Origin of the sequence: Leptospira adleri (genome assembly GCF_002811985.1) — a bacterium.
In the GTDB taxonomy this organism is placed as follows: Bacteria; Spirochaetota; Leptospiria; order Leptospirales; family Leptospiraceae; genus Leptospira; species Leptospira adleri.
In genome coordinates, this window is sequence record NZ_NPDU01000026.1 from 1 (window position 1) to 57,671 (window position 57,671).

A 57,671-nucleotide genomic window follows, 5' to 3' on the forward strand; every position below is an offset into this window, starting at 1 on the left:
TCCATCGTAAGAAAAATCGCCTTGGCGCACGGCGGGGAAGTATTGTTGGATTCTTCTCCGGGAAAAGGCAGCAGGTTTACGATCCTGCTGCCTTGTTGACGAAAATTCAACCTTGTCTCTTATCAAAAACAAAAGACGAGAATATTATAAATCCATAAACTATTCGCAGATAGATACGGATCCCGTGTTTTCAGCGGTGCTCGGGTTTCCAAAACCGAAATCAATCTTAGTTCCCCACCCTTTCGAATCGTAAGTGTACGTGAATGCTCCGTCAGCCGAAGTACTCGGTATCTTAGCTCCCGCCGCATAAGTATACGTTAAAGTTTGTCCGGAAGAATTCGATTTCGGAAAACCGTTTGCGTCGTAGTTGGAATAAGTAACGACCGCGGGAGAAGCAACCGCCGTAAGCTGGTTAGAACTGTTATAGGTGAAGGTGTTAGTCGTTCCTCCTTCGACTCGACTCGTTAGACCTCTTTGCACATGAAGATTGGAGAATGGAGGAGGATCGACCACTCCGAGCTTACCTGCGGTTGCCGAAGAATAGGTTCTTACAACGGAGTTCCCCCCTCCCACCGGAACGCAAGTGTAAACCTTTCCCACCGCCGCGCAATTGTACGTTGTCGTCTGGGCCGAGTTCCCATCCTTTACGACCACTTGTTGCGGCAAGGTAAAACAATTCCCGCCTGCGAGCGCGATCAGTCCAGCCATAAGAGCGGTATCGTCTGATTCGTCTTTTTTACAATCGACTATAAAAAAAAGAAACAAGGCAAGATTCATACTGATTAAAATTTTTTTCATCTTTGTGACTCCGAATACGTTTAAGAATCAAATGAAGATTCCGGAAAAAACGTTAACACGCGAGATGTATTGACGGAACTTCGGAAATTACTTAGAAAAATAGGATCTATCAGTAGTTTTTAGGAGATTGGAAACAAAAAATTAAATTTTATATAAAAGAGAACGTTGGCGAAAAATCAAAACGCTAAATTAAACCCGAAGATTTCAATTGAATGAGAATTTTTCCAAGTTCGATAATATTCTCCGTTTCCAATTTTTTAAATATCGACGCTCGATGTGTTTCAACCGTTCGAACGCTCAACTGTAATTCGTCCGCGATTTCGCGGTTCATCTTTCCTTCCGCAAGAAGATTCAGGATTTCTCGTTCCCGTTTTGTAAGTCGTTTAACAATATTCGCAAGCTCTTCCTTAATTTCAGTTTCAGGTCTGAAGTTTTTAATTTCATCCGGAAAAACCTTTCCTCCAGCCAAAACGGTTTTTAGAGCGTCTACGATGGATTGGGTGGATTCACTTTTTAGAAGATATCCGTCCGCTCCTAAGGCGAAAGCCTTCTGAAGATAAGCCCAATCCCTATGCATCGTCAAAAAAACGATCTTGAGTTCCGGAAATTTCGCCTTAATATTTTCGATCTCTTGAATTCCGTTCTCCTCCTGCAACGAAACGTCGCTTATCAAAAGATCCGTTCTTGAAAAGCTCATCTTACGAATCCCGTCCTTGAGACTGCTCGCGGAGCCGGCGAAAACAAGATCCGGATCGGACTCGATCTCGGACTGTAATCCGGAACGAACGATAGGATGATCGTCTATGAGAAAGACGGTATATTTTCTATTTTGAGCCATTCTACCTAATATTATACCGACTTGATTCTATGTAAAATAATTTCTAACAAAATCTTTGTTAGGTTATTGAATGCAGAATGATGCGTAAAAGTTTAAGGCTTCATACTGGTGATTTTAGATTGATAAAATATAAAAGCATAGTATTCCCTATAAAATGAAAATGCGTCGATATTCGGCTATAACCGTTTCAAGAATTTTTATTTTGCTTTTGTACGGTTGTAAAATTTCGTACGGATTCTTAACGGCCGGCTTACCAAAACCGGATCGTCACGATAGAACCAGAACCTTTGCGGGCTACGAGTTCTTTCTTTGGAACTGCGTCGAGGGAAAAAGAATCATCGTCTATCGCTGGGAACCGGAAATGCCGTTTTTAGATTTCGACCCTTATCACAAAGATGAGGCTCGATGTCAAGAACTGACGGAATTCGAAAGCAAGAACGGGATTCTCAAAATTCGGCTTTAGAGACAACTCATAATTAACCGTATCTTACCGAATAACGTTCTTTCAGTTTATTATAAAATTTGAATATCCCTCCGAACATTTACGAAACCGGGAGCCATACCGACCGGAGGGATATAGAGAGGAATCCGCTCGTTTAAGGATTCTTATTCAATTCTTCTTTTAAGAATTCGGAAGCGGTCGATATCTTTGCGAAAATATAACCGAGAGCGGATAAGAAGGATCCATGCACTTGATTTGCCGGTATCAATTCCGATTCAAACTTTAGGGAACGCGTCGCCGAAGCATCCGAAATTACGAGGATATCCTTGAAACCGAGATCGAACGCGGAACGAACCGTGGAATCGACTACCATGTGAGTCATCATTCCAAAAACGACAAGACGCGTAACGTTCTTTGACCTCAAATCCTGGAGAAGACTCGTGTTGAGAAAGGGATTCACGGTATGTTTTACGATTACAGTTTCTCCCGAAATCGGAGTGTGGCTGGAATGAAACTCTACTCCCGGAGTTCCCGGAAAAAAGAAAGTCGCTCCCTTTCGCGTCGATACGTGTTGGATATGGAACACCGGAAGATTCTTTTCCCGAAAGTATTTAAGAACGCTTTCCCCTTTGGCAGCGGCCTTGGTCGCTCCTTCTAATTCAAATTTTCCACCTGGAAAAAAATCCATCTGAACGTCTAAAATCAACAAAGCAGTCGTACCGGGTGCGGACGAATTTGCGACTCTCAGATTCATCTGCGGAGAACAGTTCCAAACAATCACAAGAATCAAGGCGAATAGCGTTTTTTCGTAAGTTTTCATAAATTCCTCTTAAAAATTCTTAGACAAATTTTTAAGCAGGTTCAGATTCTACACTTATAATATCATTTCTAATTATGATATTTTATGATGAGTAAAATCACTTTTTTTGATATATATTTAACTATCGTTCATACTTTAATCGGGAGACGGAAATGGACATTCCTTCGTTGAAAATTTTTAGGGAAGTAACAAGAGAGGGAAGTTTTACGCGGGCAGCGGAAAAATTGCATTTCGTACAATCGAACGTCACGGCGCGCATTCAAGTTTTGGAAAAGGAATTTAAAACGAAGCTATTTCTGAGATCGAAGAACGGAGTCACCTTAACGGCAAAGGGAAAAATTCTATTCGATTACTGTGAAAAAATTTTGGCTCTTACCGAGGAAGCCGAAAGAGCTCTCTTCGATTCCGGAATTCCGGAAGGTCCTTTGGAAATCGGCTCAGGGCAAACGACGGCGTCCGTGAGACTTCCTTCGATTCTTTCCAAGTATCATATTAAATTTCCCAAGGTGCAGCTTTTTTTAAGACAAGGCAACACGGACGAACTAATCAGGGCCGTTTTAGAAAAAAAATTGGACGGAGCTTTTGTCTATGAAGGTTTTTCCCATTCTCAATTCTTAGAGACTCCTGCGTTTAGTGAAAATCTTGTGATCGTCGCACCAAACGCGATGAAAAGTAGTGAAATCATTTCGTCTTGGAAAGAATTATCGATTCTTACGTTCAAAGCGGGATGTACATTTCGAAACAAACTGGACCAGTGGATCCAAGAGCAATCTCTTCCGCCGGGGAAAAGAATCGAGTTTGATTCTTTGGATTCGATTCTTTCCTGTGTGATTTCGGGAATGGGAATTTCACTTTTGCCTGAATCTTATCTGAACGAAAAGAAGCAAAAAAAATTTCTGACCATTCTTCCCCTATCTTCTAAGCTGAGAAGAATCAAAACCGTCTTTATTAGAAATAGGGAATTAGAATCTAGAAATTCGTTAAACGAATTCGTGAAGATGTTTGAAAAGTAGGAAATTGTTTTGCTAAACCGAAATCCCTTTTTTCTTTAGAATGTCAAGGGCCGTCTGACGTAAGATCGGATGAATCTGAAACTCGGAGGCGGCCGGAAAACTGGAAGAATTTTCACTCTGAGTTGGATCGCTCGGAGCTGTCTTAAATTTGTCAGCGCCGATCCATTGACTGAGCGCCCACATCATTCTTTGGAAAATCTCATCGATTCGTTTTTGATAGCCGGCTTTTTTATAATAACCGTAGGCGAGAAGAGGCATCTTTTTCTCGTACATAAAATGATCGCCGAGACGAACCAATCCGTCCTTATAATCTGCTTTTATAAATAGATCTCTGGCTTTTCGAATATCGCCGTCGTTGAAAGCTCGATTTCCTTCTCGAATCGTCTCTGCTCTTTCTCTCGAATCCATATTCTAAGAATCGGGCTTTTTTTTATTTTTCGCAAGTGAAAAACGTAAAATTAAGATCCCGTAAGAGGTTTACTCGATTCTTGCCGAGAGAAAGTCGGAATTTTTGAAACCTTTTTTTAAGAATCGGTTTGTTGGAACTCCAACGAGAAGTCCTCAAATACGAGTCAGGATTGAAAAATAACGAGCAATCGGACCAAAGAGAATTCTTCTGCGTTTAGGCGAACTTCGTGTAATCGCACCGAACGCGCCGGAACAGAAAGATTCTTCCTGCGTTTAGGCGAACTACGCGTAAACCCGCCTCCTCCGAATCTTAGCTTCGCAAAGTTTCTCACTTTTTGGTCGAAGTTCCGTCCATTTTTTGTTTCAGAAATTCATTCTTTTTTTAGAACTCTCGAAAAAGACTGACATCTAAAAGAGAAAGAATTTTTAAATCCAATACAAAGAGGCATTTTATGACGGAACTCAAAGTTGGTTCGAAGGCTCCCAGTTTTACAGGACTCAACGAAAAAGGCGAAAAAGTAAAACTTTCCGATCTAGCGGGCGCAAAAGGAACGGTCCTCTATTTTTATCCCAAGGATCAGACTCCGGGTTGTACGACGGAAGCATGCGATTTCAGGGACAATTTTTCAAGGATCAAAAGGACAGGATTCAACGTGGTCGGAGTTTCAAAAGATACCGTAAAATCGCATCAGAAATTCATTGAAAAGCAGGAGCTAAACTTCACTCTGATCTCGGACGAGGATGGAAAGATCTGCGAAGCCTTTGACGTCTGGCATCTTAAAAAATTTATGGGAAGAGAATCGATGGGAATCGTTCGCACTACCTTCCTCATCGGAGCCGACGGAAAAATTCTTAAAGTATATCCGAAGGTCAGCGTAAAAGGACACGTGGACGAAATCCTCTCCGATATCAAAGCTCTGGAGAAAAAATGAAACTGGATAAGAATAAGATCCAAATCTCGATCGGCAAAAACACTTCCAAGTCTTTCTATAAATTACAGGTTCTTTTCAAAGATCATTTTCCGGAGAATCTGAAAACGAAATTCTCTCTTCAGACCTCTTCCGGAATTTTCACCGGAGATTACGGACAGACCTTTTCCGATGAGGCCGACAAAATTCTCTACCTCGGACTCGGAGATTCTTCCAAAGTAAAGACGAGAAGCGTCGCACAACTTTTCTTTTCTTTCGGAGAAAAACTCAGAAAATGGGACGGGGTGGGATTGGAAATTCATCTTCCGAAAATTCTTACCACCGCGCTTCCGGCGGATATCCTCGTTTATCAAATCGTAAATTCTCTTGAACAAGGCGCATTTGCGATCAACGTCCTCTCCAAAGAGTTTCGTGAGAATTCGAAAAAGACGGGAGCGGTTTCCTTTATTCTTCAAGACGCGGCAAAAACAAAAGAAGCCGAAAAAGGTTTGAAAAGAGGCAAGGTCGTCAGCCGTTATATCAACGGAGCGCGTTACGTCGCTCACCTCCCTGCAAATCATTTTACTCCGGAAGAATTCGTATCTCGTTCCAAAGAAATCGCGAAAGACAACGGACTCAAAATCACCGTCTTTGACGAACCTCAACTCAAAAAGGAAAAGATGGGCGGGATTCTCGCGGTCTGCGAAGGCTCCGATAAAAAGGCGAAGATGATCGTTTTGGAATATACTCCCGCAAAACCGAGCACTAAGAAAAAACTCGCGATCATCGGCAAAGGCCTCACGTTTGATTCCGGCGGAATCAGCATCAAACCCGCGCAAGACATGCACGAAATGAAATACGATATGTGCGGAGCCGCGGCGGCAATTCACGCAATCGGCGCAATCGCAGAACTCGGATTAGGCGTTCCGGTCGTCGCCGCGATCGGAGTCGCAGAAAATATGCCCGATGCGGCGGCTCTTAAACCTGGAGACGTTTACACCGCCCACAACGGAATCACGGTGGAAGTTCAAAACACGGATGCGGAGGGCCGTCTCGTTTTAGGCGACGTTCTTTCTTACGTTGGAAAAAAATACAAACCGGATTATATGCTCGATCTCGCAACTCTGACGGGAGCGATCATCATCTCCCTCGGACACGAAGCCGCGGGCGTGATGAGCAACTCCGAACCTCTTACCGCTCTTCTCAAAGAAGCGTCTCAAACTTCGGATGAAAGAATCTGGGAAATGCCTCTTTGGGACGAATACGCGGACGAACTCAAGAGCGACATCGCCGACGTGCGTAACATCGCAAGCAGAGCGGGAGGCTCTCTCTCCGCCGCGAAATTTTTGGAAAAGTTTGTGGAGTCCGGAATCGCTTGGGCGCATATCGATATCGCCGGAGCCGCTTGGAGAAAAAAAGGTTCCGGGACTCAGATAGGAAACGGACCCACCGGGTACGGAGTGCGATTGCTCGTCGATCTCGCGGAAAAAATAGGAAAGAAAAAATAAAAAGAAGAATTCGGGAATTTGAAAACTTCTCGAATGGATTCAGCAAACCGGCAACGTAATCGCGGCGAGTACGACCGTTTCCGGTTTGTTTGAAATCGTATGATCGGTAACATTTTTGATTCCGAAACTTCCTCCGTGTTTTCTCGCGACGATATCCACAAGCGTAAGTCCCAATCCGGAAAATACGCCCTCCGTTTTTACGCTTTCATCTAAGAATTTAGCCAAACGATAAAAAGGTTGCTTGACTAACGATTCCTGATCCGCGGAAATTCCGGATAGATAGTTGGAATCGAAATTATTCTTAACATAGAGATTGAATAGCCCCGACTTGGAAGAAAAGTAAACGTCCACTTCTCCCCCTTTGTCCGAATACTTCAACGCGTTTACCAATAGTTCGTAGAAAATCATCAGGAAAGAATCCAAATCGACCATTACAAAATCCTGATAATGATTGTGATTTACATTCGGCATGCGAAAGTTGAGGCCTTTTGTTTCCAGATATTCCTTTTCGTTCAAAGAAAATTTTTGAAAATGTTCGGTGAGACGTTCGATCAACTTGGAAACGGAAATTCTTTTAAGATGGGGCGCGACTTCCCTGTGCAAAAGAGTAAGACTTTCCTCAAGGCGATTTATATTTTTTTCGATGTAATCGCTGCTTTCCAAAAGCATATCGATAAGGTCCGCGGATATTACATAATTGGAATCTACTTTTTTTGAGGAGGACCTGATCATTTTGACTAAGCTGATGAGAGTTCCGATCCCTCCCCCGCTCAAAAGCGCGTATTTTATATTATTTAAAGTTGTCCTAGAAAGTTCGATCATGGAATCCAAATCGGTGACCCTCGAACGTTTATAAGAAACCCATCCTAATTGTTCCTTTAGGCGATTTGTGGATTCTTCTTCAAAAAGCTGAATCACCCTTCTTCTTTTGAGTTCTTCCGAAACTTCCTTTAACAGATTTTTATAATGTGTTGCGTCGATCGGTTTTAGAATATAATCAAAGACGCCCAAATTCATCGTTTCGATGATCGTATGGGGTTCGGCGTGGGCGGTCATCACCACGAACAAAGAATCGGGAGAATTCTCCTTCATCTTTGAAATAAATTCTTTCCCGTCCATTACCGGCATTTCCAGATCCACAAAAAAAACGTCGGGTTTAAATTCTTCCACTTTGGAAAGGGCTTGTTTCCCGTCTTTAGCCTCGCAATATTCCAGACCTATTTTTTTGGACATGTGAATCATCGTATCTCGAAGGAGGTCGTCGTCCTCAAGAATCATAACTCTGGGAAAAGTATCGATTGACGCTTCTTTATTCAACTTCAGGCTCCTTCGGACAATATAAAACTATTATACTTTTAGAATGTAGAACGTTCTATCACGGTTTATTCATAAAGACGAATCAAATCCGAGAGATGCGAGATGGAAAATGCGGAAATATGCGTTTTTTTTCGAACAATTTATCGACATCAAAACCGATTTCACCCGATCGATTTCAATTTTCTCTCTCTGAAACGAATACTTGAGAGATGCAGCATCCGAAAAAAAAGACGCAAAATTCAAGGCGTACAAAAAGAAATACGGATTAAGAATCACGATTTTCCGTAATGAATCGTAAAACAAAAGACAAGTTCGATTTTCTCCCCTGTCGCAAGAGCTTGCGATCCCCGATCTGAAACCGTAAATCGATCAGTTCCTCGATTTCGATTTTTGGATGCGGAGGATCGTTTTAAAATTTGAAACGCTCCTCCTTTGGAAAAGAATTTAGATTTTATTCTTATGAATGGAAAACGAAGATCTAAACGATCTCTCAAATATCGAAAACGCGGGAACTCTTGCGTGTTTCGAATGATTGAAAACCGTTTCCAGACATCGCAATATTACTATGAGACGTAATTCGTAGGAACTCACACATTGAGTAGAATTCTAAAGATTAGATTTCTTTCCTCCTTCAAGGATCCGAGCGATTTCGAATTTTTAGAGATAACAACAATTTCGATAAAATAAGTTAAGCGAAGAAGAAGCTTTCACAAAGGCGGATCCAAATTCTAAATTGGAATCTACCCCTTGTTTTCGAAATCATTTCGAGAACAAGGAGTAAATTCTAAAATTCTTATATAGTTGCGAGAGCTTTGTTTGCGAGCTCGTATCCGCCTGTTTGCGCGGGATGAAAGCCCGGTTTTAGATAAAGAAAAAAAGCCTTTGTAGTTTCCATAAAAAGGATTCTTCCGAAAGGACGAGACGCGTCGAGATCTTGAAAGTATTTTTTTAAACCGACATTCGGATCGGAAATGATAAACCAGTGTTGAAAGAAAGCTACATATCCCCAGAAGATCCAAGACGCTAAGAAGAATCCGAAAATTCTTAAAAGATAACTTTTCGATACGGTTTGAAGAACGTCATACGCAACGGACTTGTGTTCGATCTCTTCACAAGCGTGCCAGAGAAGCAGATCTCTCATATCCCCATAGGCGTGTTCGTGAAATCCGTGACGAAGAGTGATCTCTCCCATCGTCGCCGTATAGTGTTCCATGCCTGCGGTTACGGAAAGTTTTAGTTTTTTTCCGAAGAAAAATTCAAAGAAAGGAAGCATCACTTGAAACGCACTCCATTCAAAAAAACGAACAAAACGACTCACGGGTTTTCCCTGCTTCGCGAGGACTTCCAAGACTTTTTCGTGTTCCTTCCCGTGTTGCACTTCCTGCCCGATAAAGGCCTTGATGGAAGTTTGTAGTTTTGGATCATTCACCTGATCTGCAAAAGCCTTTACGCTCTTTATAAAAAACCTTTCACCTTCGGGAAAGAGAATATGATAAGAATTGATGATATGCGTGATAAAAGAATTCCCCGAAAAATAGTGATCGGGAAGATCTCCCATTTTTTCAAAGTCCATTTTTCGAACCGTGGGCTGATTGGCATCGATCGGTTTTAGATTTCTTTTTTTCGATTTTGTTTCTACGCTCATTTTTCACTCCTAGAAGAAGATTCAATTTCTGTAGCGATCACTATAGAATATTCGAAAACAAAGCTCACGCCGATCTTTGAAAAACTCCGACCGATTTCGAAATCGATAGAGAAAAATAAGGATCTTTTTGTGAATTTTGGACGGAACTCCGCCCCATTTTTGATTTCAAAGAAGAATCCGGACTTTTGAAGCTCTGAATTCTATTTTGAAAAGTAGGAACTCATACTTTTAAGAATCCTTCTGCGAACCGAGAACCAAGGCCCGAATCCCGGATTCTAAGGTTTGAAAAAAATCGATCTGAAAAACGGCGAAATCGGAGGAGGAATTCAAAACCTTGGAAACGATCGGCGCCGGTTCGGCGTGGTGCCAAAGCCCGACAATGAGCGCGTGAAGATGCGTAAGAAAAATCAAAGCCTCTTCGGATTTTTTCCATTTTAGAACTCTACAGAGTTCGGGAACGATTTCCAGGACGTGTTTTCGAACGGACGCTTTTAACGAAAGGGCGCTTTCAAACGCGATGTTCTTTTCCAGAAGAGCGGAAGCGATCGCCATCAAACGAACTACTCTTTGATTTTCTCTCAAAGATTCGGTGATCCAGGAAGCAAGGTCGCCAGCGCTCAATCCCGGCTTTTTGGATCTTAGAAACGTCTGAAAAGAATCGAACCAGATTTCGTAGTCCAGTCGATGAATCTCCAAAAACAATTCTTCTTTGGTTTTGAAATAAAGATACAAGGTTCCTTTCGCGACTCCCGCCTTTTTGGCGATCTGATCCATGGAAATTTTTTCAAAAGAGGATTTGTTAAAGAGGGAGATTGCCGCCCGAATCAAAAGATCCTTTTTGACTTTTTTGTCGTCGTCTTTTACGGCTCGGCTTTTCATTTTATTCTTTCGTCTCAAAGAAGAATTTTGCAATCTTTCCGATTCTTCTCATTCCATCTATCAAAACCGCATTTACAAAAACAATCTACTTTTTAATTTTTATCCTTACTTTTACGAATTGACAATGACTTGCAGTCAACTAAATATGACTTTAGGTCATTTTAGAGTGACCCAAAGTCATTAAAAAGGAGTTATCAAAGAATGAAACGCAAAACCGTATTGATCACCGGAAGTTCTTCCGGAATCGGAAAAGCGGCCGCAAAACACTTCCAGTCGAAAGGATGGAACGTGATCGCAACTATGAGAAATCCGGAAAAGGAAAAAGAACTTCAAAATCTTCCGAACCTAGTTTGCCTTCCTTTGGACGTTACCAAGCCGGAAACGATCCAAAAAGCGATTCAGGACGGAATCAAACAGTTTGGAGAAATCGACGTTCTCGTAAACAACGCCGGCTACGGACTCGTGGGCCCGTTCGAAGGCGCAAACAAAGAACAAATCCGAAGACAGTTCGATACGAATGTTTTCGGCGCGATGGACGTGATTCAAAATATTCTTCCGCACTTTCGTAAAAATAAAAAAGGAAACATCATCAACGTCGCGTCGATGGGAGGTAGAATCACCTTCCCTCTTTACAGCCTCTACCACGCGACCAAATGGGCCTTGGAAGGTTTTACCGAATCTCTTCAATACGAGTTGATTCCATTTCGAATCCGAGTGAAACTCGTCGAGCCCGGAGCGATCGCGACTGATTTTATAGGACGTTCTTCCGATTCCACTTCGGAAAATGCTCCAGCCGAATACAAACAGTTTGCGGACGCGGTCTTTGCGAATATGGAGAAAGCGATGATGACCAGTTCTTCTGAGGCGGTAGCAAAAGTGATCTACAAAGCCGCGAACGATTCTTGCGGACGTCTTCGATATGTGGTCGGAATGGACGCGAAATCGCTTTTGGGATTGCGTAAATTTCTTTCCGACGGAATTTTATTCGGAATCATGAAATTGATGCTGCTTAGATCGGTAAAGAAAGTCGCTTAATAGAATCGCCCGAGGTGTTCTTATGTTTGGAAACCGTATTCAAAAAATTTCTTTGGTATCGTTGATTCTTCTTTTAGGATTAACGTCTTTGGTTCTTTTACAGACGGCGTGTTTGAGTTCTTTCGGAGGAACTCCCGAAGGCAAAAGAATGGAAAGGATGCAGACTTCCAAGATGTATAAAGACGGCACGTTTGAAAACGAGCCGGTGGTTCCCATGATCGTCTCGGGTTCTTATTCCGAAATGATTTGGAGACAACTTTTCGGAAGCGAACAAAGAGTTCCCCCTTCTCCGATCCCGGTGGTTTATCCGGACGCGAAAAGTTTTTCCGAAGTTCCGGCTCCCGGACTCAGAGCGATATGGTTCGGCCACGCGTCCGTTCTCGTTGAGATAGACGGGATCAGAATCTTTACCGATCCGGTTTTTGCCGATAAGGTTTCCCCTTTCACGAGCGTCGGCCCGGAACGATTCTTCCCTTCTCCGATTCCTCTGGAACAACTTCCTAAGATCGACGCGGTCGTGATTTCCCACGATCACTACGATCATCTGGACATGCTCACGGCGAAGTTTCTCGCATCCAAAGGTACGAAGTATTTTGTTCCTCTCGGAGTCGGCGCTCACTTAGAACGTTGGGGTGTTCCGGAAAATCAAATTGTAGAATTGGATTGGTGGGAAAAAGGAAAAGTCGGAGACGTGGAAATCGTATGCACGCCCGCGGTTCATTATTCCGGAAGGGGACTTTTTAACAGAAAGTCGACTCTCTGGTCGTCTTGGAGCCTGGTCGGTCCTACGAACCGTTTTTTTCACAGCGGAGATACGGGTTATTCTTCCCACTTTTCGGAAATCGGGAAACGTCTGGGGCCTTTTGATCTGAGCTCGATCAAGGTCGGAGCTTACGACATCACTTGGGAAGGAATTCACATGAATCCGGAAAAAGCGGTTCAGGCTCACGTTGATCTCAAATCCAAAAGAATGCTTCCAGTTCATTGGGGAACTTTCAATTTGGCGATCCATGACTGGGACGAACCGATCCGGAGAACTCGAGAAGCGGTGAAGCTCCTCAAGGTCGAGCTCGTAACTCCGAAACCCGGGGAGATCGTGGACGGAAGAACGTCCTTTCCTTCCGAATCCTGGTGGGAAAAGGTAAAATAAAGCTTTCTTCAAAGATAGACCGGGAGATTCGATTCTGCAAACGCGATTCTTCCGTTGGTTTTCTGTCTTGAAGGGGCTTTTGGCGAATTTCTTAAAAAGTAGGAACTCATACTTTTAATAAAAAACGGCAATTCTTCTCTCGGAAAGGAGGAACCAAAGGGACTTTGGAAGAATTTCCGGCCCTTTCTCGTTCAATCTTTCCGCGCTGGAAGACTAAAAAACTCTTTCTAAATCCAGGATTTGGACGGAACTCCGCACAAATTCACTTTTCGGGGGAAATTCTCCCTGAAAAGATCCGGAGAAAAGTAGGAACACCCACTTTCCCATTCTTCCAAAGTCAAATCTGCCTCCTAAACATTGGCTCCAAGAGAGGAAAGAATGCCTTGACTCATAGTGCATCGCCAAAAAACTGGTCATAGATTGTGCATCGCACAAATTTGAATCTACGGAGGCATCCAGTGAATTTTCGCAAGATGACCCGATTTCGTTTTCGATATCTCCTTTGGTTGCTCTTACCTCTGAGCTTCCAACTGCTCCTCGCACCGCTCGCGGGAGCCTTAGGCCAAAAAGCGGCCCTCCTCGACGAAGAAACCGTCGAAATCAAAACGATCCAAGCCTATATTCAGGAAGTCCGACCTTCCCTTTCTCAGGAACCTCTCCAAAAACTTTCTCAGGTGATTCTTCAAGAATCCAGAAGATTAGAACTGGAGTCCTGCACCTTCCGCTGCTCCGATACGGACAAAGTGAGCCTTCTGATCGGACTCATTCACCTTGAATCCGAGTTCAAATCGACGGCACGTTCTCCGAAAGGGGCTCGCGGATTTATGCAGATCATGCCGAGTACTGCGACTTGGCTTTCCAAAAAGGAAGGCTGGAAAACGTCCGCGGAAGATCTTCATAAACCGGAAGTAAACATCCATTTGGGAGTTTCTTATTTGAACGATCTCTTAGAACTCAGAAAAGGGGACACTGAAAAAGCGCTCCTCTCCTACAACGCGGGACCGGGTGCGGTCGATCGTTGGGGCGGAGTTCCCGAATACAACGAGATCATTCTGACCAACCAATCCCGCTATTTGGAATTAAGAGAAAAGGTCGCAAACTCACTTCGTTAAAACCTCGGACCTTGGGAGAGATTGTAAAAATTCTCTCAAGGAACCCAATCCGATCTATTGAAATACTTGTCTTCCAAATCCCTCAAAGCGCCCGAACGAGAAAGCTCGGAAATAAAAAAATCGAAATTGCGGACAAAGACCGGATCGGCAAGAGGAAAAGCCGCGCTGATGTCTTCTCTTTGAACCTGCTCGAGAAGAGGACGAAAATTGGAAGCGACGGATTTATCTTTGAGCAAAATTCCCTTGATATAAAAAGAATCGGCGACGAGACAATTCGCGGTGCCGTTTTTGACCGCTTCCCAAGCCGAAGGTGTGTCTCCGTACGTAAAGATCCGATTGTTCTTAAAATTTTTGAGAAGGTATTCGTGACGATTGGAGAAAGAACGAACCGCGAAAGTCACTCCGCTTAAGTCTTGTAAGTCGAGAATGCTCCTAAAACTCTGCGTAGTGATGATACTACCCTCGGGAGGAGGAGGAAGAGCCGTCTTTCGGATCAAGGCCGCCGGAGTGGAGATGAGATACGCCGAACTAAAACGGACCTTTTTGGATCTTTCCAAGTTGCTCGAGATTCCGGATAAGGCGATATCCGCGTCTTTTTTTTTGATCGCTTCCGCGTATTCCGAAAACTCGGGATAAGAAATAAATTTGAATTTGACTCCGAGAAAATCCGCATACAACTTTCCCAATTCGTAATCAAACCCCGGAAATCCCTCTTTTGCGTTTTGGACATAGAAAGGCTCGTCCGCTTGATTTCCAGCGACTCTTAATTCTCCCCTTTCCAATATTTCCTTCAAGCGGGAAGAATTATAAAACTTGAATGTTTCTTCCTCCGCATCCAAAGAAGCGAATCCGCTCTGATTCCAAAAAGAAAACGAAAGAAGGAGAATCGAAAATAAAACGCTCTTTTTTAGAATTTTTCGAAACATTTAAACTCCCCTCCTCTTCAAAAAGAAACCCACGTTGCGTTCTTTCCGATCTTTCTTTGTAGGAATTCCTACAAAGAAGTTTACGCTCAAAATCCCATCTTTGAACCAAGACGAAGTCGCGCAGAAGACAAATCGAAGATTTATTTTCCACCTCGTCACAAAATGGGGTATTTTTTTTCAAAAACGTTTCCCGATTTCAGTCTTGTCGGAATTTCGACCGCGATCCGTTTTCTAATAAAATCTTGAAAACGGACTTCAAGTCCGAATCTTTTGCAATTTTCGGAGAATTCTTTCTTAAATCTTCCTAAAAATATACTCCGTTAAGATTCTCGGATTGAATCGGTCGAAAAGTTTTCCTTCGGTCTAAGTTTTTTAGTCCTCGTTCAACTCTTTTATATTTTTATAATATTCTAAAGATTCCGGATTACTCAAGGCTTCTTTGTTGGTAACCGGCTCTCCTTGTACGGTCCTTTTTACGGCGATTTCCACTTTTTTCATGTTGATCGTATAAGGAATATCTAAAACGGAAACGATCTTGGATGGAACGTGTCTCGGAGAAACCTTGTCTCGGATCTCCTTTTTGAGAGTTCGGACGAGGGAGTCTTCCAAAGTTTTCCCACCGACCATCTTGAGGAACAGAACGATTCTTACGTCCTCTTTCCAATCCTGACCGATGACGACCGAATCCGCGATTTCCGGAAACGTCTCGATCAGACTGTAGAGATCGGCGGTTCCGATTCTTACCCCGCCCGGATTGAGAGTCGCGTCCGAACGTCCGTAGACGACAAGACCTCCGTTCTTCTTGAGTTCCGCAAAGTCTCCGTGACACCAAACTCCGGGGAATGTTTCGAAATAAGCGGACTTATATTTTTTTCCTTCCGGATCCTTCCAAAAAGAAAGTGGCATCGAAGGAAACGGTTGTTTGCATACGAGCTCCCCCTTGTCTTCGGTTACGGACTTTCCTGATTCGTTCCAGATCTCCACGTCCATCCCGAGACCTCTGCACTGAATCTCGCCCGCGTGCACGGGAAGAATCGGATTTCCCAACGCAAAACATCCGTTGAGATCGGTTCCCCCCGAAATCGAGGAAAGTTGAAGATCCGACTTCCAATTTTGATACACGTATTGAAATCCGGAAGAAGTCAAAGGGGAACCGGTGGAAAGAACGGCCCTCATAGGAGAAAGGTCAAATCCCTTCGGTTGAAATCCCGACTTTTCCAAAGTAAGAATGTATTTCGCTCCGACCCCGAAAACATTGATCTTTTCTTCCGAAGCGATTTGAAATAGAATTTCCGGACCCGGATGAAACGGATTTCCGTCAAACAAAACGACGGTCGCTCCGACGGACAAAGAACTCACAAGCCAGTTCCACATCATCCAACCGCAGGTCGTATAATAAAAAATTCTTTCGTTTTCCTTAAGATCGGTATGAAGAACGAGTTCCTTCCAGTGATTGAGAAGAACTCCGGCGCCTTGGACCATACATTTCGGAAGACCCGTAGTTCCGGAAGAATACATGATATAAACTGGATGATCCATTCCTGCCTGAAAAAACTCGGGTTCGGTTCCGAAATTCTCCCGAAGAATACTTTCTAAAAATTGAATATTCTTTTTCGGAAAATTCTCCGGCAGGGACGTGCTTGTTTGATTCTTAAAATGTAGAAATCCGTTTTTATAATCGGAAACGATCACGGCTTCCAGAGAAGGAATCGAAGAAAGAATCTGGGTCAGATTCTCCGCCAAAGAAAGATCCTTTCCCTTAAAAGAATATCGATCCGTGGTAAAAAGGATCTTGGGTTCGATCTGTCCAAAACGATCAAGCACACCTTTCGCTCCGAAATCGGGGGAACAAGAACTCCAGATCGCTCCGATCGAAGCGGCGGCGAGCATCGCGATCACGGTCTCGGGAACGTTAGGCATCAATCCCACGACTCGATCTCCGGGAACGACTCCCCTCTTTTTGAGATCCTTTGCAAGAGCTCCCACGTAACTCCGCAATTCCGCGTAACTGATCTCTCTTCTCGACCCGTCTTCGCCTCTGTAGATCAAGGCCGGAAAAGAGTCCTTTCTTCGAAGAAGATTTTCAGCAAAGTTGAGTTTGGCTCCGGGAAAAAAACGGGATTCCGTAAAATTCTCAGCTTTTTGAAAAGCGGTCTCGTAGGGTTTGGAATAAACAAAACCGGAAAAGTTCCAGATACTTTCCCAAAAAGCTCCTATGTCCTTTACGGACCAGGAGCGCAGTTCTTCGAAGTTCGCAAACTGAAGTCCTTTCGTTTCCTTTAAGAATTTTTGATAGCGGGTTAAATTGGAGGATTCGATTTGTTGAGAGGAAGGCGCCCAAAGCTCTTGATACATGAAAAAATCTCTATTCTTTATTTTTAGGACTCTATTACATTTTTTTCGAAAGGTCGGGTCAACATGAATTTTGATTGAGGAACGAGGACGCCTGCGTATGTTTAGGAAAAAATAAATCCGAGAACACTCCATTGAACTCATTCGAACATATCCACACGGCCGAAATCATTCTCATTCTCTCCGGAACTCTTTATACGCTTCACGGCCTGATTCATCAGTTGATCGTGGGAGCCGCGGTCGGATTCTTCCAGTTTCCGGATGAAAGACAATCCCGTTTGATTCTTATGATGTGGATCACGACGGGGGCCTTTATGAGTTTCTTAGGCTTTCTTCCTTCGATTCTAATTTTATTTTACGGCCCGCAACCTGCGGTGGTCGCCACCTTGATCGCGGAAACCGTCGCGATAGGTTTTCTCACGTTGCATATTTTTTTGTCCGGCTACAAAACCCATACGAAACCGGTGAAGATCGGATTCTTCTTTAGTCTTGGATTTACACTCATCCTCGCGGGTTATCTTCTTTCTTTGAAATTCTAATCCAAAGAAACGAACGGAAGAACCTTTCCTTACGAGGAAAACCTAATCTGCAAAGCTCTCATCTTTTGGAAAATTTGTCGTAACAACGAAGTCCTTTCGTGAAAGCATGCGGCCCCACCCTGATTGGGTGGAGGAGGAGAGGTGGCGGGAAAAAATCGGCAGATTTTGCTCTATCAGAAAAACCTCATCCTTGCAAGTAAAAAGTCTCTCTTGCAGATGTCGGAATTCCGACAAAGATTTTCCGAATTTGCCAGAAGCGAACGGAAGTGCTCGAATCGTGCGATTCATCCGCGGATCGCTCGGGAAATCACTCAAGCCGGCTCGAAATACGCTAGGTTTTCCGGACCTTCGTGGATCACGATTCGATCGACTTTGCCGCCGGCAGAGCGAACACTTTCTTTGAGATAGTGGTAAAACCAGCGCGCGATGTTTTCGGATGTGGGATTTATTTTTTTAAATTCTTCCAAATCGTTGATGAGAATGTGATCCAGTTTCCCGACCAATTCCTTGAGTTTTTGTTTGGAAGTGAGAAAATCGAAACTAATCCCGTCTTCACCGATGTTCTTCGTTCCCGAAAGAAAAAGTTCCACCTTCCAGGAATGGCCGTGAATCGGCTCGTCTGAACCGTCCGGGAAATACCGGTAAAGGTAATGGGAGGATTCAAATCTTTCCTCGATACGAATGTAAAATCTTCCGGTTTCTTCAAAAAACATAGCTCTTGACTTTCTTTCCCAGGTCTATATATTGGAAGCTACTGCACTGGAGAGATGGTTTCGTTCGAGAAACGAGAATCCAGCCGGTGATTTTCCCGTTTAGCAGGAGCAAAATACTTCGCGAAAAAGTTTCCCTCGAGTATTTTAGTGATAGGAGATATTCAATGACAGAAGTGGTCAAGCCAAGATTTTATAAGGAAATGACGGTGGGTGAGGCAATGTCCGTTCACCCGGAAGCAGGGCTTGTTTTTTCAAGTTATCATTTAGGCGGTTGTTCTCACTGCTCCATCAACGAGCTCGAAACCATCGAGCAAGTTTGTATGGGATATGGTGTAGAAGTCGAAGTTCTTGTAGAAAGTCTAAATAACCTCCTGGAAGATTCAGAAGACTGATTCCTTCCCTCCCGGAGAATTTTTCTCCGGGACTTTCCTTTTTTCCCATCTTTCAAATTCACCATCGTCTTTTTTCATTTTAGAATTTATCCAAAATTTAAGAATGTGGGAACTCACACGCTCTCTGGAAACGATCCCAAGCTCCCCCAAAGCCGAATCCCTTGACGACTGTTGGAACTCATACAAGAGATTCTTTTGTAAAGAATCGCTCCAAAATTTGTTTTTGCAAATCGATCCGCGCAAAGGGCCTTTTATAATCTTCATTCCTGCAATATAGATCGAAGTTTTCTCCGGATTTATGATGCGTGACAAAAACTTGTTGTTCGATAGATAAGAACGGATTTCCGAAATTACAGATCGTTTTCTAAAGTAGAGCCACATCCTTGAGGTGGAAATGAAAATCAGAAAGACCATAATTCAACTCTTCATTTTTGGAATCTTCTATTGTTGCTGCCAATGCGGACCGAGAGTCGCCTATAACCTTTATGAAGAAATACCTGTGATTTATCCGCCTCTGTCAAAAAACGAACAAGTAACTCTAATAAAAATGTCTCGCGATAATTCATTTATAAATATCGATTCTCATCACTTCAAACTCTCAGGAGACAAAACCGGAGAAATCTATTGGAATATAGGGACATTCCTAGTTGAAAAAGGCAGTGAGAAAGAACGATACGACTTAGCGGAGTCGAATGCGAGAACACTTGGAGCGGGATACCTTACTCCATAGCCATAAATACTATAGCGGACCCGGATTCTGGGTATGGCTCTTTGAGAAGGATAACAGGAAGACCCCAAGAGAAGAGGATGGCGATTATTTCATAATGGCAAGAAAACTAAATAAAAAAAACAACTTTAAGAGCAGCATATAAAAGCAAAAGAATCGACGTTTGAAAGAAGAATCTCTTCGCGATTCCTGTTAACGGTGAAGAATCTTTGTTCTCAGTAAAATTCGAAAGTCCTTTCATAAAAAATAACAAGTCATACGGTTAGAATCGCAAAAAATGAAACATTACTTTTACCTCTCATTCAGGAAACAGAAAATTCGATTTCACAAACATTCGGCCCGGATTCACGTTATCCTCGTCTTCCTTCTTCTTTTTTTGTCTTTCTCGATCGAGGCCTTCACCATAGAAGTTTTCGTTCCCCTCTGTAACGGAGCACAACTCGCCTGCGGAAAAGGGAAAGCGGGAGATCCTCGTTCTCTGGAAGGAAACCTCTATTGGGGAGGCGCTTTCGGCGCGGAATCTTTTTTAAAAAGGTCCCGCGGATTCAAAGTGTTGGAAAGAAAGGACGAAAACTCGTCTTCTCCGATTTTAAGAAATCTCATCTTAGAAAGAACTCCGAAAAAAGGAGAAACAAAAGTGATTCTTATCTTACACGCGTATGCGGGAGATAGGATCGACGACGCGTTAATCGACTTCTTAAACGCGGCCGGAAACTCGATTTCGAACGTCGATTTGGTCGTCTGGGCGGGACACGATCGTCTGATGGATCGATTCCCTCCCGATATTCGAAGACTAAAATCGGCTTCTTCCAAACCGGCCGTGGTACTCGCGTGTGAAAGCGAAAAATACTTCGGCCCGGTCCTACGTTCCCTTTTTGTTCCTCAGATGGCTATGACAAGGACGTTTATGGCGCCCGAAGCGTATCTGCTGGAAGCGTTAGCCGCAACCGTTGCGAAATCGGGATTAAAGGATAAAAAGGCGATTCGATCCTCTCTCGTCGCGGCATATGCGAAGTATCAGAGAATCTCCACCCGAGCGGCCGGAACCGTCTTTTCTAAGTTAGAGTGAAAATCTTGCGGAAGGGATATAGTAGTAGCGAATTCCGGCCTTTCTAAAATAGCTACGGATTCTATTTTCGTTCCCGAAAATGCCGGAGTTCTCGAGGGGCTTTAGTCCTTTTCGAAACGTTCCCTCGTTGAGCTGAACAATTTCGCCTAACGCGTCAAAACGATAGAATTCAAAGCCGCCTTCCCTTTTGAGAGCAAGCAGACTCATCGTCAAAAAACTTTCGGTTCTGTATTCCTCTTCCGAAAGTCCGTAGACGGAAGGACTCGGAAAAATCCGATGAACCACGCCCTTGTATTCCACCGTATTTTTTCTCCGATCCAAATCCTTGAGAATGGTGTAAGAAGAATGGTCCGTGATAAAGTAGATCGTTCCGCACCGAAACGTGATGTATTGTTTTCCCTTTTGATTTGTGGAGGAAGGAATCACCACACCCGAAGAAATCATATCTCCAGGCGAATAATGATTTCCCGCAATTTTTTCGAGACGGTTCTTTAGGGTTTCGTCCAAGAACTCCACCGAGTCCGTCCGTTTCATCTTTCCGAGCTGATGAAAGATTCGATCGAATTCGTTTTTTTCGTAACCCTTATTTTTTACGAAAGTATCCAGTTGCTTTTTTAGGGATTTGAGACGAATCTGAAAGTAAGGAGAATCGTTCTTCCCCGCGAGGCTGAACATTTCGTCCCAAAGGGTCTCCAGCTCCCGAATCTCGTCCTTTTGATCAAAGGTCTTTTTTTCGACTTCTTCCAAAATGGATTCGAACTTATGTTTTAAGTCGAAGAAGAATCGAGAGTCTTTTACCGGATCCATAGAAGTATCTTTATTATCGGCCTTTTCGAAGAATTTTCTGAGAGATTTGATCTTCACCAAACGGCTTTGTTTCTGTCTTTCTCAAAGTTTTTGTCCGGTTCGAAAACGAAGGAGTTCCTACTTTTTTGCGCCTCTTATCGCCGGCTTAAATCGAAATCGGCGCGATTTTCTAAAAGGACCAACTGAACTGGCCGTATTTCCATTCAATGAAACGGGAAGCAAGGTGGTTTAAACGACTTTTTCATCGGAAGACTTTTTCGAATGTAAGGAAATCCAAGCGGTAGGGATACGGAAGGCGCGAAGCGTCCTTTGCCATTTTCTAAAACACAAAGTAGAATCACGAGAGAAACAGAACATCGGATCCGCGCAAAGGATGAGCACGGTGTGCGAACCTGAAGTCAGCCCGGTCCGCTCGTTTTTTCCGGACAACTTTTTCTTCCGAAGATTCGAGCGGAACCGCCCGCAAAATTCCGTAAGATCAGTTTGCGTGTTTGCGGCTTTTGATCGAGAGAATAATCCCCACCGCAGTCATCGACATGATCAAGTGAGATCCTCCATAACTCATAAAGGACAAGGGAATTCCGGTCACGGGCATAAGTCCGATCACGATGCCGATGTTGATCGCCATGTGATAAAAAAGAAGCGCGACGATTCCGGACGCAAGCAAGGATCCGAATCGGTCCTTGCTCTCGTAACTGATCTGAAGACCGCGTAACGGTATGGAAAATAAAAAGAATAACAAAAACACGGATCCCAAAAATCCGGTCTGTTCCGCCCAGGACGCGAAGATAAAATCGGTGCTCGCTTCGGGAACGTGCGGAATTCTCCCTTCGGTCATCTCGGCGTTCATCAGACCTTTTCCGAAAAATCTTCCGGAACCTACCGCGGGTTTGGACGCGCGCAATTGATAACCGGCGCCTTGTTTGAATTCTTCGGGATTTAAGAATGCGGTCAATCTTACGACTTGGTTTTCTCTGAAAGGTACGGTCTTCATCACGACGACCGCCGAGATCAGACTGATCCCCAAAATTCCCAGAGGAATATAATATTGTCTTAATGTTCTGCTTCCCCTCGCGATCCGGATTCCCACCATCACGAGACTCGCGAGTAAAAAGATTCCTCCGAACGTCAAAAGCAGCTTTTGATTGGAAAAAATCTTAAAGAAAAATCCGCCTTCCAACTCCACGACCTGATCCACGACTTCTCTGAGCGCGTTTAACGTCTTCGGCGTCAAGTTCGCCGCCTTCAGATCCTTTCCGTCAAGCGCGAGCCAGATCTTTCCTCCGAGCCGATTTACGACGGATAGAAGATCCGTCTTTCCGGTTCTTTGCAAAAAGTCGGTGATATCGTTGATCAGTGTCAGCCTCGAATATTCCACGAACATAGGAATCATGAGCGTGATTCCGCCTAACGTCAAAAGGGATCCTATGTGAAGGATGTCCGCTCCTCCGAGAAAGAGCATCGTAAAAAGGATCGGTAAAAAGGAAACCGCGGTTCCGAAGTCCGGTTGCAATAGAATGAAGATCATCGGAACGATCACGATCACGAAAGGAATCGAAAGGACCGCGATGTTCTTCATGTCCTTTTCCTTCAGGACCATAAATTGTCCCAGAAGAATCACCGTGGATAACTTCGCAAACTCGGACGCCTGAATCCCGATCGGTCCTATCTTCAACCAGGAACGGGCCCCCCTTCCGGACGGTAAATGTCCGATCCCCGGAATCAGAGTGATCATCAATAGAAACACCGTGAACACGTAGATGACCACGGCATACGCGCCTAACAACTGATAGTTGATCCTGGATACGAAATACATGATCACAAGGCCGATGATAAAATAAAAGAGTTGTCTATACCATTTTCCGGGACCGTCTTCGAAGTTGATCTCCTGGCTGTAAAGAGTCAATACGCTGCAGAGAACTACGATTACTACCGAGATCACCAAAAAGTAATCTATCTTTTCTATGGACTTATCTGGCTTCAAGAGCTCCCTCCTGCCCTGACGTCGGCGAAGAAGGCGGGGCTACGTCCTGCGATTTTTTGAACGTTCCCGGCGGAAAGGCCGCGTGAAACATTTCTCTTGCGACCGGGGCCGCTCCGGCGGCTCCGCCCACTCCGTATTCCACGAAAACTACGATTAACACCTGTTCGCTGGCGGGAGCATTCGCCGGCGCGTATCCCACGAACCAAGCGTGGTTGGATCCGGAAGCTCCCCTTCTTCTTGTCTGAGCCGTTCCGGTTTTTCCGGCGATGTCCGGTAAGAACGGTTTGTTCAAAACGTAAGCCGCGGTCCCGCTCTTGACCACGAGTTTCAATCCTTCTTTGATCGCTTCCACGGAAGACTGATTGATCGGAATGTCCTTTAAAATCTGAGGAGTCGTCCGATTGATGATCGAATTATCCACCGGATCTCGAATCTCACTCACGACGTAGGGTTGATAGATCTGACCTCGGTTGAGAAGGCCCATATAGAACATAGCCATTCCCATTGGAGTCGAAGAAATAAATCCCTGTCCGATCGACAAGTTGATCGTATCCCCGTCGAACCACTTCGTTCCGTACGTCCTTTTTTTCCAAGCGGAGGAAGGGACAAAGCCTGTGATCTCTCCCGGAAGGTCCACCTTGGACTTACTATCCAATCCGAAAAGCCTCGAATAGTTGAGAATCGCGTCCGACCCGAGCTTGTATCCGAGATTGTAAAAATAAACCGAACAGGATTTTTGAAGAGCGTGTGCGAGGTCGTTGGTTCCGTGACCGCCCTTTTCCCAACACATAAACACCTGGTCCGGAACTCCGGCGAACGTGGACTTCAAAACAAAACTTCCGTTACAGGAATACGAAGTCTCCGGAGTATAACCGATCTTGTGCTGGCTTTCCAACGCCGCAAGAGCGACTAACGTCTTGTATGTTGAAGCTGGAGGAAACTTGGACTGGATCGCAAGATTTAAAAATCCTCCGTTGTCCTTCACCCTTTTGAAATGACTGGTTCGATCCGCTTTGTTTTTTCCGGAAAGTATGTTCGGATCGTAACTCGGATTGGAAGCCATCGCGAGAATTTCACCGGTCGCAACCTTGATCGCGATCGCGGTCCCTCTGCTTCCTTTGAGAGCCTTATGCGCGGCGATCTGAATATCCTTGTCGATGGTAAGAACCAAATTGTTTCCGGGGGAAGAATGCTCTACGACCCTTTCTTCCTCGATATTGCCTTCGGAGCTTCTTTTCTGAATTCTAAAACCGTCGAGACCTCTGAGTTCGGAATCGTATTCCAATTCCAATCCGTTTTTTCCGAGGAATTGATACGATTTGATTTCTCCGGCCACAAGATCGTCCCGAGTCGGTTTTCCGATATAACCCGTCACGTGCGCGAGCGCGGGCCCCATCTTGTAGATTCTTCTCGGGGAAGGAAGAAGAATGATGTACTTTGATATATTATCGAATACTGATATTCTTTCCTGTTGAGCGGTCGTGATCCCTTCCAAGAGGACGATCGGTTTTTTGGATTTGAGATTTCTGGAGAATCTGGGTTCTATGAGTTCGTCTTCGTAATACGAAATCGGAATCGAAAGGGTTCTCGCGAATTCGTGAATAAACGCCTTTACCGTCGCGGGATCGTATTTGAAAAGCGAAGTGTTTAAAATCGCGTCCAAAGAAGAATAATTGGACACGAGCGCCATCGAAGTTTCCGGCGTGAGAAAGTTTCGATCGAACATCTGACCTCTAGCCGCCGGCATGATCTCGCTCTTTCTTACGAACTTCTCCGCCTTGAGCGCGTTATCCGTTCCGTTGAAAATCTGAAGATTGAATAACTGAAAGATAAACGCGGCTAACGTAAAAACTACGAGCCCCGAAAAGATATAAAGACGAAGACGGAAACTTCTTTCAAGACGGTATTCCGACGCAGACTGCGCTCCGCCTAACAACTTACGCGTCCCCCATGTGATCCAATTGATAGATCCAAGTCAAAGCGTAAAAGAACGCGGGTGCGATCAGAGCGTTGAAGATCGAAGTGAAAAATAAGGAATAACTCATATTCTCGTGAAAGAAAAGAGAGAATAGATAATACGTCGCGACTCTCGTGATAAAAGTGATCAACAAAGAATAGATCGTGATCGAAAGATAATTCTCGTGATACGCGGAACGCGCAAACTTGCCGACCAAATATCCGATCAGACAAAACGTCAAAGAATGAAGACCGATCTTGTATGCGACCACGTTGCCCGTCGTAATCTCTCCCCCGAGTCCGGAGTCGGTCAAAAGCCCTCCGAAAAATCCGATCCAGAGTCCGTAAAGAGGACCTCTTCGGAGCGCGAAAAAAAGCACGAGAAGAATCATAAAGTCCGGTTTGATCGCGGATCCGATCTCGAAAAGATTGGAACCGTTTAAGAAGTGCGCAATCAGGATTCCGCCCGCGATAACGAGTTTTTCTAAGATCATTGCAGGTCGTCCTCGCTCGGAGCCGCGCCCGGATTTTTCGGGACGTTCGTCTGCGGCTTATTGTCGTTAGGCGAAAGAGGATTTTTCGATTGATTCTCTTTTTGACGATCCTCTCCCGGATAATTGAGCTCCCCGAAGTAAGGATTTTCGATCGTGATATTCTGTCCTTCCGGCCAAGTCTCGAGCCATTTTTCCGGAAGTTTCAAAAGAATCGTTACGCTCTCGAGCATTTCGAAACGAACAAAGGGTTTGAGATATGCGCTTTTAAAACTTCCGTTACGCGGTCCTTCCTCCGTGATCACTCCGACCGGAATTCCAGCAGGGAAAACGCCGCCGCCTCCGGAAGTATAAACCGGTTTTCCGATCTTACTCAAAGACTCGGTGTATTGGATCATCTCGCTCGGTCCCATCGGATATTCTCCAAAGACCCTCGGATCGATGATGATTCCACTGTCTATATAATTCAAGAGAGCTTCCGTTCCTCTTCCGGAGTTTCCGGAAAGATTGGCCCAAAGATTCGTATCGGGCATCGCCACTCCCATATTGAAGTTGGAATTGATGAGCGGCTGAACGACCGCGGATCCTCCGGTGACGGCGATCACCTTTCCGACTAACGCTTCTATGATGGCGCCTTTTTGATCCACGGCCCTTGCGGTCACGGGCATATAAGGTTTCAGTCCCGCGTCGGCGCCCTTGTCGATGATGATGGTTCTATAGATGGAGTTAAGACGAACGGATAAAACTTCGGCTTTGAGGCTTGCGTATTTCTGACGACTCTGAAATCGAAGTTCCTTTCGAAGAGTATCATTCTCACGATTTGCTTTTTCCAAATCTTGAGGAAGAAGTTTGTAGTCCTCCATAACGGCGACGCAAGAATCCCTTTCTTTGCGAACGGTTTCAAACGATTCTAACTTATTGTATGCGCCTTTGAAAAATCCGCCGAAGGAATCGATGGAACCCGATACGATATCGCCCACTCTTTGAAAGCTCGCGATTCCTCGAACGATTACGTTGCTTCTAAATGTTAGGGAAAGGATGGAGAATAAAACACAAAAGAGGAGTGAGACCGTCTCTTTGCTTCGGCTGAGTTGAAACCATAACATCGAATCTTCTTTTGCACTCCCGCTTTCTTTCCGGAAGGAAGACTTCGTTCCGGATTCTTAGTCGTGTTCTTTTTAGAACGTCTTAGCGGATTCCCGGTTTGATGTATTTCAACTCGTCGAGATACTTTCCGGTCCCGAGAACCACACAGGTCAAAGGATTCTCCGCACGGAAAACGGGAACTCCGGTTTCCTTGGAAAGGTAGGTCTCGAGTCCTCGAAGGAGACAACCGCCTCCGGTAAGAACGATTCCTCTTTCCACGATGTCCGATGCGAGCTCGGGCGGAGTTCTTTCCAGAACTCGTTTGATTCCGTCTAAGATTTCGTCGGTCGGCTCTTTTAACGCCTTTCTGATTTCGTTGGATTCTAACTCGAGAGTTCTTGGAAGTCCGGAGATGGCGTCGCGGCCTCGCACTTCCATCGTCTCCGCTTTCTTTTCCGGATACGCGTTTCCGATCGTAAGTTTGATATCTTCCGCGGTTCTTTCCCCGACCACCAGGTTGTATTGGTTTCTGAGATATTTGATGATCGCTTCGTCGAACTCGTCCCCACCGGTACGAATGGATTCTGCGATTACCATTCCCCCGAGAGAAATGACTGCGATCTCAGTGGTTCCACCGCCGATATCCACGATCATGTTTCCCGCAGGTTCGTTGATCGGGATGTTAGCTCCGATCGCAGCCGCAAGCGCTTCTTCGATTAAGAATATTTCTCTCGCACCTGCTTGTTCCGCGGACTCGCGAACGGCGCGTCTTTCCACCTCGGTGATTCCGGACGGAACTCCGATCACGATTCTAGGTTTTACGAAAGTGGTGCGGTTGTGCACTTTCGCGATAAAATAGCGGATCATCTTTTCCACGGTTTCGAAGTCGGCGATCACACCGTCTTTCATCGGACGGATCGCGACAATCTCACCCGGGGTTCTTCCCAGCATCCGTTTTGCTTCCTGCCCTACTGCGAGCACCTTTCCGGTCGCCGCGTGAACCGCAACTACCGATGGCTCCGAAAGAACGATCCCCTGTCCTTTCACATGCACCAGTGTATTTGCCGTCCCCAGGTCAATTCCCATATCATTGGAAAACAGGGCATAGAGATTATCAAATATCATTTCGTGTACCTTTCAACCGCGGAGGTTATTTATCTTTATTATCTGTTAAAACCGGGAATTCCTGCAGAACTTTCCTATTTGAACGGTTTCAATAATTTCAACGGTTGGGTTCCCGGCAACTGCAAAACAAAAAAATGAGAAAACAAATTAAGCTGGATTCGATTTTAGGAGGAAAGCAATCTGTTCAACCATGGTTCAGGAAAAACCTCTCGCCGCCATCGATCTTGGCACCAATTCATTCCACATGATCATCGTTCGGGTTCGGGCGAATGGAACATTTGAGGCCGTCGCCCGAGAAAAAGAATCGGTGCGTTTAGGCAATCGTCTGCAGGAAGGAGGCGGCATCGATTCCGAATCCTTCAAGCGAGGCATCGATTGTCTCAAACGTTTTAAGGTCCTCGCGGAAAACGCAGGCGCCGAGATCAGAGCGGTTGCTACGAGCGCTCTCAGGGAAGCCTCCAATCAGGAAGAATTCTTAGAAGCAGCGTATCAAGAAGCCGGTATATCCATCGATGTAGTGAGCGGTTACGAAGAAGCCCGTTTGATCTACTTCGGCATCCTCCAAGGAATCCCGGTCTTCGATCGGAAGATCATGATGATCGATATCGGAGGAGGTAGCACGGAAGTGCTCGTCGGACACAGAGGGAACATACTCTTCTCAAAAAGTTTTAAGTTGGGCGCGATCCGACTTACCGAAAAATTTTTTAAGGAAGAAACGTTATCCAACTCGAACATTCGAAAGTGTAGACTTCATATCGAAGAAATGCTTCTTCCGTTTCGAAAGATTCTCAGAGATTTAAAACCCGATCTCGTAGTCGGTTCGTCGGGAACGATCCAAGCGATCGCGGGAATGATCCTTGCTTCGAGAGGAGAAACGGAAGAAATCTCCTTGAACAATTTCGAATTCTCCACCCCAGAATTTAAGAAGATGAGAAACCTCATCTTGGAAGCCGACACATCCAAAAAACGGGCCAAGATTCCGGGCCTCGACGCAAAACGTTCTGACATCATCGTCGGCGGAACTCTCATCCTAGAGGAAATTTTCGATCTCGCCAACGTACAAAGTCTGACCGTTTCCGAATTCGCACTCAGAGAAGGAATCGTCTATGATACGATCCGAAAATGGGAACATTTCGAGAGCACGGAACATTCCAAACATCTCGACGACATCCGTCAGACGAGCGTTCATAACTTTATGCGTTCTTTTTCAAGGGACGAAGAATACTCAAGGCACGTGGCGGATTTAAGTCTTCAGATCTTCGATCAACTGAAAAGTCTGCACAAACTCGGGCAGGAACAGAGAGAACTTTTGGAAGCGGCTTCCCTTCTCCACGAAATCGGACAGTCGATCTCCCATTCCGCGTATCACAAACACAGTTATTATATGATTCGAAATTCGGAAATGCTTTTGGGGTTTACGTTTTTAGAAATCGAAATCATCGCACTCACCGCGCGTTATCACAGAAAGAACACGCCTCGAGTCAAACACAGGGAATACAGCCGGCTTTCGGAGAAGAATCAAACGCTCGTAAGACAACTTTCCGCGATCTTAAGAATCAGTTCCGCTCTGAATCGAAATCGAGGCGGCTTAGTTCCGAACGTTATCTGCAAGATCGAAAAAAATCGGATTCTATTTTTATTAAAAACAAACAAGGGATACGATCCGTCTCTGGAAATCTGGGCGGCCGAGGAACAAAAGGCCGCCTTCGAAGAAACATACGGTTACTCCGCGGAGTTTGCTTCGGCTCTTTAAACGAATTTTCAAAATTAAGAATTCGGAAAGAATCGTATGCAAAAAAGAAAACTTGATTCGGAAAAATAAGGATCGAAGGGATCTAGATCGAAAGATTTTACAGATGGAATTCTTGGGACGTGATTACAAATCCTTTTGCGCTTTACGAAGATTGAATCGAGATTCTGATTTCGATTTGGATCTTTTTGGGTTCTCGGATCGTCGATTCCTGGACTCGCTTTTCCTAACATTTTTTCAGAAAAACAAAACCGAATATACGCGAGAACATTCAATCCGTGAAACGTCCTCAACCGAATTGGAATCATCCAAGATATAGTTTAAGAATTCACACTTTATGATTTTCAAAAAGACCGACGATATCGAGATTCTAAGATCGGATTCGGAAATCGTTTTTACGCACAGAAAATCAAGATTCGTATCCATATTCTTGCTCCTGGGAATTTCCGTTTTTTCATATTATGGATTGGGAGAAAGTTTGAAATGGACTTCGCCTTTTGATATCTTCTTTTCTGTCGTCATCTCGGCGCTCATTGCATTCGCAATCTATTCGACGCTTCACTATTCTTTCAATTCCACGGAGCTTAAGATCGACTCGAAATTTGCAAAGATACGTCAGACGCCTTTTCCGACAAGGCCTACGATCGAAATTCTAAAAACGAAAATCAAAGAGGTGCAAATCAAAATCGAACACGATTCGGAAAGCCCGGACGAGTTTTACAATATCGTGTTTCAATTGGAGCCTTCCGAAGAGGTTCTCGTTTTTCAAGATTTGAATTTCAGAGAGGAAGCCGAAACCGTTCGAATGAAAATCATAGAATCTTTGCAAGATTTGGGATCATCTTTGGATCGAAATCCAAATTGATAAAATCCGTAATCAAACCCTTCCTTTAGGATTTGTTTCAAAACTTCAAACGCAGGAGCTCTCATGAAATTTTATAGACGATCGTCCGGTCAAAAACGCAAAAGCGCCGTAAACGTAAAAACGGAACTTCTACGTCTTTGTCGCGAACAAAAAGAGCATTCCGTCTTCGATTTAAAAGTTTCAAAATAAACTCCATTAGAAAAATACAATACGCGTTACATTATGCTTCGTTTACCGTTCGTTTCCGAAAGGAGATCTAACTCGTCGGGATCCGCGTCATCGCTTTGAAATTCGGCGCCGATCGTCTGAAATCGCTCAAGAATGAGAATGAAGATCCACAAAAGGAGAGTGAGCGACTGAAAAGAAATCTTGAATTCTTAGAATAAAATCGAAAAAGTTGTTTTGAAAATTTCCTCAGTATATCTTCTGAAGAACATTCAAAATAATGAATTCACCCATTCCTAAAAAACTATCCGTCCGGAAAAAAGGAAATCGGACGATTCTTTCCTACGATAAATACGATCCTTCCTCCCTTGTACTGCTGCCGGTTTTACTTTACGTTATGGGGACGATCCTTGTCGGGATGTTCGATTTCAAATCCGCAGACGAACTTCTGACTGCCTTTTTAGTTCTTGCGATTCCGGGTTATGGATCATACATGATCGCCGACCATTCTTTCAACTCCACAAATGTTTCGATGGATCGTAATCGTTTTGTGATCTACGATAGCCCGATCCCGACCCGCTGCAGACAGGTCGTAAAAAGAAAAGGAATCAAGGGCGTCTCGACAAAAACATACACGATCGTTTCCTCCGAGTTTCCTCCTTTGGATTATTACAGCGTCTCCTTGGTTCTCTTTCATTCTCCCGAGGTGACGATCTTTCAAAAAATCAACGACAAGATTCACGCAAAAGCGATTCAAAAAATCATTGAAGAAGAATTGAACGCGTCGAAAGAATTCGCGCAAAAATACGTATAGAGGAAACCACTTAAGCGCCAAAGAAAGACCATCCTTTTATGAACTTTTCAAAAGATCGTTTGAGCGCTTTGCCAAAGTTAAAAAAGATAAAAAAATCCATCTTATAAAAATTAAATCTGCGTGTGAGTTCCTACAAAACAGATCGTCGTTTTCTTTCCAAATGCAAATCATAACCTTTCCGTTCAAATGTGTGAGTTCCTACTTTCGACGATATTCGGAGAGGCTCCATTCTTGTTCCTGCAGACTTTCACCATTGAAATTTTAGTTGAAATCGGACTTGAAGTCCGATAAGAGTGAAATTGCGATTTACATTTTTAAAAAATAAGAAATCGAGCGGTTTTCTCTCGCAATTCTCATTTTGTAACGCAACCACAAAGGACAAAGAGGTCTCATCCCCGTGAACACAATAGAAATCATGAAACAACTGGAATCAATGGGTTCCGATGGAGTCAAAAAAATATTTATCAATCACGGAGCCAAAGAACCTCTTTTCGGAGTCAAGGTTGGAGATTTAAAAAAGATTCAGAAAAAAATCAAAAAGAACAATTCTCTTTCATTAGAACTTTATAAAACGGGAAACGCGGACGCGATGTATCTCGCCGGATTGATCGCCGACGAAAAAGAGATACAAAAAAAAGATCTTCAATCCTGGGTAAAAAATTCCTCGTCTCCGATGATCAGCGAATGTACGGTCGCCTGGATCGCCGCGGAAAGCAAATACGGTTGGGAGCTCGCAAGAGAATGGATCGATTCTCCCAAAGAAAACATCGCCTCTTCCGGATGGAGCACGTTCACCAGCTTGCTTTCGATCACACCGAACGAACAAATCGATCCTAAAGAAATTCAAAATCTGTTGAACCGTGTGGAGTCCGAAATCCATCAATCCCAAAACAGAGTGAGGTATTGTATGAACGGTTTTGTAATCGCGGTCGGCGGCTTCTATCCAAAACTTACGGAAGAGGCTCTGCAGGTTTCAAAAAGAATCGGCAAGGTAACGGTAATGATGGGAAATACCGCGTGTAAGGTTCCCGATTCGCAAGAGTACATTTTAAAAATGAAAAAGATGGGAAAACAGGGAGCGAAGAAAAAAGAGGCTCGTTGTTAAGCGAAGAGCTCGGGCGCTCCTGCTCCATCCTCCGAAAAAATAAGACTTCGGTATCAATCGCAGGCCCGGCTTGTTCCGCGCTTCGGCTATCGCCTTCGGTCTCCTCGATTCGAGGAGACCGCTCGCGCGCGCTTCACATCCGTAGCGCGGTAATTTCTTACTTCGAAGGCGATTCTGAAATTGAATTCAAAATTTCCCGATTCAAAACCGGAACGAGTTTTTTCATCCCGCAAGTATTCAAATGGGTATAATCGCCGAAATCGTTCTCTTGAAAAAGACGACTACCTAATTTCCAATAAGGAATTTCCTCATCTATAAGAATCGATTCCATCTGAGACAATTGCGGCAACGCGGACAAACGAAAATCGAAATCCGGACGAAACGGAAGAGAAACCGCGAGAACTTTCACGCCGCGAGACTTAAAATAACGAAACAATTCCCTCCAAGCCTTCAACGAGGAAGTTCTGGTCTTTTGCAAAGCGAGCTCGGCGTTTTGAGGCAAAGCCTGAGGATGAGAATTCGGAACACAAATCCCGTCGTAAGTCGTATCACGCGCCCAATCCATGTATCCATTATTTTTAGAATATTCAAAATCTATAAATTGATTTCGTTTCCTGTTCGTCTCCCATTTCAAGATTGGATTTCCGGAGATCAGAGATTCCATTTTTTTTTCGGAATAGCTGAATTCATCCCCCTCGCCTACGATCTTAATTACGGTCGACATGGAGGCGTTCAGACGAAGAAACGGAAAAATTCTTCCCAAAAGATAGAACAAACCCGAGGAAAGATTTTTCAGGTAAAAACTCCTTAGCGTTGGCTCCAGAAATATCTCTGGATGAAAGGAATCGTAATTCAAAACGAGGCTTCGATGAGCGCTCGCAACGTCCATATCCGAAAGGGAAAAGACGGAAAAGTTAACGATCACGAGCGCGGGTTTGAAACCGACGACCCTTTCGTATTCTTTGTATCTAAGAAACATTCCCTCGGGTTGTTCGGAAGGCCGCGGTAAAAACCAGACGGATCGAGCCAGCATTTCTGAAAGCTCCTTCGGATGGATTCCGGAAAGAATCTGACTATCTCCCAAAAATACGATCGGAGCTTTCGATTCCGAACGGCCCGCTTCCGAATAAAGATTTCGATCCAAACGGGAAAGCCGATCGTATAGAAAAGAATTCTTTTCCTGAAAGTTTATGAAAAAAGGAAAAAAAACGATCTGCAAAAGAGAAACAAAGATCAAAAACGCAAGACCGACTAACATCTGTTTTACGGCTTGGCCGGGGAATTTTTTCTTCCAAAATTTTTTCATTTTGTTCTCATTCTAAAACTGAAAGTAAAAAAATTCTTTCTTTTCATAGACCCCGAAAAGACAGAACAATACGACGATCCCGAAACAAAGAGGAATCCAACGAAACGGCCTTGTTACGATCCGATCCAAAAAAGAATCGGTTCCTCCGGAAAGGATCATCCAGGGTTCTACGATCAAAAGCGGAAATAAAAGGAACAGAAGTTTTCCGGCGAATATCGAATTCCAAAAAATTCCGTCCATACCGTTCAGCACGAGCGTCCAGAGTTCTTCGGGAGAATGGACTTGAAACAAAAGTAATCCGAGCGCAAACATCCAAAAAGTAGACAATACTCCGAACAACTTTAAAGCCCATTCTAAAAATGGAATATTCAAAGAAAAGAATCTAAGGACGTATTTCTGAAAAAGATTATAGCCGACGACCTGTAGGCCGCAGTAGCAGCCCCAAACGAGATATCCGTAAGTGGCTCCGTGCCACAAACCTCCCAAAACCCATACGATCATCAGATTAACGTTCTGTCTTAGCACCGAAACCCGATTTCCGCCCAGAGGGATGTAGAGATAATCTCGGAGCCAAGTGGAGAGTGAAATATGCCAGCGTCTCCAAAACTCGGAAGGGTTGGAGGAAATAAACGGGAAATTAAAATTCAACGTTAGTCGAAACCCTAACATCTTAGCCAATCCCCGAGCTGCGTCCGTATATCCGCTGAAGTCCGCGTAGACTTGAAACGCAAAACAAAACGCGAGCCAAAAAATCATTCCCGGAGCAAGTTCCATTCCCGGTTCCATCGCTTTACCCGTAAAAAGAAGGAGGTGATCCCCTATGAAAACTTTTTTAAAAATTCCCCAGAGGAATAAAATGATTCCGGAAAAAAAACCGTTTTGCGTGACGGTTCTTTCGTTTTCAATTTGAGGCAAAAGAGAATCCGGTCTTTCGATGGGACCTGCGAGCAACAACGGGAAAAATAAATCGTAAACTCCGAATCTTATAAAGTCGACACAGGGAAGAATTTTCCCGGAGCGGATATCTGATAGATAACTGATATTGTGGAACGTATAAAAAGAAATTCCAACGGGAAGTAAAATTTCAGGAAGAACAACTCCTGTTCTAGGAAAAAGCACGCCTAACGTATCGTTCCAGATGCCCAAAAGAAAAAGAATGTATTTAAAAAATATTAAGATCCCGAGATTGAGAGAAATGAGAGAGATAAAAATTCTTTTTTGCTTAGAACCTTTTTCCTTTCCGAGATAAATACCGCCCGCAAAGTTGAATGCGATGCAGAACAAAAGAAGAAAAACCATCTCGGGTTTCCAAAAACCGTAAAAGAAAAGACCTCCGAAAAACAGAAGTCGATTTTGTCCTAGTTTACCGAAACGAAAGTAAAGAAGAAGAAAACAGACAAAGAATACGAGGAAATTCAGAGAATTGAATAACATTCTCTCTCATCAAGATTCTTCGAGCAATTCGAGAATTCTTTCCTTTTCTTTCGTATCCGCCGGATAACAAAGAGTGTGTTGAATCACGGAAGTCTGAAAGTCCTTCGACTTTCGATCCGTATCGTTCAGCTTATTTTTGATTTTTCGGATTAGAATCTGAGTTTCCTCTCGATCCTTTCCGTCCAGGATGACCGCGTATTTCCCCTGCCCGATCCTATAATGAAAATCGGATTCGGAAAGATTTTCCTGGATCGCCTTGCGAAGTTCCTCGCTATAAGCCGCAAAAAAACCGGAGCCCTTTAGTTTCACCATCCGTGATATATTCTGAACTTTGAATATAGTCAGACTAAACGAACTTCCAAGTCTCGCGGCCTTTAAGATCATATCTTCGACCTTTTCTTCGACGGGACTGAACGGATCCTTGAATACCGAATCCCTTTCCTGTATCAAAAGAAGACTGGAAAAGACCGGAGCAAGCACCTCTGAAATTCCAACCGCGGTTTCACGATCGCTGTCCGTCCAAGGAACGTCTGTCTCGTGAATGATCAACATTCCCACCAACCAATGAAGATTGATAAAAGGAATCACGATAAAATCCGACATCAGCCCGAGTTCGTCGTTCGAAAGTTTCTGCATGAGCTCGGGATGTTTTCTAAAATTTTCGATTCTAAAAACGCCGGGAATATTGGAAACGATTCCTACGATGGAACTTTCCAGAGGAAGAGTAAAAGATCCTACGTGTTCCGGAGTCAGAAGATTGGATGCGAAGACGCGGAATTCGTTCTTTGTATGACCGTCCAAAATCATAAAGGTAGCTCTTCGAACCTTCAATTCATCCTTAAAGGAGGAAATCAATTTGTCATAGGCTTCGTCGAGGGTACGGATCGCGCCGAAATCCCTAGCGAGAGAAATGATCAGCTCGTTGGCTCGGATCACTTCTTTCAGGTTTTGATTTTCCTGATGAAGTTGTTCCGTGTCGAAAATTCTACGATAGACGGAACCGGCGATTTCGCCGATGATCTTTAAGAACTCCAGATCCTCGATCGTATAATCCTCTCCGCTGATCGTCTTGCCGAGAACGATGATTCCGAAAAAATCATCCATGTATCGGATGGCGACGAGTAGTTCCGCGTCGGATTGTTTTAAGATTTCCTGTTCTTTCGCAGGCAAAGCCGGTTTCAAAAGTTCTTTCGCATACAACACGGAACCTGCGTTATGCACCGCGTGATAGATCTCTTCCTCGGAAGAAATCGTCCATTCCTGATTGAAACCTTCGCCCTGATATTCCTCCAAACGGAAGAATTCTTTGTCTCCATTTTTGGAGGAAAAGATACCGATCGATTCGGCTCCGATCTGTCCCATGATCGAAAAGAGAAGATTTTCGAAAAAGTTCGCGAAATCCGTAGAGACTCCGATCTCCTTGCTGATCTCAAAAACCGACATATAGTTCTCTAATTTTTTCCGAGAAGCGATTTGAAGATCGATTGGAGAAGTAGTAAAGTTAGAATCGTCGTCGAAAAGAAAATCGCCTTTTTCAGCCGAAACGGATTTTGAATCCACTTTGGAAGAACCGCGCGTCGCTTCCTGTTCCGCTTCTTTCACCCAATCGCTGAAAGGATCCTCTTCGATTGCGGCAGGCAGTTCGTCTTCTTCCGATTCTTTGGTCGCGTCGGAAACGGAAGTTTCCGTATCCTTCTGCGATTCTTCTTTGGATTCTTCCCCGAAAAGTTCGTCCAGAGAAAAGTCCTCTTCCGATTCTTTTTCCGGAAGTTCGGGGGAAGTAAAAGGATCCTCGTCTAACTCTTCTTTGGCGATTCCCTCCGGTGCCACAAGGTCGTCCGGAAGTTCGAGTAACTCTCCGTCGTCGAAGTGATTTTCATCGGATGAAAAGGAAGAATCTGGAAACTCGGCCTGCAAGTCATCCGCGTCGAAAGTCGGGGAATCTCCGTCGAGTTCCGGAAGGGAAAAGTCCTCTTCAAAAGAAGAATCCTCTTCGAAGTTGTGATCGTGTTCCGCGAGTTCCGGAGTCGTGTGTTTATCGAGAATCGGCTCCGAAGAAGGTTCATTCTGCGCAAGCTCGTTACGCATCCCGAGGGCCCGTTGAAAAAAACTTTTCTTCCCTTTGAAGGCTTCCGATTTTTTGAGTAAGGATTTTTTTTCTTCCTTGGAAGCGGAAGAAGCCCCGCCCGCAGAATCGGATTTGACTAACTTGCTGACCCTCTCCAACAAACCCATTGGTCAAACACCAATTTGTTTCATTAGTTTTTTATAAAGTTCGAAATAATCCGACTGCGAGAATTCCCGAATGAGATCGTCCGGAAGATTTCCGAGGAGTTCGTCCAGATACGTCATGATACGCTTCATCTCTTCTTTGGAAGGAGTGATTTCTCCGCCTTCTCCGGCTGAAGGTTGTGCGACCGCCTGATCCGGAGTTTTACGCAGTTCCTCCATCGGAGAAAGTTCTTCGTCTTCCGCATATTCGTCCAAGACGATAATCATTCCGTCGTCAGGAACCGTTTCCGCGGTGGGAACAATCGGAGAAGAAGAATCCGGTTGCGCGAGCGCAACGTCTTCGTCCAAAGAACCGAACGCATCCAGATCCGAGGATGCCGGAAGTTCTCCCAAAATTTCATTTAAGTCTTCGCCTTCTTCCGCTGGAGTTTCTACGTCGGAAAGCAAATTGCCGAGTTCGTCTTCGGACAATGCGATCGGTCCTTCGTCTTCTTCCGGAGAAGTTTCCGCTCCGTCGCCGGTGAGAATGTGATCGAGTTCGTCCGTGGAGAGCGCGATCGGCTCTTCGTCTTCGAGAGGAACTTCGGTCGACTCGGAAAGAGGAGCGTCCCAATCGATCTCGGAATCCGCTCCGGGAAATTCTTCTTCAGCGCTCGCTTCTGCGTCGTCGGTAAGAAGATGATCGAGTTCGTCCGTAGAAAGTGCGATCGGTTCGTCCGCGTCTTCCGCATCCAAGATCGAAGATTCGCTCGGTTCAAAATTAAAGGAAGAATCTTCCGGTTCGGAAGTTTCAGTCGATAAAAGATTTCCAAGTTCGTCGTCCGAAAGTGCGATCGGACCTTCGTCGTCGCCTGCTTCCAAAGCGGATTCTTCGCTCGGTTCAAAATTAAAGGAAGAATCTTCCGGTTCGGAAGTTTCAGTCGATAAAAGATTTCCAAGTTCGTCGTCGGAAAGTGCGATCGGACCTTCGTCGTCGCCTGCGTCCAAAGCGGATTCTTCACCCGGTTCAAAATTAAAGGAAGAATCTTCCGGTTCGGAGGTTTCAGTCGATAAAAGATTTCCAAGTTCGTCGTCGGAAAGTGCGATCGGACCTTCGTCGTCTTCGAGGGAAGGAGAATCCGTCGATTCCAAAGAGTCGAGATCGTTCGTAGGAAGTTCAAAGTCGTCGAGGGCGAATGCGTCTTCTTCGACGTTCGCGGTTTCGGATATTTCGCCTAACTCGTCCAGTTCGCTGATCGGTAAAGAAATGAGATCGTCCTCATCGGAAGTCGTCTCGTCGAATAAAGAATCCGCCTTTTCTTCCTCCATATCGCTGGAGAGCAGATTTCCAAGTTCCTCTTCGGAAAGCGCGATCGGTTCATTCTCTCCGGTTTCATCGAGTTCGGTCGTCGAATCGTCCGGTTCGAAGGCGAAGTCCGTATGATCCGGAAGGGCTTCTTCTTCCAATCCGAATTCGTCTGGTCCGCCTAAATCTTGTTCGACGGGAAGAGTGAAAGAATCTTCACCTCCGAACATCGAACCGGTATCTTCCGGAAGAGAATCGTCGTGTAACAGATCTGAAAATCCGTCTCCGCTTTCCAATTCTTCCGATCCGGAATCGTCGGAGAGAAGATTTCCGAGTTCCTCTTCCGAAAGCGCGATGGGTTCGTTGTCTTCGGTTTCCAAAACGGATTCTTCTGGAGGAAGATCGAAACTTCCGTCTTCGAGAGAAAGAGTTTCGCTTTCGTCTAACGTGGAAACATCGGATTGAATGTTGTCGAGTTCGTCCAGAGAAAGAGAAATCGGTTCCTCGTCCTCGGCGTCTGACGTAAAATCCGGACCCGCAGAAGACGAGCCTTCTTCGGTTATATCCAAGTCCGGAAAAGAATCCTCCGGTTCGCTAAAATCCTCTCCGCCATTGTCCGCCAGGAGATTTCCCAATTCGTCTTCGGACAACGAGATCGGTCCTTCGTCTTCCGTCTCTAGTTCGTCGTGATGGGTTATAAAGTCCGGAAGTTCGTCTTCCTCGTCTGCTCGCGCCGCGGGTTGAGCGGTTCGTTCGTTCGGCGAGCTGAGAATATCGTCCAACTCGTTTCCGCTCAAGGAGATCGGACCGTCTTCGTCAATATCGTCTAACGTATCAAAGGACGGGGAACCCCAGTCGGTCTTATCCTCGGTGTCTAAGATTCCGTCCAACTCCGAATCCGAAAGTGCGATCGATTCTTCCTCTCCCGCGTCCGGATGCGAAAAATCGGCGAGAGGAGTTTCAGTCGCTCCGATCGCTCCGAGTTCGTCCTCGGACAGGGAGATCGGGCCTTCTTCCTCGTTTAAAAAGTCGTCTTCGTCAAAGGAAAGATCCCCGTGATCGGCTCCTCCTTCCTGTTGTTCGTCTTCCAAGTGAAAGTCTTGTAATGAGAAGTCAGGTTTGACTCCTTGCAGATCGTCTTCGTGAAGAGAGATGGGACCTTCGTCGTCCAAATCCGTTAAACCGAAATCGTCGAGATCGTCCAATTCTTCTCCGAAGCTGATCGCGTCGGGTTCTTCCGTTAGATAACTGTCGAGTTCCGAAAAGTCCTGATCGGAAACTTCGTTCTCGTCCGCGGGAACAAAAAAGGAATCGTCGGATTCTAAATTGGAAAGATTGGATTTGCCCGGTTTTGATATTTCGCTGATATCTAATAATTTATCTATTTCTGCGTCGATGAGCGGATCGGTGAGTTCCAGATCCAGAGAATCGTCTCCGATGGATTCTTCATTCGAAGAACTTTCTTCCGGATGAAAGGAGAAATCGTTTTCAAAGCTGGTCGGATATTCTTCCCCCGAACTTGCGACGAGGCTTTCTAATGGATCGGCTTCAATCGATAGGTCGTCCAGTCCGCCTGAAGAAGCGGAATCCGGTTCACCGGAAGCGAGCATAGAATCGATATCATCGAACTGCAATTCGTCCATACCGGAATCCTGGTCTCCTCCACCGGGAGCGTTATCGTCCTTTATCATGTCGTAGTCTTCCGCCATCTTCCTAATAACTTCATTCTTTCAATTCAATGACCTGACCGTCCAGGATTTCACGGTTCAAGTCGAGCTCGGTCGGAGAAGGTTTTTTATAGCCGCCCGCGACCTTTAATAAGTCTTCTAAGGTATCTCCCTGTTTGAGACGATAGACTCCTGGATTTCGTACGTTTCCGCGGATCGCCGCAGAAATGTTTTCCGGTTCGAAAATACTACGAACCCGATCCTGGTTTTTTCTCAAAAGAGAACCTATGCTTACAAATAACACCAATAAGCCGATGATGGTGATCGTTGTTTTCATAAGGCTTCCGATCCCCATTCTCCATTGTATTCGGAGAAAAGGGAATCTCTGCTACTATTTTCGGATCGGAGGACCCCTAAAAGTTAGCGCGATGCGACTAAAATTCGGGTTTTTGCTTTTTGGAGGAGAAGATTTTTAGAATCGGAAGGGGGAAGTTTTTCAACTTCGGAGAGATTTTTTTGTTCTGCTTGGAGATCGATGTCTTCCTTCAGCGCGCCGTGATCGGTAAGAATGCTGATGGAATTCTCCTTCACTTCGATAAACCCGCCTTCCACGGAAAGAACTTTTGTTTTCTCGCCTTTGCGGATTTCGAGAACCCCGATCCCGAGAACGGCGACCAGAGGCGCGTGGTTCGGAAGGATTCCGAAAAATCCTTCGCTACCCGGAACTACCAGAGAATCCACCTCTCCCTTATAGAGGATCTTTTCGGGAGAGATTACGGATACGTTCAGTTTATTCGCGGACATTTCCGATTATCCTTTGTATCCTTTCGCTTTTTCGATCGCGTCGTCTATAGATCCGACCATGTAGAACGCTTGCTCTGGAAGGTGATCGTAGTTTCCGGAGATAACCTCTTTGAAAGAACGAACGGTATCCGCGAGTTTTACGTATTTTCCAGGAGCTCCGGTAAATACTTCCGCTACGTGGAAAGGTTGAGATAAGAATTTTTCGATCTTTCTCGCTCTCGCTACGAGAACCTTGTCGTCTTCCGAAAGTTCGTCCATACCCAAGATCGCGATGATATCCTGCAGATCCTTGTATCTTTGAAGAATTCTTTGAACTTCCCGTGCCACTGTGTAGTGCTCTTCTCCGAGAACCTGAGCGTTCATCACGCGAGAAGTGGAATCAAGCGGGTCAACCGCAGGATAAATCCCCTTATCGGAAATCGCACGAGAAAGAACCGTAGTCGCATCCAAGTGGGCGAACGCGTTCGCTGGAGCCGGGTCGGTCAAGTCGTCCGCAGGAACGTAGATCGCCTGAACGGAAGTGATCGATCCTTTTTTAGTGGATGTAATTCTTTCTTGGAGCGCGCCCATTTCTGTGGAAAGAGTCGGCTGATAACCCACCGCAGACGGCATTCTTCCCAAAAGAGCCGATACTTCAGATCCGGCTTGAGAGAAACGGAAGATGTTATCCACGAACAGAAGAACGTCGGTTCCGATAGAATCACGGAAGTGTTCCGCCATTGTAAGAGCGGATAACGCGACACGAAGACGGGCGCCCGGAGGCTCGTTCATCTGACCGTAACAAAGAACGGTTTTGTCGATAACTCCGGATTCTTTCATCTCTCTCCAGAGATCGTTTCCTTCGCGGGTTCTTTCGCCCACTCCGGCAAATACGGAAAATCCACCGTGTTGTTTTGCGATGTTGTTGATGAGTTCCTGAATGAGAACCGTTTTACCAACCCCTGCTCCACCGAAGAGTCCGGTCTTTCCACCTTTGATGTAAGGAGCGAGAAGGTCGATGACCTTGATTCCCGTTTCGAATACTTCGGTTTTAGAAGTGAGTTCGTCGAACGCGGGAGCAGGTCTGTGGATCGGACGAGTTTCTTTGACTGTGATCGCAGGACCTTCGTCGATCGTTTTACCGAGAACGTTGAAGATTCTTCCCAGAGTTGCATCTCCGACGGGAACGCTGATCGGCTTTCCGGTGTTGGTCACTTCTTGTCCGCGAATCAGACCGTCCGTAGAGGAAAGAGCGATCGCACGCACCGCTCTTCCGCCGATATGAGTCTGCACTTCCGCGATGATCGTTTCCTTTTTTCCGGAAACCTTTCCCTCGATTTCAAGTGCGCTGTAAATTTCAGGAAGTTCTCCGCCTTCGAACTCAATGTCCAAAACGGATCCGATGATCTGCTTGATTTTACCTTTATTCATTCAAGTCGCTCCAATACGATGTGATTAGTTCAGTGAGTCGGCTCCGGCAACAATCTCAGAAATTTCCTGAGTGATTTTTGCCTGTCTTACGCGGTTGTATCCGCGAGTGAGCAGTTTTATCATTTCAGAAGCCGCGTCCGTCGCGGACTTCATCGCAATTCTTCTTGCGATTTGCTCGGAGCAGTTCGCTTCGAGAATCGCCTTTAAGAATGCGGTTTTTACAACAAGAGGAAGAAGAGATTCAAGAACCAGCGCAGGGCTCGGCTCATACGCGATCATATCGTTCACGTTTCCTTCTTTTGCAACTTCGAACGGAAGAACTCTCGTCACTTCCGGTTTTTGAGAAGCGGAAGAATAATAAACCGTCGATGCAATTTCCACCGCGTCCACTTCTTCCTTAGCGAATAATTCCAAAAAGAGATTCGCGAATTCTTCGGCTTCCTTGTATCCGGACTTGTCGTCGATATGAGTGAAGGTCTTTTCCGCCTTCTCGCCGGCAAATCGGAAAAAGGAAATCCCCTTCTTCCCGACGATAAAAAGTCTTACGTTAGCCCCTTCCTTCTTCCATTCCGCGACCTTTGCTTTCGCGAGTCTGTTTACGTTGGAATTGTATCCTCCGCAAAGACCTCTATTCGCGGTGATCACGAGAAGGGCTACGTTTTTGATTTTGTCCGGTCTTCTTAAGTAAGGGCTGTGTACAACTCCGCTCAGAGACGCGAGAGAAGACACGAGTTCCTTGATCTTATTGGAAAAAGGATGAGAAGCGTTCACCCGGTCGCTGATCTTCTTGGATTTGGCCGTAGAAACCATTTCCATCGTCCGGGTGATCTTTCTCGTGTTCTTGACCGAGGTGATTCTTTTCTTTATTTCCCTTGGAGTTGCCAAAGCGAACCTCTATCTCAGTGCTTTCTTAAAAATTCTTCGGCGATTGCGCTTAAGACTTCCCCGAGTTTTTCTTCGTCGGAGATTTTCTTTTCCTTGCGGATCGCGTCCAAAACTTCTGCGTATTTTTCTTTAATCGTTGTTAGGAGATACTTTCCGTATTCCTGAACTTTCGCGACTGGAATCTTATCCATAAATCCGCGGGTTACCGCAAAGATTTCCACAACTTGTTCTTCTACCGGATATGGAGAAGACACAGGCTGTTTGAGCATCTGAACGATTCTGTTTCCGCGATCGAGCTGCGCTTGAGTAGCGGGATCGAGTTCGGTTCCGAGCTGAGCAAACGCTTCCAAGTCGCGGAACTGTGCGAGTTCGAGTTTCATCTTTCCTGCGACTTGTTTCATCGCTTTGATCTGCGCCGCAGATCCTACTCGGGAAACGGAAATCCCCACGTCTACCGCGGGACGGTTACCGGATGCGAATAAGTTGGACTGAAGATAAATCTGTCCGTCGGTGATCGAAATCACGTTCGTCGGAATGTATGCAGAAACCTCACCTTCCTGAGTCTCGATGATCGGAAGCGCGGTCAAAGAACCGGCACCGTATTTGTCGTCGAGTTTCGCCGCTCTTTCGAGAAGACGAGAGTGAAGATAGAATACGTCGCCCGGATACGCTTCCCGACCCGGAGGACGGCGAAGAAGAAGAGACATTTGGCGATAAGCAACCGCTTGTTTAGAAAGGTCGTCGTAAACTACGAGGGTCGCTTTCTTTTCGTTATACATAAAGTATTCCGCCATACTACATCCGGAATAAGGAGCGATGTATTGCAGAGGCGCCGGATCCGCAGCGGTAGCGGAAACCACGATCGTATATTCGAGGGCGCCTTTGTTACGGAGCATCTCAACCGTGGAAGCCACGGTGGAAGCCTTCTGACCGATTGCGACGTAAACACAAACGACCCCGGTTCCTTTTTGGTTGATGATCGTATCGAGTGCGATGGAAGTTTTTCCGGTTCCACGGTCGCCGATGATGAGCTCTCTTTGACCGCGTCCCACTGGAATCATCGCATCGATCGCTTTGATACCGGTTTGCATCGGCTCGCCGACAGGTTGTCTCATCGCGATTCCGGGAGCGGGAGATTCTACCGGTCTTGTGAGTTTTGCGTTGATAGGACCTTTTCCGTCAAGCGGTTCGCCTAACGGGTTTACTACGCGACCGAGAAGTTCGGGACCAACCGGAACTTCAAGAATTCGGTTCGTTCTTTTAACGGTGAATCCTTCTTGGATTGCGAGGTAATCTCCGTAAACGACCACACCCACGGAGTTGTCTTCGAGGTTGAACGCCTGACCGAAGATTCCGTTTTGGAATTCGACCATCTCTCCGGACATCACGTTTTTGAGTCCGTAAACCCGAGCGATACCGTCTCCGATCTCGAGAACCGTTCCGACTTCCTCAACGCTGAGGTCTTTCTTATAATTTAAAATTTCCTGTTTGAGAACGGACGTAATTTCGTCTGTTTTAATTTTCATAGATGGCTCCAACCGGTAATTTCTTTTCCAGCATGGCTTTCTTGATTTCCCCCAGCTGGGAAGCGATTGACTTTTCGATTTTTAAGTCATTGAATTTTACGACAAATCCACCCAGAAGAGATTTATCTTCTGCAGCTTCCAGAATGAATTCCGATTTGAATCTTTCCGTAAGAATGGATCCGAGTTTGGTAAGTTGAGAAGGTTCTAAAGAAGGATAACTTCTTACTTGTGCGCGAACTCTTCCTTTCTTCTTATCCAGCTCTTCCGTGAATTGTTTTTGGATCTCCGGAAGACTGATAAATCTTCCTTTGTTTAAAAGTACTCCGAGAAAATTCAGGGTTATTTCCGATACTTTACCCCGGAGATTTTTTACAAGAATCGTTTCTTTTTCTTCGATAGTTACCGTCGGAGAAAGAAAAAAATTCCTGAACTTATCCTCGTGAAAAAGGAGCTGAACTAAATCCGCGAGTTCCTGTTCCACTTCTTCCGGAGCATTGCTTGCTCCCAAAAGTGCGGACGCGTATATTTTCGAGACACCGGAATCGTTCATTGTTTATGCGCTCAATTTTTTGAGTTGTTCTAGTTCTTTTTCAACGAAAGCTTTGTAGTCTTCGGCTTTGAGTTGTTTTTCAAGAACCTTACTTGCAACGGAGATACTCATCTCGACTATCTGCGATTGCAATTGTTCCAAAGCCTTTCCTTTAGCGAGTTCGATCTCTTTCACTGCCTGATCTTTTTGAGCCTTCACTTCCGAGTTTGTTTCTTCGAGAAGTTTGTTCTTCAGTTTCAGAGCATCCGACTTGGCTTCCGCAACGATCGCGTTCGCCTCGTCTTTGGCAGAGTTCAACCTAGCTTCGTAATCCTTCAGGAGAGCTTCCGCTTCCGAACGGAGTTCTGAGGCCTTTTTGATGTCGTTCTGAACGGTTTCGGCTCTTTCGTCGAGCGCCTTCAGAATCACATCCCAGGCAAACTTTTTCAGAACTAAGACTACGACTAGAAAGGTAACCAGAGTCCAGACTACCAGACCCGGGTTCACATCTAGGAGGCTTAATCCCTTAGCAGCTAAGAGTACCAAGTTTTACTTTCCTTTTTCTTCGGTAGCAGGTGCGGAAGCTTTTGTTTGGAATTCAACAGTAGCTTTCAAACCTTCGTTCAGAGTTCCCGCAGCTTGAAAAGCGATCACGAGAGCGAACAGAGCGGCGCCTTCGATCAAGGCTGCAGCGATGATCATTGCAGTTTGAATCTTTCCACCAGCTTCTGGTTGTCTTGAAATTCCTTCAGTAGCAGAACCACCGATTCTTCCGATTCCGAGCGCTGCTCCGAGAATTGCGACTCCTGCAGCGATTCCTACACCAATATATCCTAATCCAAATTCCATATTGCTCATTGCCTCCTGTGATTATTGCAATATTCTACAATCAATGCCTATGCATGCTTAATCCGACAAAAAGGGATGTAAGCAATACGAAAATATACGCCTGGAGAAAAGCGACGAAGATCTCCAAAACATAAATCAATCCGGAACCGATCACCGAAACGGGAACGATTCCCCAAGATTGAAACTGAAAGATAAAACCCATCAGAGCGAGAATGATAACGTGTCCGGCGGTCATGTTCGCCAAAAGACGCACGGTAAGTGCGAATGTTTTCGCCATAGGAGAGACGATAAACTCCAGAGGCCACATGATCAGATAAAGAGGAAGCGGAACTCCGTTCGGAACCGAATGCCAGATGAACTTCGGTCCTTGGTAGATAAAACCCGCGCTGTAGATCAAGAACATCGTAAGAAGCGCGAGCGTCATCGTAACGGAAATATCTCCTGTCACGGTAATTCCGCTCCAGATCTTCGCAACGAGCGGCGCGTTGTGGTGATCCGCGTGAATGATTCCGGCCGATTCTCCGGCAACGGCGATCAACTCTCCCACGGGAGGAACGAGTCCCATGAGATTGCAAAAAAGAATAAAGAAGAATAACGTTAAGATATAATGATAATACCCGTGCCCATGACCGTGCATGCTCTCGTCCACGATGTCTTTTTTGAGAAAGTTAACGAAGACTTCGACCATGTTTGCGAAACGGGATTGAACTTTGAGAGGATTCTTTGCGATGATACGAGCCGCAGGAATAAAGACGATAAAAAGAAGAAGAGCCACGATCCACATCATCGTGACGCGTTTCGTGATGTGCATATCGAAACCGCCGACGAAGTGAAAACGTTTTCCGGTCTCGTGATCGGTGAAGATCGAAGCGTTTTTCGGATCGAAGCCGGATTGTCCTTCGAACACCTGAACGCCGCCGATGTTAAAAGGGAACTCTGGATTATCCATCAAGTGATGGACGATGACTTCGTTCAGATCAAAGGTTTCGTGAGAAGATTCCTCGGACGCAAAGATTGGAAATTGAAGTAATACAACTAAGAACGCAAAGAAGATTAACTTTTTTGTCATAAAAGAAGTCTGGTTTAGATTCATTTTTCGAGTCAATAGTGGAACGTTGTAACGAAAACCACCGGCACAGAATTGGCTACTTTCCGGTTTTCTTTTTATTGCAACGGGATCCGGAAGATTCAGCTCGCGAATACAACTATTAGAAAGTGGCTGAAATGGGCAATAAAAAAACCAATTATAAAATCAGAACCATCGTTCTGTGAAACTCCTATCCAAAGACCGATTCCGTTACAAAAGAATGAGACTGCCATTATGCCCATTTGAATATTTACGCCGTTTTTCGGATATTTGAGAATCGCAAAGATCTTGAGGAGATAAAAAGGGAAGAGTAAAAATAACGCGAGAATACTTCCCGAAAGAAATTTCCGATCCGGAAAATAGACCTCGAAGACAAAGACTAAAACAAGCGCAAGGACCAAAAGGCCGATCAGATATTTTTTCCAGTTCATCTTTGTTCTTTCCTTTGGTAAGGACTTTGTTGTAAGAAAGGATCCCGGGCCCTACTTCGTATATTAGAATTTTATTTCGAAGAAGAGAATCCCCTTGAAAACGAAAATTCTTTCTTGATTCTTATATGCTGGAAACTTTTGAGAATGGGTCTTCGGAAAACGTTTTTATTTTGTAAAAGCAAAGGACCCGCAGCCCTTATGGAATTCCGAAAAGGACAATGCCGGATTTTGTTAAAAAGAATTCTTTTTTTGTTTCAGGCTTCTTTAGATAGGCGGATCGGAGAACCGACGGAAGGAAGAATTGGATGGTTCGACGTTCAGAAGCCGTTCCATCTCGGATCATTGAAAAGTATGAGTTCCTACTTTTTAAGAATGTCGGCTCCTCATTTGGTCCGACCAAGGAATTCTAAGGTCATCTTACAAACCCGCCGTTCACGGTTGATTCGCCGGGAAAAGTAGGAGTTCCTACTTTTTCGAGCACACAAAAAAGCGCCGGACCCGAGAGCGATTCAAAATCGAATGAGATCGAACGATCTTCTTCTTTCTATTTCGTTTCTTCTTCGGAAGGAATCAAAGACGGATCCAATGCGGGGCCTTCCCAGAGCATTCTTATAAAATCAGGATCCGAACGAAAAGCGTTGAAATCGGAATCTCTTTCGAAATCGACGGTTTCCCTTCCGAGAAAAAGAGCGATTTTCATATACTGAAGCATCTCCTGTTTATTTCCGTTGAGAGCGTGAAGACAAGCGAGATTGAAAGCGAGCCTCGGATCGCTGATCGGATTCGGGACCATCTGCGTAATGAGAGAAACAAATTGAGAATCCTTCGCTTGTCCCGTATAAGCGATAAGGTCCGCTGCGAAATATTGTCGAGCGGAATAGAGGTTCTTCGATTTGACCCCTTCCACCGTTGCCTCTCCGATTCCCAAAAAGGAAACCGTTTCCCTGAAAATTTTCGCGATCCAGGATGCGCGTTCAAATTCTTTCAAAGAAAGAGAATCGTGAAATCTTCTCGCGCTCTCAAAAAGAATGAAGTTCCGAAGTTTCTCGCGAAACTCCGCGGATTCCTCGGAAGAAGATTCCAAAAAAAGACGGAATTCTTTTTCCCATGAATTTGCGTTTTCCGGATTTGCGGATTCGATTCCGTTCATCAATTCCGACCAACGTTCCTGACGATCTCTCAACGAAAAAGAAAGACAGTTCCATTCCAAAAAAATACAAAGAAGAAGGATAGAAGTTCGAAATCGATTTTTCAACATAGGTCGGCCGTATTCCTATGACAAACCTTCCTAAAAAATTTACTCTTTTTTTAAATACCGAATTTCATTTTTTCGATTTCGAAGAATAAAATCCTCCCAAAAAAGAAGGCCGGTGTTCCGACCAACGCAGGATTATAAGATAGAACTTTAGAAAAGAAGAATTTTCTGATATAGAACGGCGTTCACCAAAAAAACGCCTACTTCTTGAGAGTGGTTCGATAGATGATATAATAGATTCCGTAAGAGAAACCGAGAAGACAAGCCCCCAAAAGCCCGAAAGGAGAGGAATGAAACTTTCCATCTAGAAAATTTCCGAGATAAACCGAACCCAGAACGATCAAACCGAATTCCATTCCCAAACCGGCAAACTCCCAAGGAGAAACTTCTTTCTCCGGCTTTTTGGAATCTTTCTGAAAATCCTTGTCGGAATCGGAAGGTTCTAAATTCTTCTCTTCCATCGTTTTATCGCAGAATGGTCCCGATTCGATTCCAGCGAATTTCCATTCTCCAGATCCGATAACGAAGAGTTCTTTCGATCCAACCGGCTTTGCTTTCTTCTCTTACGAGACCGATTTCGGTCGGATGACAATTCTTTACGAGTTCTTCGCCTTGATAGCGTTCGGCAAATTCGGGACCCTTTTCGGCGAGTTCTTTTCCGCTTTTGTATTCGCAGACGTTATCTTTCCAGTTGATGGAAAAATAGATCACGAGCGCTTTCCCGAGAATATCTTCCCTTTTTACAAAACCCCAGGCACGGGAGTCGTGAGAATCGTCCCGGTTGTCGCCCACGACCATGTATTGATTTTCTGGAATTTCACAACCGATCGAAAAATTACATTCGTATCCGTCGAGTCGTTTGCGGTCTTCTTCGTAACCTTCCAGAACATAGTGTTCAAATCCCGGTTTCTTTTCCAAAAATAAGGATCGGGATGGAGCGTAGAGATTGTCGAGATCTCCGAGCAGATCGCCCTCTTCCACTTCGACAGGATCGTAACCTTGAAAACTGTCAGAACCTTTTTCTTTGTATTCGATGACGGAATAATTGACGTTTCCCTTTTTTGTGGAGAGAAATTTGGAGCTGATTCGAATCGTGTCGCCCGGAAGTCCGATGACCCGTTTTACATAACGTTTAGCGAAGAATCCGTCGCGGGCGTCTCCAAGATTGAGGGCCCTCTGCGGAGGAGCGAAAGTTACGATATCTCCCCGTTTCGGATTGTCGATCCGAAAGAGTTCCGCTTCCGTAAAAGGCATTCGAATCGAATATCTCATCTTATTCACAAACAGAAAATCCCCGATTTTTAAGGTGGGAATCATCGATCCGGAAGGGATATTATTCGCGTCTAAAACCGAGGATTTGAAAGCAAATACCAGGATCACGATAAGAATAAACGATAAAGTAGAGCTAAGAGGCGATTCTTCTTTCAGGGAAGAATCTTCTGATTTTACCTCGGGTTCCAGGTTCATAGGGAAAGCAAAAAGAATCTCACTTCAGTTGTCAATCCTGCCTTAAAAATTCTATCGGTTTTTCAAAAACCGCCGATACTTTCTAATGTGAAAGAGCAGATAGACCGTAAACTCATCGAACTCAGAAGAACCCTCGTTTCTCTTACCGATCAGTATCCGATCTGCGGACTGAAAGGCGGGACCGAAACGGAGGACATGGACGCGGACGAAATCCGAATTCTCCATCTGGTGGCTAAGGATCTGGTTCCGGTCACCGTCAAAATCGGAGGACCCGAGGCGAGGACGGATATACGAATGCTCGTCAAGGAAGAGATCGAAGGGATCTGCGCACCGATGATCGAATCTTCTTATGCACTCAAAAACTTCATTCAAACTCTGAAAAGTATGCTCACTCCCGTAAATTACGGAAAAGTCTCCAAGTCGATCAACTTAGAGACGATCACGGGTTATAAGAATCTGATCGAAATCGCGGATTCCCGTCCGTTCGAAGACTTGGATCAAGTGACCGCGGCTCGTTCGGATCTTTCCGCTTCCATGGGTCTGATTCCCGACGACGAAGAAGTGATGAGAGTCACAAAAAACATCGTCTATCTTTCGAGAGAAAGAGGAAAAAGAACTTCCGTGGGCGGGACGATCACAAAATCGAATTTCAGAAAGATCTCCGAAATCATAGGACCGGATCTGATCAATTCCAGACACGTTGTGGTAAACGTCGCGGAATCCATGAAGAAGAATCCGGAAGAAGTCGCGGAAGCGATGTTGTTCTTTGAGATCGAACTCTACGACCTATTGTCGGTTTTAAAACCCGAGAAATCATTCTCTTATAAGAACAGAATGGAAACCAACCGGGAAAGAATCGGCGCAAGAAAGGTCCTCTACTCGATTCGATAAGAATGGCGAAGGATACAAGGGATCTAATCCTAAAAACCTCGCTGAAACTTTTTTCGGAACAGGGTTATCACGGAACCACGATGAGGCAGGTCGCGGGTAAGGCGGGAATGTCCCTCGGACTCGCGTATCGATACTTCGATTCGAAAGAGGCGATCTTGGAAGGGATCATCGAATCACATGATAAAATCCTAAAGCGTTATATTCCGGACGAACTCGTCGCAAATTCTTCGAGAGAGGACGTGATCGCGCTCGTCTCGGAAAGCCTCATAACTCTCGTAAAAGAAAACGAAGACTATCTACGTCTTTACTGGAATTTGATGCTTCAACCGAAGATCCACAGACTCAAAAGAAGAAACATTCACCTCGTGAATATGATCTTTTTTGAAACTTCGAAAAAAACCATCCGAGTGATCAAACCGAACTACAGCGAATTCGAAATCAAAAATCTCGCCTCGACGACGATCGGTTATATGATCAACTATCTCACCAACAAAAAAGAATTCACCCTCGACGACTTCAAAAACTATCTTGTCTACACGCTGAAGAATACATAGGAAGCGAACCGCAGAGAGCGAAAGGTGTTCGCGAGTAACGAGATTTCGTCTTGTTGTTAAGGTTTTTTTGGAAAATAGAATTCACCCTCTTCCCGGAGATCTTCCCTAAACGTTAAAAAGAAAAGAAACCTTGCCAGAGGGCATCCGTCAGGGGAATGAAAGATAACTTCTTTTTTAACCGGAATCGATATGAGAAGAAGATCGGTCGTAGTTCCGACATTCACAGTGAAAGTCGCGCGCCCCCGCCCAAATTGGGTGGAGGTGGTGGGTCCGCGGGAAATGACGGGAGATTCGGCTTTATCACAAAAAAGCGAATTTCACAAACCAAATTTTTCTCTTTTTAAGTTGTCGGAACTCCGACAAATACGCAAAGAATCCGTTCATTCCTTTTCTGACGCCTTTTTCTTTTTAGAAAAAAGAGAGAGCGTCCCGCTGGGAAATGATAGGATTCTTTTTTTAACTTCGTTTCCGAATTCGTTTTAGAAAAATTCAAACCTCGTCAAAAAGAACAAGTTGAAAGCAGAAATCTGTAGCGGTAAAATTCTTCCGATCTTCAACGGAGCTTTGAATGGAAAACTCCGGTTCGATTTCAAGAAAATTTTACGGTGAATAGTTTGTCGGAACAATTAGATCCCGCTATAAAAATGAATTGTAAAAATTTTTTAGTTTTGTTCCACCGAAAAACTCGCATCGCGTCCCACGGTCGACTTTCCCAAGGAAACGCGAAGACTCGTAACGAAGGAATATTCTTGCCAGAGAAACTTTCTTAGTTAGCCTCAGTTTTCGTGAAACGGATCTTATTTACGGAATTTTTTCCGGAAACGAATTTAGAGAAATCGGTTGCCGCTCCTTGCGAGGCTCTCCTGGAAGTCGGTGAAAAACCGCCCGGCCTGCCGGAATTGGAATGGCTTTGTTCGAAGGGTCTCGTTTGGATCGATCTGGATTCTACCGAAGGAAGCGATCTCGACTTTCTCGCGAGAGAATGCAATTTTCATCCCCTCGCAATCGAAGACTGTATCAATAAAAATCAAAGGCCAAAACTCGACGAATACGGCTCTTACATATTTATCGTTCTTCACCGCTTTCAATACGACTCTGAGAAAAAAATTCTAAGAAGCAACGAGATTCATATCTTCTTCAACGAGAAGTTCGTCGTCACGGTTCATCAAAAGGAAGAACCGCTGATAGAACAGCTCAGGGCACGTTGTATGTCACAGGGAAATCCGCTTTCTCGCGGAACCGATCAGATTCTTTATCTACTTTTTGATCAGACCGTGGATTCAAATTTCCCGATTTTGGATAAGATGAGCGAGGAAATCGTTAAAACAGAAACGCAAATCCTGGTAAATCAAGACAGCCAACAGACCATCGCGGGAATTCTTTATCTCAAAAGGAATCTAACTCGGATCCGAAGAGTTCTTTCTCCACAAAGAGAAATCGTAAACAGCCTTATTCGAAGGGACAGCCATTTTTTAAGTCCGAAAATTCAAATTTACTTTCGGGACGTCTACGATCATCTGAGTCGGCTGTATGAAACCATCGATATGGATCGCGATCTTTTGGGAAACACGATGGACGCGTATTTTTCCGTGATTTCCCAGCGAACCAACGACGTTGTTAAGCGACTTACTTTGATCAGCTTGATCTTTATGCCTCTTACCTTTCTTACTGGATTTTTCGGAATGAACTTCACGGCGATTCCGTATGACAGCACTCTCTTTCTCATCTTTACCATGTTAGGTGCAAGCCTCATTCCTCCCGGAATGATCTATTGGTTTCGAAAAAAACATTGGTTCAAAGGATAAGAATTATCCGGAAAATCGTTTCCGATTTTTAAAAAGGAAAGACGATCGAAAGTATAAGGAAGAATTTCGGACTCGATTTTTCACCGAGTGTCATCGACCGTTTTTAAGAAAGCCGCGAGAGGTTCCGCGGAAATAATGAGAGATCTAAAAAATAGGCTCTTTTGCGTCCTTGACTTGTCTTAAAACCTAAAAAGTAGGAACTCCTTCAAAATCAGATTTAAAAGGACAATTCAAAACTTCACAAACGGCCCCGACGTAATTTGTGGGAACTCCTGCGATTCATTAAATCGCAGAAAGAACTTTTGTCTTTCTCGGTTTTTCCGATCATATCTCAAAATCGATCTCTAATAAGAAAACGATCGATCCATTCTTCTTTGAATCCGAATTACTTGTTCCGACAAATCGTTTCTTCTAAAAAAGAGTTGCTATTCGAATTTGAAATTCCCGTAGAAACTCTAAGTTCATCCGACCCCGTTTTCCCGAAATCTATCCCTAAGATTGGAAACGTATTCCCGACCGACCGGAAGAATCGTTTCGTCTTCGTCGTTTAAAAAAACTTCGTATCCGCCGCCGGCGTTCGATTTCATACCCGAAATATATTCCAAATTTAGAATATATTTTTTATGAATTCTTACAAAACGATCCGAAGGTAGTTCCGCTTCCATATCACCCAAAAGTTTCGAAGTTTCGTGATCTTTATCCAGACTGTGAAGGACGCATTTTTTTCCGTTGGCGGTAAGATAAAGAAGTTTCGAAAGGGAAAGCCTATGCAAAACTCCCGATTCGCGGAAAAATAAAAAGGACTCCACTTTGTTTCCTTTCTTTCGAACGGATAAAAATTCCTCCGCTCTCGTCATCGTCTCTCGGAATCTTTCTCTCGAATACGGCTTTAAAAGATAATCCAATGCGCCGGCTTCAAAAGCCTGCAACGCGTGATCCCGATAGGCGGTCGTAAAGACGAGCGCGGGAGCCACCTTTCCTTTTTCTTCCAGAACCTGGATCCCGGATTTTTCAGGAAGATTCACGTCCAAAAAGATAAGATCAAAAGTTTTTCGATCTAAAATCTCAAGAGCCTGACGCCCGTTCCCGACGACCGCTTCGATCTTAAAGGACGGCCATTCTTCCAGATACTTTCTCAACAATTCCCTCGCGGGGATTTCGTCTTCCACTATCAGCACGCTAAAGTTTGAATCGATCATATTGAATACTCAAGAAGAACCGTGGTTCCCCCGGATTTACCTTCTTCTAATTTTAATATAGCGTCTCTAAAATTATAGTCAAGCCTTGCTTGTATGTTTCTTAGCGTACTTCTTATCGCGTTCATACCAAATCCACCTCCAGTGGGACTCGTATATTCTCTTTTGGATGTAGAGATGGTTCCGTTATCTTCGACCAAAATTCGAATTCTTCCGTCCTTGGTTACCGCTTTCACGTAAATTTTTCGCCGAATGTTCGCGGAACTTTCGGAATGTTTAAAACTGTTTTCCACAAGCGGTTGAATCGAAAGGGGAGGAATCGATACCCCCGAAAAATCTCCGTGACTTTCCATCTTGAGTTCCATAAAATCCGCAAAACGGATCTTCTGAAGTTCAAGATAATTTTTCGTAAATTCCCATTCTTCCTTAAATGAAACCAATCTTGCGGAATGCCTCTCCGTTAAAAATCGATACGAATCCGATAACAGAAGAATCGCACGATCCGCACGAAGCGGATCTATCTCCAATAACGCGTGAATCGTATTCAAAGTATTGAATAAATAATGCGGGTCCATCCGAGATTGTAACGCGGCGTAGTGAAGATCCTTGAGCGCGCTTTCCGATTCCTTTTTTTTCTCTATGAGAATCTGCATCGACTTCTCGAGAACGGAGATAAAAAGGGCAAGAATCAGGGAACTCAACAGAATATTATAGGAACCGCCGTGCTCTCTTCCGGGACTTTCATCGGAGAGAGCGATAGCGTGAAGAATACCGCCGGCTGCGACCCCGATGATCGCAGCGAAACAGGAAGCAAGAAGAAGGGTGATCCCGGATTTCAAAACTCCGTGTTTGTGACCGGAAGAATTCAGAGATTCCACGGTCATCTCGACGATTCCACAAACGAAATGAGTCGTGATTTGAGTCGCAAGAAAAACTTTCCAAAAAGGAGAATTCGAATTATGAGCGATCAGGAGAGAATTCATCGTTCCGATCACTGTGTTTATGGAGAACCAAAAGAACAGTTTAAACCAACGAATTCGACGCCCGGAGTTTATCATTTTCACCTGCTTGGAAGATCATTGAAGCGCATAATTTATTTCCCGTCATTCCGGATTTGCTCTCTTAATTCCTTAAAAACTGAAGTTCATTTCCGAGCGGGACATATTTTCAGGAAAAGAATTGCCCGAATTCGTTTTTTTTAAGAAGAAAGATGAGGGATGAAAACGCAGAAAAAATTGACGGAAAAAAGTTTTTTTTTCTTAGTAACGGTTCAGGGGAATCATGAAAAGAATTCAAATCCACTTTATCCTGCCTTTATCCTTGTTTCTGGTCCAGAGTATGAACGCTGAACAAGTCGTTACAACAAAAAAAGACGAGCCTGACGCCTATTACGGATTAGACGTTAGAGCTGTAATCTCCCCTTCTTACGGCTCTAAATTGCAGAATGAAGCGGTTGCATTGTCGACAACGGGACAAAACGCACCCGCTAATCCTTACATGAGTCAGAATGATAAATCGGGGTTTTCCACACCTTGGACTTTGCTCATGATCTCTAAAACCTTTCAGGAAACCGGAATTCAAACCGAACTCTGGGGGGAATTGGTGCGGAATTCCCAGCTAACAGCGGATACACGATCGGACGGCGGTAGTAAACAAAATCCTTATGTTGTTAGCGTCAGACGTGCCAGCGTCAAAAAAACCTGGGAAACCGCTCTCGGAAGTTATACGCTTAATTTCGGGATGCAGGAACTTCCGCACACTTATACTCAGTGGAGCAACTATTGGAAATGGAGATATATCGATCGCGCTCCTCTGGAATCCTTGGGTTTCGCTCCCCAACCCGCGGACCTGGGATTGAGCGCGACCGGTAAATGGTCGATCGTCAGTTCGCAGCTGATGGTGAGTAACGGAGAAGGTTATAGGGAAGCTCAAAATATAAATTCAGCGGGAATGGATATCTCGGCGAGATTCTCCGTTGAACCGCAGTTAGACGATAAAACGAAGGCAGGCTTTCATCTTTTTTACAGAAAAGAAAATGCGGTCGGTTCCGCCGGTTATGAATGTTATGAAGGAAAGACCGGCTGTCTTCCGAACGACCTAAATTTCAACACAGTGCTTATAAAAAATAAAAGAGCCTTACAATCGGACGCCGCAGGTTCGGAAGTCAATTTTGTTTGGACCGGTTCTCTCAAATGGAATTTAGGACTTGGAGCATTTTTCAAAAGACAAAACGGAGGAGAGATTCGGGATCGAATGCAGCTCTATACGACTCCTCTGGTCTACGGAAAAGACAGTTACGGAAAAAGCGCGTATGCTTGG

General features: G+C 44.7%; 53 protein-coding genes and 1 pseudogene (1 of these 54 running past the window's edge). 18 read left to right on the plus strand and 36 right to left on the minus strand.

Features of this window, described 5'->3' with window-relative positions; translation table 11 throughout:
- Nucleotides 1-159: 159 nt before the first annotated feature.
- Entirely contained in the window at nt 160-798 is a 639-nt protein-coding gene (locus CH376_RS11455; RefSeq protein ID WP_100786217.1) for a hypothetical protein, read from the minus strand.
- Nucleotides 799-982: 184 nt separating this feature from the next.
- Nucleotides 983-1,636, minus strand: coding sequence for a response regulator (locus CH376_RS11460; RefSeq protein WP_100786218.1), 654 nt, complete (start codon nt 1,634-1,636; stop codon nt 983-985).
- Between the two features lie 154 nt (nt 1,637-1,790).
- On the opposite strand from CH376_RS11460, the gene CH376_RS11465 reads away from it, so the two are divergent.
- Nucleotides 1,791-2,099: a hypothetical protein gene (locus CH376_RS11465; protein WP_100788102.1), complete on the plus strand. Its 309-nt coding sequence runs from the start codon at nt 1,791-1,793 to the stop codon at nt 2,097-2,099.
- Nucleotides 2,100-2,232: 133 nt separating this feature from the next.
- Here CH376_RS11465 and CH376_RS11470 read toward each other — a convergent pair whose 3' ends face one another.
- Nucleotides 2,233-2,898, minus strand: coding sequence for a cysteine hydrolase family protein (locus CH376_RS11470; RefSeq protein WP_207767185.1), 666 nt, complete (start codon nt 2,896-2,898; stop codon nt 2,233-2,235).
- Between the two features lie 152 nt (nt 2,899-3,050).
- Between CH376_RS11470 and CH376_RS11475 the strand changes: the two genes are divergently transcribed.
- Nucleotides 3,051-3,911 (plus strand): LysR family transcriptional regulator, encoded by an 861-nt coding sequence (locus CH376_RS11475; RefSeq protein ID WP_100786220.1) that lies wholly within the window; start codon nt 3,051-3,053, stop codon nt 3,909-3,911.
- A 12-nt stretch (nt 3,912-3,923) separates the two neighbouring features.
- On the opposite strand, the gene CH376_RS11480 is transcribed toward CH376_RS11475, so the two are convergent.
- A complete protein-coding gene (locus CH376_RS11480; RefSeq protein WP_100786221.1) occupies nt 3,924-4,319 on the minus strand; it encodes a hypothetical protein in 396 nt (131 codons plus the stop codon).
- A gap of 452 nt (nt 4,320-4,771) precedes the next feature.
- On the opposite strand from CH376_RS11480, the gene bcp reads away from it, so the two are divergent.
- On the plus strand, nt 4,772-5,251 hold the full coding sequence (bcp, locus tag CH376_RS11485) for a thioredoxin-dependent thiol peroxidase (RefSeq protein ID WP_100786222.1): 480 nt from the start codon (nt 4,772-4,774) through the stop codon (nt 5,249-5,251).
- On the plus strand, nt 5,248-6,735 hold the full coding sequence (locus tag CH376_RS11490) for a leucyl aminopeptidase family protein (protein ID WP_100786223.1): 1,488 nt from the start codon (nt 5,248-5,250) through the stop codon (nt 6,733-6,735). The genes bcp and CH376_RS11490 overlap by 4 nt, the downstream gene beginning before the upstream one ends.
- A 39-nt stretch (nt 6,736-6,774) precedes the next feature.
- Here the strand turns inward: CH376_RS11490 and CH376_RS11495 are convergent, their stop codons facing one another.
- The 3 genes from CH376_RS11495 to CH376_RS11515 form a co-directional block, all read right to left on the minus strand.
- A complete protein-coding gene (locus tag CH376_RS11495; protein ID WP_100786224.1) occupies nt 6,775-8,052 on the minus strand; it encodes a response regulator in 1,278 nt (425 codons plus the stop codon).
- Between the two features lie 793 nt (nt 8,053-8,845).
- On the minus strand, nt 8,846-9,697 hold the full coding sequence (locus CH376_RS11510; protein WP_100786227.1) for a metal-dependent hydrolase: 852 nt from the start codon (nt 9,695-9,697) through the stop codon (nt 8,846-8,848).
- 228 nt (nt 9,698-9,925) lie between these two features.
- The gene (locus CH376_RS11515) at nt 9,926-10,576 is read right to left on the minus strand and encodes a TetR/AcrR family transcriptional regulator (RefSeq protein ID WP_125231946.1); all 651 of its coding nucleotides are present in this window, start codon (nt 10,574-10,576) and stop codon (nt 9,926-9,928) included.
- Nucleotides 10,577-10,777: 201 nt separating this feature from the next.
- Between CH376_RS11515 and CH376_RS11520 the strand changes: the two genes are divergently transcribed.
- From CH376_RS11520 to CH376_RS11530, 3 genes are all read left to right on the plus strand, one after another.
- Nucleotides 10,778-11,611: an SDR family oxidoreductase gene (locus tag CH376_RS11520; RefSeq protein WP_100786229.1), complete on the plus strand. Its 834-nt coding sequence runs from the start codon at nt 10,778-10,780 to the stop codon at nt 11,609-11,611.
- Between the two features lie 22 nt (nt 11,612-11,633).
- Nucleotides 11,634-12,761 carry an MBL fold metallo-hydrolase gene (locus tag CH376_RS11525; protein ID WP_100786230.1) on the plus strand — a complete coding sequence of 376 codons (1,128 nt, stop codon included), beginning with the start codon at nt 11,634-11,636 and terminating at the stop codon, nt 12,759-12,761.
- 458 nt (nt 12,762-13,219) lie between these two features.
- Nucleotides 13,220-13,873, plus strand: a complete 654-nt coding sequence (locus CH376_RS11530) for a lytic transglycosylase domain-containing protein (protein ID WP_100786231.1) — start codon at nt 13,220-13,222, stop codon at nt 13,871-13,873.
- A gap of 35 nt (nt 13,874-13,908) precedes the next feature.
- Here the strand turns inward: CH376_RS11530 and CH376_RS11535 are convergent, their stop codons facing one another.
- Together CH376_RS11535 and CH376_RS11545 are read right to left on the minus strand one after the other, a co-directional pair.
- The gene (locus tag CH376_RS11535; protein ID WP_100786232.1) at nt 13,909-14,799 is read right to left on the minus strand and encodes a substrate-binding periplasmic protein; all 891 of its coding nucleotides are present in this window, start codon (nt 14,797-14,799) and stop codon (nt 13,909-13,911) included.
- A 372-nt stretch (nt 14,800-15,171) separates the two neighbouring features.
- The gene (locus CH376_RS11545) at nt 15,172-17,154 is read right to left on the minus strand and encodes an acetoacetate--CoA ligase (protein WP_100786234.1); all 1,983 of its coding nucleotides are present in this window, start codon (nt 17,152-17,154) and stop codon (nt 15,172-15,174) included.
- A 131-nt stretch (nt 17,155-17,285) separates the two neighbouring features.
- On the opposite strand from CH376_RS11545, the gene CH376_RS11550 reads away from it, so the two are divergent.
- Nucleotides 17,286-17,690: a hypothetical protein gene (locus CH376_RS11550; protein ID WP_100786322.1), complete on the plus strand. Its 405-nt coding sequence runs from the start codon at nt 17,286-17,288 to the stop codon at nt 17,688-17,690.
- A 311-nt stretch (nt 17,691-18,001) separates the two neighbouring features.
- Here CH376_RS11550 and CH376_RS11560 read toward each other — a convergent pair whose 3' ends face one another.
- Entirely contained in the window at nt 18,002-18,403 is a 402-nt protein-coding gene (locus tag CH376_RS11560) for a 6-pyruvoyl trahydropterin synthase family protein (protein WP_100786236.1), read from the minus strand.
- Nucleotides 18,404-18,567: 164 nt separating this feature from the next.
- Between CH376_RS11560 and CH376_RS11565 the strand changes: the two genes are divergently transcribed.
- Nucleotides 18,568-18,795, plus strand: coding sequence for a DUF1858 domain-containing protein (locus CH376_RS11565; RefSeq protein ID WP_069607990.1), 228 nt, complete (start codon nt 18,568-18,570; stop codon nt 18,793-18,795).
- A 1,004-nt stretch (nt 18,796-19,799) separates the two neighbouring features.
- Nucleotides 19,800-20,591, plus strand: coding sequence for a hypothetical protein (locus tag CH376_RS11580; RefSeq protein ID WP_100786239.1), 792 nt, complete (start codon nt 19,800-19,802; stop codon nt 20,589-20,591).
- Here the strand turns inward: CH376_RS11580 and CH376_RS11585 are convergent.
- The 6 genes from CH376_RS11585 to CH376_RS11620 form a co-directional block, all read right to left on the minus strand.
- Nucleotides 20,583-21,398, minus strand: a complete 816-nt coding sequence (locus CH376_RS11585; protein ID WP_100786323.1) for a hypothetical protein — start codon at nt 21,396-21,398, stop codon at nt 20,583-20,585. The genes CH376_RS11580 and CH376_RS11585 overlap by 9 nt on opposite strands.
- 478 nt (nt 21,399-21,876) lie before the next feature.
- On the minus strand, nt 21,877-23,382 hold the full coding sequence (rodA, locus tag CH376_RS11600; RefSeq protein ID WP_100786242.1) for a rod shape-determining protein RodA: 1,506 nt from the start codon (nt 23,380-23,382) through the stop codon (nt 21,877-21,879).
- Nucleotides 23,369-25,318, minus strand: a complete 1,950-nt coding sequence (gene mrdA / locus CH376_RS11605; RefSeq protein WP_100786243.1) for a penicillin-binding protein 2 — start codon at nt 25,316-25,318, stop codon at nt 23,369-23,371. The genes rodA and mrdA overlap by 14 nt, the downstream gene beginning before the upstream one ends.
- 1 nt (nt 25,319) lies before the next feature.
- Nucleotides 25,320-25,832, minus strand: a complete 513-nt coding sequence (gene mreD / locus CH376_RS11610) for a rod shape-determining protein MreD (RefSeq protein WP_100788104.1) — start codon at nt 25,830-25,832, stop codon at nt 25,320-25,322.
- Nucleotides 25,829-26,935 carry a rod shape-determining protein MreC gene (gene mreC / locus CH376_RS11615; RefSeq protein WP_100786245.1) on the minus strand — a complete coding sequence of 369 codons (1,107 nt, stop codon included), beginning with the start codon at nt 26,933-26,935 and terminating at the stop codon, nt 25,829-25,831. Before mreC ends, mreD begins: the two co-directional genes overlap by 4 nt.
- Nucleotides 26,936-27,017: 82 nt before the next feature.
- A complete protein-coding gene (locus CH376_RS11620; protein ID WP_010574148.1) occupies nt 27,018-28,040 on the minus strand; it encodes a rod shape-determining protein in 1,023 nt (340 codons plus the stop codon).
- A 190-nt stretch (nt 28,041-28,230) separates the two neighbouring features.
- Here CH376_RS11620 and CH376_RS11625 point away from each other — a divergent pair, with 190 nt between their 5' ends.
- The 4 genes from CH376_RS11625 to CH376_RS11645 all read left to right on the plus strand — a co-directional run bounded on the left by CH376_RS11625 (nt 28,231) and on the right by CH376_RS11645 (nt 32,739).
- Nucleotides 28,231-29,793 (plus strand): Ppx/GppA phosphatase family protein, encoded by a 1,563-nt coding sequence (locus CH376_RS11625; protein WP_100786246.1) that lies wholly within the window; start codon nt 28,231-28,233, stop codon nt 29,791-29,793.
- A gap of 334 nt (nt 29,794-30,127) precedes the next feature.
- Nucleotides 30,128-30,655, plus strand: a complete 528-nt coding sequence (locus CH376_RS11635; RefSeq protein ID WP_100786248.1) for a hypothetical protein — start codon at nt 30,128-30,130, stop codon at nt 30,653-30,655.
- A 445-nt stretch (nt 30,656-31,100) separates the two neighbouring features.
- Entirely contained in the window at nt 31,101-31,634 is a 534-nt protein-coding gene (locus CH376_RS11640; protein ID WP_100786249.1) for a hypothetical protein, read from the plus strand.
- 415 nt (nt 31,635-32,049) lie between these two features.
- Nucleotides 32,050-32,739, plus strand: coding sequence for a DNA alkylation repair protein (locus CH376_RS11645; RefSeq protein ID WP_207767191.1), 690 nt, complete (start codon nt 32,050-32,052; stop codon nt 32,737-32,739).
- A 157-nt stretch (nt 32,740-32,896) separates the two neighbouring features.
- On the opposite strand, the gene CH376_RS11650 is transcribed toward CH376_RS11645, so the two are convergent.
- From CH376_RS11650 to lepB, 18 genes and pseudogenes are all read right to left on the minus strand, one after another.
- Nucleotides 32,897-33,997, minus strand: a complete 1,101-nt coding sequence (locus tag CH376_RS11650) for a hypothetical protein (protein ID WP_100786324.1) — start codon at nt 33,995-33,997, stop codon at nt 32,897-32,899.
- A 60-nt stretch (nt 33,998-34,057) separates the two neighbouring features.
- A complete protein-coding gene (locus CH376_RS11655; protein WP_100786251.1) occupies nt 34,058-35,479 on the minus strand; it encodes an MBOAT family O-acyltransferase in 1,422 nt (473 codons plus the stop codon).
- A gap of 9 nt (nt 35,480-35,488) precedes the next feature.
- A complete protein-coding gene (locus CH376_RS11660) occupies nt 35,489-37,567 on the minus strand; it encodes a GAF domain-containing protein (RefSeq protein ID WP_420843547.1) in 2,079 nt (692 codons plus the stop codon).
- A pseudogene (locus CH376_RS24860) lies at nt 37,555-37,714 on the minus strand (GAF domain-containing protein); the annotation flags it as partial. The pseudogene CH376_RS24860 and the gene CH376_RS11660, both read right to left, overlap by 13 nt.
- A gap of 3 nt (nt 37,715-37,717) precedes the next feature.
- Nucleotides 37,718-40,705, minus strand: a complete 2,988-nt coding sequence (locus CH376_RS11665; protein WP_207769138.1) for a midas domain-containing protein — start codon at nt 40,703-40,705, stop codon at nt 37,718-37,720.
- 13 nt (nt 40,706-40,718) lie between these two features.
- Nucleotides 40,719-41,000, minus strand: coding sequence for an SLBB domain-containing protein (locus CH376_RS11670; RefSeq protein WP_100786325.1), 282 nt, complete (start codon nt 40,998-41,000; stop codon nt 40,719-40,721).
- A gap of 83 nt (nt 41,001-41,083) precedes the next feature.
- Nucleotides 41,084-41,467, minus strand: a complete 384-nt coding sequence (gene atpC / locus CH376_RS11675; RefSeq protein WP_100786254.1) for an ATP synthase F1 subunit epsilon — start codon at nt 41,465-41,467, stop codon at nt 41,084-41,086.
- A gap of 6 nt (nt 41,468-41,473) precedes the next feature.
- Nucleotides 41,474-42,877 carry a F0F1 ATP synthase subunit beta gene (gene atpD / locus CH376_RS11680; protein ID WP_100786255.1) on the minus strand — a complete coding sequence of 468 codons (1,404 nt, stop codon included), beginning with the start codon at nt 42,875-42,877 and terminating at the stop codon, nt 41,474-41,476.
- A gap of 24 nt (nt 42,878-42,901) precedes the next feature.
- Nucleotides 42,902-43,762 carry an ATP synthase F1 subunit gamma gene (gene atpG, locus CH376_RS11685; protein WP_100786256.1) on the minus strand — a complete coding sequence of 287 codons (861 nt, stop codon included), beginning with the start codon at nt 43,760-43,762 and terminating at the stop codon, nt 42,902-42,904.
- A 14-nt stretch (nt 43,763-43,776) separates the two neighbouring features.
- Complete coding sequence (atpA, locus tag CH376_RS11690; protein ID WP_100786257.1) at nt 43,777-45,288, minus strand: F0F1 ATP synthase subunit alpha; 1,512 nt, start codon at nt 45,286-45,288, stop codon at nt 43,777-43,779.
- Entirely contained in the window at nt 45,278-45,838 is a 561-nt protein-coding gene (gene atpH / locus CH376_RS11695) for an ATP synthase F1 subunit delta (RefSeq protein ID WP_100786258.1), read from the minus strand. Before atpH ends, atpA begins: the two co-directional genes overlap by 11 nt.
- 3 nt (nt 45,839-45,841) lie before the next feature.
- Entirely contained in the window at nt 45,842-46,363 is a 522-nt protein-coding gene (locus CH376_RS11700) for a F0F1 ATP synthase subunit B (protein ID WP_100786259.1), read from the minus strand.
- A 3-nt stretch (nt 46,364-46,366) separates the two neighbouring features.
- The gene (locus CH376_RS11705) at nt 46,367-46,666 is read right to left on the minus strand and encodes an ATP synthase F0 subunit C (RefSeq protein ID WP_069608010.1); all 300 of its coding nucleotides are present in this window, start codon (nt 46,664-46,666) and stop codon (nt 46,367-46,369) included.
- Between the two features lie 40 nt (nt 46,667-46,706).
- Nucleotides 46,707-47,759 (minus strand): F0F1 ATP synthase subunit A, encoded by a 1,053-nt coding sequence (atpB, locus tag CH376_RS11710; RefSeq protein ID WP_100786260.1) that lies wholly within the window; start codon nt 47,757-47,759, stop codon nt 46,707-46,709.
- A gap of 95 nt (nt 47,760-47,854) precedes the next feature.
- On the minus strand, nt 47,855-48,184 hold the full coding sequence (locus CH376_RS11715) for a hypothetical protein (protein ID WP_100786261.1): 330 nt from the start codon (nt 48,182-48,184) through the stop codon (nt 47,855-47,857).
- Nucleotides 48,185-48,728: 544 nt separating this feature from the next.
- Nucleotides 48,729-49,442 carry a TPR end-of-group domain-containing protein gene (locus CH376_RS11725; protein WP_243394753.1) on the minus strand — a complete coding sequence of 238 codons (714 nt, stop codon included), beginning with the start codon at nt 49,440-49,442 and terminating at the stop codon, nt 48,729-48,731.
- A gap of 197 nt (nt 49,443-49,639) precedes the next feature.
- Nucleotides 49,640-49,900 (minus strand): AtpZ/AtpI family protein, encoded by a 261-nt coding sequence (locus CH376_RS11730; RefSeq protein WP_100786263.1) that lies wholly within the window; start codon nt 49,898-49,900, stop codon nt 49,640-49,642.
- A 4-nt stretch (nt 49,901-49,904) separates the two neighbouring features.
- Nucleotides 49,905-50,906, minus strand: coding sequence for a signal peptidase I (gene lepB / locus CH376_RS11735; protein WP_100786264.1), 1,002 nt, complete (start codon nt 50,904-50,906; stop codon nt 49,905-49,907).
- Between the two features lie 87 nt (nt 50,907-50,993).
- Here lepB and CH376_RS11740 point away from each other — a divergent pair, with 87 nt between their 5' ends.
- The 3 genes from CH376_RS11740 to corA all read left to right on the plus strand — a co-directional run bounded on the left by CH376_RS11740 (nt 50,994) and on the right by corA (nt 54,156).
- A complete protein-coding gene (locus CH376_RS11740) occupies nt 50,994-51,797 on the plus strand; it encodes an HpcH/HpaI aldolase family protein (RefSeq protein WP_100786265.1) in 804 nt (267 codons plus the stop codon).
- Between the two features lie 2 nt (nt 51,798-51,799).
- Complete coding sequence (locus CH376_RS11745) at nt 51,800-52,351, plus strand: TetR/AcrR family transcriptional regulator (protein ID WP_100786266.1); 552 nt, start codon at nt 51,800-51,802, stop codon at nt 52,349-52,351.
- Nucleotides 52,352-53,136: 785 nt separating this feature from the next.
- Entirely contained in the window at nt 53,137-54,156 is a 1,020-nt protein-coding gene (corA, locus tag CH376_RS11755) for a magnesium/cobalt transporter CorA (protein WP_100786268.1), read from the plus strand.
- 461 nt (nt 54,157-54,617) lie between these two features.
- On the opposite strand, the gene CH376_RS11760 is transcribed toward corA, so the two are convergent.
- Nucleotides 54,618-55,355, minus strand: coding sequence for a LytR/AlgR family response regulator transcription factor (locus CH376_RS11760; protein ID WP_100786269.1), 738 nt, complete (start codon nt 55,353-55,355; stop codon nt 54,618-54,620).
- Complete coding sequence (locus CH376_RS11765) at nt 55,352-56,335, minus strand: sensor histidine kinase (RefSeq protein ID WP_100786327.1); 984 nt, start codon at nt 56,333-56,335, stop codon at nt 55,352-55,354. The genes CH376_RS11760 and CH376_RS11765 overlap by 4 nt, the downstream gene beginning before the upstream one ends.
- 298 nt (nt 56,336-56,633) lie before the next feature.
- Between CH376_RS11765 and CH376_RS11775 the strand changes: the two genes are divergently transcribed.
- Nucleotides 56,634-57,671 carry the 5' portion of a hypothetical protein gene (locus CH376_RS11775; protein WP_100786270.1) on the plus strand. 450 nt of this gene lie beyond the right edge of the window, so the window shows 1,038 of its 1,488 coding nt (coding positions 1-1,038); it begins with the start codon at nt 56,634-56,636; the stop codon falls past the right edge of the window.

What these genes read in the sequence shown, in the direction of transcription:
- CH376_RS11455 (WP_100786217.1), bottom strand. Translation starts at nt 798, where the DNA reads ATGAAAAAAATTTTAATCAGTATGAATCTTGCCTTGTTTCTTTTTTTT.
- CH376_RS11460 (WP_100786218.1), bottom strand. Translation starts at nt 1,636, where the DNA reads ATGGCTCAAAATAGAAAATATACCGTCTTTCTCATAGACGATCATCCT.
- CH376_RS11465 (WP_100788102.1), top strand. Translation starts at nt 1,791, where the DNA reads ATGAAAATGCGTCGATATTCGGCTATAACCGTTTCAAGAATTTTTATT.
- CH376_RS11470 (WP_207767185.1), bottom strand. Translation starts at nt 2,898, where the DNA reads ATGAAAACTTACGAAAAAACGCTATTCGCCTTGATTCTTGTGATTGTT.
- CH376_RS11475 (WP_100786220.1), top strand. Translation starts at nt 3,051, where the DNA reads ATGGACATTCCTTCGTTGAAAATTTTTAGGGAAGTAACAAGAGAGGGA.
- CH376_RS11480 (WP_100786221.1), bottom strand. Translation starts at nt 4,319, where the DNA reads ATGGATTCGAGAGAAAGAGCAGAGACGATTCGAGAAGGAAATCGAGCT.
- bcp (WP_100786222.1), top strand. Translation starts at nt 4,772, where the DNA reads ATGACGGAACTCAAAGTTGGTTCGAAGGCTCCCAGTTTTACAGGACTC.
- CH376_RS11490 (WP_100786223.1), top strand. Translation starts at nt 5,248, where the DNA reads ATGAAACTGGATAAGAATAAGATCCAAATCTCGATCGGCAAAAACACT.
- CH376_RS11510 (WP_100786227.1), bottom strand. Translation starts at nt 9,697, where the DNA reads ATGAGCGTAGAAACAAAATCGAAAAAAAGAAATCTAAAACCGATCGAT.
- CH376_RS11515 (WP_125231946.1), bottom strand. Translation starts at nt 10,576, where the DNA reads ATGAAAAGCCGAGCCGTAAAAGACGACGACAAAAAAGTCAAAAAGGAT.
- CH376_RS11520 (WP_100786229.1), top strand. Translation starts at nt 10,778, where the DNA reads ATGAAACGCAAAACCGTATTGATCACCGGAAGTTCTTCCGGAATCGGA.
- CH376_RS11525 (WP_100786230.1), top strand. Translation starts at nt 11,634, where the DNA reads ATGTTTGGAAACCGTATTCAAAAAATTTCTTTGGTATCGTTGATTCTT.
- CH376_RS11535 (WP_100786232.1), bottom strand. Translation starts at nt 14,799, where the DNA reads ATGTTTCGAAAAATTCTAAAAAAGAGCGTTTTATTTTCGATTCTCCTT.
- CH376_RS11545 (WP_100786234.1), bottom strand. Translation starts at nt 17,154, where the DNA reads ATGTATCAAGAGCTTTGGGCGCCTTCCTCTCAACAAATCGAATCCTCC.
- CH376_RS11560 (WP_100786236.1), bottom strand. Translation starts at nt 18,403, where the DNA reads ATGTTTTTTGAAGAAACCGGAAGATTTTACATTCGTATCGAGGAAAGA.
- CH376_RS11565 (WP_069607990.1), top strand. Translation starts at nt 18,568, where the DNA reads ATGACAGAAGTGGTCAAGCCAAGATTTTATAAGGAAATGACGGTGGGT.
- CH376_RS11580 (WP_100786239.1), top strand. Translation starts at nt 19,800, where the DNA reads ATGAAACATTACTTTTACCTCTCATTCAGGAAACAGAAAATTCGATTT.
- CH376_RS11585 (WP_100786323.1), bottom strand. Translation starts at nt 21,398, where the DNA reads ATGGATCCGGTAAAAGACTCTCGATTCTTCTTCGACTTAAAACATAAG.
- mreD (WP_100788104.1), bottom strand. Translation starts at nt 25,832, where the DNA reads ATGATCTTAGAAAAACTCGTTATCGCGGGCGGAATCCTGATTGCGCAC.
- mreC (WP_100786245.1), bottom strand. Translation starts at nt 26,935, where the DNA reads ATGTTATGGTTTCAACTCAGCCGAAGCAAAGAGACGGTCTCACTCCTC.
- CH376_RS11620 (WP_010574148.1), bottom strand. Translation starts at nt 28,040, where the DNA reads ATGATATTTGATAATCTCTATGCCCTGTTTTCCAATGATATGGGAATT.
- CH376_RS11625 (WP_100786246.1), top strand. Translation starts at nt 28,231, where the DNA reads ATGGTTCAGGAAAAACCTCTCGCCGCCATCGATCTTGGCACCAATTCA.
- CH376_RS11635 (WP_100786248.1), top strand. Translation starts at nt 30,128, where the DNA reads ATGATTTTCAAAAAGACCGACGATATCGAGATTCTAAGATCGGATTCG.
- CH376_RS11640 (WP_100786249.1), top strand. Translation starts at nt 31,101, where the DNA reads ATGAATTCACCCATTCCTAAAAAACTATCCGTCCGGAAAAAAGGAAAT.
- CH376_RS11645 (WP_207767191.1), top strand. Translation starts at nt 32,050, where the DNA reads ATGAAACAACTGGAATCAATGGGTTCCGATGGAGTCAAAAAAATATTT.
- CH376_RS11650 (WP_100786324.1), bottom strand. Translation starts at nt 33,997, where the DNA reads ATGTTAGTCGGTCTTGCGTTTTTGATCTTTGTTTCTCTTTTGCAGATC.
- CH376_RS11655 (WP_100786251.1), bottom strand. Translation starts at nt 35,479, where the DNA reads ATGTTATTCAATTCTCTGAATTTCCTCGTATTCTTTGTCTGTTTTCTT.
- CH376_RS11660 (WP_420843547.1), bottom strand. Translation starts at nt 37,567, where the DNA reads ATGCGTAACGAGCTTGCGCAGAATGAACCTTCTTCGGAGCCGATTCTC.
- CH376_RS11665 (WP_207769138.1), bottom strand. Translation starts at nt 40,705, where the DNA reads ATGGCGGAAGACTACGACATGATAAAGGACGATAACGCTCCCGGTGGA.
- CH376_RS11670 (WP_100786325.1), bottom strand. Translation starts at nt 41,000, where the DNA reads ATGAAAACAACGATCACCATCATCGGCTTATTGGTGTTATTTGTAAGC.
- atpC (WP_100786254.1), bottom strand. Translation starts at nt 41,467, where the DNA reads ATGTCCGCGAATAAACTGAACGTATCCGTAATCTCTCCCGAAAAGATC.
- atpD (WP_100786255.1), bottom strand. Translation starts at nt 42,877, where the DNA reads ATGAATAAAGGTAAAATCAAGCAGATCATCGGATCCGTTTTGGACATT.
- atpA (WP_100786257.1), bottom strand. Translation starts at nt 45,288, where the DNA reads ATGAAAATTAAAACAGACGAAATTACGTCCGTTCTCAAACAGGAAATT.
- atpH (WP_100786258.1), bottom strand. Translation starts at nt 45,838, where the DNA reads ATGAACGATTCCGGTGTCTCGAAAATATACGCGTCCGCACTTTTGGGA.
- CH376_RS11705 (WP_069608010.1), bottom strand. Translation starts at nt 46,666, where the DNA reads ATGGAATTTGGATTAGGATATATTGGTGTAGGAATCGCTGCAGGAGTC.
- atpB (WP_100786260.1), bottom strand. Translation starts at nt 47,759, where the DNA reads ATGAATCTAAACCAGACTTCTTTTATGACAAAAAAGTTAATCTTCTTT.
- CH376_RS11715 (WP_100786261.1), bottom strand. Translation starts at nt 48,184, where the DNA reads ATGAACTGGAAAAAATATCTGATCGGCCTTTTGGTCCTTGCGCTTGTT.
- CH376_RS11725 (WP_243394753.1), bottom strand. Translation starts at nt 49,442, where the DNA reads ATGTTGAAAAATCGATTTCGAACTTCTATCCTTCTTCTTTGTATTTTT.
- CH376_RS11730 (WP_100786263.1), bottom strand. Translation starts at nt 49,900, where the DNA reads ATGGAAGAGAAGAATTTAGAACCTTCCGATTCCGACAAGGATTTTCAG.
- lepB (WP_100786264.1), bottom strand. Translation starts at nt 50,906, where the DNA reads ATGAACCTGGAACCCGAGGTAAAATCAGAAGATTCTTCCCTGAAAGAA.
- CH376_RS11745 (WP_100786266.1), top strand. Translation starts at nt 51,800, where the DNA reads ATGGCGAAGGATACAAGGGATCTAATCCTAAAAACCTCGCTGAAACTT.
- CH376_RS11760 (WP_100786269.1), bottom strand. Translation starts at nt 55,355, where the DNA reads ATGATCGATTCAAACTTTAGCGTGCTGATAGTGGAAGACGAAATCCCC.
- CH376_RS11765 (WP_100786327.1), bottom strand. Translation starts at nt 56,335, where the DNA reads ATGAATTCTCTCCTGATCGCTCATAATTCGAATTCTCCTTTTTGGAAA.